The organism is Arthrobacter sp. 01T425, assembly GCF_056398725.1.
In genome coordinates this window covers 115344-172859 of the sequence record NZ_JBFTPY010000008.1, presented here as the reverse complement: position 1 = coordinate 172859, position 57516 = coordinate 115344, and the positions used below count along the sequence as shown (strand labels likewise).

The 57516-nt window shown below is 67.8% G+C and carries 46 protein-coding genes (1 of these 46 cut by a window edge); 14 read left to right on the top strand and 32 right to left on the bottom strand.

Annotated elements, in window-relative coordinates; genetic code table 11:
- Window positions 1–88: 88 nt before the first annotated feature.
- The 5 genes from AC1DNG_RS11280 to AC1DNG_RS11260 form a co-directional block, all read right to left on the bottom strand.
- Entirely contained in the window at window positions 89–2191 is a 2103-nt protein-coding gene (locus tag AC1DNG_RS11280; protein WP_476887351.1) for a putative bifunctional diguanylate cyclase/phosphodiesterase, read from the bottom strand.
- Window positions 2192–2327: 136 nt separating this feature from the next.
- Complete coding sequence (locus tag AC1DNG_RS11275) at window positions 2328–4475, bottom strand: putative bifunctional diguanylate cyclase/phosphodiesterase (RefSeq protein WP_476887350.1); 2148 nt, start codon at window positions 4473–4475, stop codon at window positions 2328–2330.
- Between the two features lie 313 nt (window positions 4476–4788).
- A complete protein-coding gene (locus tag AC1DNG_RS11270) occupies window positions 4789–5961 on the bottom strand; it encodes a glycosyltransferase family 4 protein (RefSeq protein WP_476887349.1) in 1173 nt (390 codons plus the stop codon).
- A 385-nt stretch (window positions 5962–6346) separates the two neighbouring features.
- The gene (locus tag AC1DNG_RS11265) at window positions 6347–6586 is read right to left on the bottom strand and encodes a hypothetical protein (RefSeq protein ID WP_143264731.1); all 240 of its coding nucleotides are present in this window, start codon (window positions 6584–6586) and stop codon (window positions 6347–6349) included.
- Between the two features lie 66 nt (window positions 6587–6652).
- Window positions 6653–8089: a flotillin family protein gene (locus tag AC1DNG_RS11260; protein ID WP_476859199.1), complete on the bottom strand. Its 1437-nt coding sequence runs from the start codon at window positions 8087–8089 to the stop codon at window positions 6653–6655.
- 357 nt (window positions 8090–8446) lie between these two features.
- On the opposite strand from AC1DNG_RS11260, the gene AC1DNG_RS11255 reads away from it, so the two are divergent.
- Entirely contained in the window at window positions 8447–9928 is a 1482-nt protein-coding gene (locus tag AC1DNG_RS11255) for a phenylacetate--CoA ligase family protein (protein ID WP_476887348.1), read from the top strand.
- Between the two features lie 41 nt (window positions 9929–9969).
- Here the strand turns inward: AC1DNG_RS11255 and AC1DNG_RS11250 are convergent, their stop codons facing one another.
- On the bottom strand, window positions 9970–10929 hold the full coding sequence (locus AC1DNG_RS11250; protein WP_476887347.1) for an HNH endonuclease: 960 nt from the start codon (window positions 10927–10929) through the stop codon (window positions 9970–9972).
- Entirely contained in the window at window positions 10926–12152 is a 1227-nt protein-coding gene (locus AC1DNG_RS11245; protein WP_476856632.1) for a serine hydrolase domain-containing protein, read from the bottom strand. Before AC1DNG_RS11245 ends, AC1DNG_RS11250 begins: the two co-directional genes overlap by 4 nt.
- A gap of 203 nt (window positions 12153–12355) precedes the next feature.
- Here AC1DNG_RS11245 and AC1DNG_RS11240 point away from each other — a divergent pair, with 203 nt between their 5' ends.
- The 3 genes from AC1DNG_RS11240 to AC1DNG_RS11230 all read left to right on the top strand — a co-directional run bounded on the left by AC1DNG_RS11240 (window position 12356) and on the right by AC1DNG_RS11230 (window position 15256).
- The gene (locus AC1DNG_RS11240) at window positions 12356–12895 is read left to right on the top strand and encodes a GNAT family N-acetyltransferase (protein WP_476849152.1); all 540 of its coding nucleotides are present in this window, start codon (window positions 12356–12358) and stop codon (window positions 12893–12895) included.
- Between the two features lie 54 nt (window positions 12896–12949).
- A complete protein-coding gene (locus AC1DNG_RS11235) occupies window positions 12950–13387 on the top strand; it encodes a VOC family protein (RefSeq protein ID WP_230012177.1) in 438 nt (145 codons plus the stop codon).
- Between the two features lie 300 nt (window positions 13388–13687).
- Window positions 13688–15256 (top strand): SulP family inorganic anion transporter, encoded by a 1569-nt coding sequence (locus tag AC1DNG_RS11230; protein ID WP_476887346.1) that lies wholly within the window; start codon window positions 13688–13690, stop codon window positions 15254–15256.
- A gap of 41 nt (window positions 15257–15297) precedes the next feature.
- Here AC1DNG_RS11230 and fdxA read toward each other — a convergent pair whose 3' ends face one another.
- The 9 genes from fdxA to AC1DNG_RS11185 all read right to left on the bottom strand — a co-directional run bounded on the left by fdxA (window position 15298) and on the right by AC1DNG_RS11185 (window position 23290).
- Entirely contained in the window at window positions 15298–15627 is a 330-nt protein-coding gene (fdxA, locus tag AC1DNG_RS11225) for a ferredoxin (RefSeq protein ID WP_476872663.1), read from the bottom strand.
- A 6-nt stretch (window positions 15628–15633) separates the two neighbouring features.
- The gene (locus AC1DNG_RS11220; protein WP_476887345.1) at window positions 15634–17109 is read right to left on the bottom strand and encodes an aldehyde dehydrogenase family protein; all 1476 of its coding nucleotides are present in this window, start codon (window positions 17107–17109) and stop codon (window positions 15634–15636) included.
- 56 nt (window positions 17110–17165) lie between these two features.
- On the bottom strand, window positions 17166–17954 hold the full coding sequence (locus AC1DNG_RS11215) for an SDR family oxidoreductase (protein ID WP_223915886.1): 789 nt from the start codon (window positions 17952–17954) through the stop codon (window positions 17166–17168).
- Complete coding sequence (locus AC1DNG_RS11210) at window positions 17954–18886, bottom strand: dihydrodipicolinate synthase family protein (protein WP_476887344.1); 933 nt, start codon at window positions 18884–18886, stop codon at window positions 17954–17956. Before AC1DNG_RS11210 ends, AC1DNG_RS11215 begins: the two co-directional genes overlap by 1 nt.
- A 62-nt stretch (window positions 18887–18948) precedes the next feature.
- A complete protein-coding gene (locus AC1DNG_RS11205) occupies window positions 18949–19779 on the bottom strand; it encodes an enoyl-CoA hydratase-related protein (RefSeq protein WP_476872666.1) in 831 nt (276 codons plus the stop codon).
- Window positions 19776–21023, bottom strand: a complete 1248-nt coding sequence (locus tag AC1DNG_RS11200) for a CaiB/BaiF CoA transferase family protein (RefSeq protein WP_476859190.1) — start codon at window positions 21021–21023, stop codon at window positions 19776–19778. The genes AC1DNG_RS11205 and AC1DNG_RS11200 overlap by 4 nt, the downstream gene beginning before the upstream one ends.
- Window positions 21020–22402: an FAD-dependent oxidoreductase gene (locus AC1DNG_RS11195; RefSeq protein WP_028277300.1), complete on the bottom strand. Its 1383-nt coding sequence runs from the start codon at window positions 22400–22402 to the stop codon at window positions 21020–21022. The genes AC1DNG_RS11200 and AC1DNG_RS11195 overlap by 4 nt, the downstream gene beginning before the upstream one ends.
- A 32-nt stretch (window positions 22403–22434) precedes the next feature.
- Window positions 22435–22623 (bottom strand): hypothetical protein, encoded by a 189-nt coding sequence (locus AC1DNG_RS11190; protein WP_476887343.1) that lies wholly within the window; start codon window positions 22621–22623, stop codon window positions 22435–22437.
- A gap of 58 nt (window positions 22624–22681) precedes the next feature.
- On the bottom strand, window positions 22682–23290 hold the full coding sequence (locus AC1DNG_RS11185; RefSeq protein ID WP_028277301.1) for a helix-turn-helix domain-containing protein: 609 nt from the start codon (window positions 23288–23290) through the stop codon (window positions 22682–22684).
- Between the two features lie 590 nt (window positions 23291–23880).
- On the opposite strand from AC1DNG_RS11185, the gene AC1DNG_RS11180 reads away from it, so the two are divergent.
- Window positions 23881–25185: an MFS transporter gene (locus AC1DNG_RS11180; RefSeq protein ID WP_459384138.1), complete on the top strand. Its 1305-nt coding sequence runs from the start codon at window positions 23881–23883 to the stop codon at window positions 25183–25185.
- 106 nt (window positions 25186–25291) lie between these two features.
- On the top strand, window positions 25292–25801 hold the full coding sequence (locus AC1DNG_RS11175) for a cytidine/deoxycytidylate deaminase family protein (RefSeq protein WP_243180269.1): 510 nt from the start codon (window positions 25292–25294) through the stop codon (window positions 25799–25801).
- A gap of 233 nt (window positions 25802–26034) precedes the next feature.
- Here AC1DNG_RS11175 and AC1DNG_RS11170 read toward each other — a convergent pair whose 3' ends face one another.
- The gene (locus AC1DNG_RS11170; RefSeq protein WP_253906807.1) at window positions 26035–26454 is read right to left on the bottom strand and encodes a DUF4383 domain-containing protein; all 420 of its coding nucleotides are present in this window, start codon (window positions 26452–26454) and stop codon (window positions 26035–26037) included.
- 220 nt (window positions 26455–26674) lie between these two features.
- Between AC1DNG_RS11170 and AC1DNG_RS11165 the strand changes: the two genes are divergently transcribed.
- A complete protein-coding gene (locus tag AC1DNG_RS11165; protein ID WP_476887342.1) occupies window positions 26675–27994 on the top strand; it encodes a cell division protein PerM in 1320 nt (439 codons plus the stop codon).
- A gap of 22 nt (window positions 27995–28016) precedes the next feature.
- On the opposite strand, the gene AC1DNG_RS11160 is transcribed toward AC1DNG_RS11165, so the two are convergent.
- Window positions 28017–28460, bottom strand: coding sequence for a hypothetical protein (locus AC1DNG_RS11160; RefSeq protein ID WP_476849143.1), 444 nt, complete (start codon window positions 28458–28460; stop codon window positions 28017–28019).
- 39 nt (window positions 28461–28499) lie between these two features.
- Here AC1DNG_RS11160 and purN point away from each other — a divergent pair, with 39 nt between their 5' ends.
- Both purN and AC1DNG_RS11150 read left to right on the top strand, forming a co-directional pair.
- Window positions 28500–29075 (top strand): phosphoribosylglycinamide formyltransferase, encoded by a 576-nt coding sequence (gene purN, locus AC1DNG_RS11155; protein WP_476856619.1) that lies wholly within the window; start codon window positions 28500–28502, stop codon window positions 29073–29075.
- 267 nt (window positions 29076–29342) lie between these two features.
- The gene (locus AC1DNG_RS11150) at window positions 29343–30278 is read left to right on the top strand and encodes a hypothetical protein (protein WP_476887341.1); all 936 of its coding nucleotides are present in this window, start codon (window positions 29343–29345) and stop codon (window positions 30276–30278) included.
- Between the two features lie 145 nt (window positions 30279–30423).
- On the opposite strand, the gene AC1DNG_RS11145 is transcribed toward AC1DNG_RS11150, so the two are convergent.
- The gene (locus AC1DNG_RS11145) at window positions 30424–31776 is read right to left on the bottom strand and encodes an MFS transporter (protein ID WP_476887340.1); all 1353 of its coding nucleotides are present in this window, start codon (window positions 31774–31776) and stop codon (window positions 30424–30426) included.
- Between the two features lie 150 nt (window positions 31777–31926).
- Here AC1DNG_RS11145 and purH point away from each other — a divergent pair, with 150 nt between their 5' ends.
- The gene (gene purH, locus AC1DNG_RS11140; protein WP_476887339.1) at window positions 31927–33612 is read left to right on the top strand and encodes a bifunctional phosphoribosylaminoimidazolecarboxamide formyltransferase/IMP cyclohydrolase; all 1686 of its coding nucleotides are present in this window, start codon (window positions 31927–31929) and stop codon (window positions 33610–33612) included.
- A gap of 922 nt (window positions 33613–34534) precedes the next feature.
- Here the strand turns inward: purH and AC1DNG_RS11135 are convergent.
- Window positions 34535–35533 carry a trypsin-like serine peptidase gene (locus AC1DNG_RS11135; protein WP_476887338.1) on the bottom strand — a complete coding sequence of 333 codons (999 nt, stop codon included), beginning with the start codon at window positions 35531–35533 and terminating at the stop codon, window positions 34535–34537.
- A gap of 245 nt (window positions 35534–35778) precedes the next feature.
- Here AC1DNG_RS11135 and AC1DNG_RS11130 point away from each other — a divergent pair, with 245 nt between their 5' ends.
- Window positions 35779–38001 (top strand): NADP-dependent isocitrate dehydrogenase, encoded by a 2223-nt coding sequence (locus tag AC1DNG_RS11130; RefSeq protein WP_476887337.1) that lies wholly within the window; start codon window positions 35779–35781, stop codon window positions 37999–38001.
- Window positions 38002–38198: 197 nt separating this feature from the next.
- Here AC1DNG_RS11130 and AC1DNG_RS11125 read toward each other — a convergent pair whose 3' ends face one another.
- The 10 genes from AC1DNG_RS11125 to AC1DNG_RS11080 form a co-directional block, all read right to left on the bottom strand.
- Complete coding sequence (locus tag AC1DNG_RS11125; RefSeq protein ID WP_476859179.1) at window positions 38199–38735, bottom strand: mucin-associated surface protein; 537 nt, start codon at window positions 38733–38735, stop codon at window positions 38199–38201.
- Window positions 38732–39934 (bottom strand): serine/threonine-protein kinase, encoded by a 1203-nt coding sequence (locus AC1DNG_RS11120; protein WP_476887357.1) that lies wholly within the window; start codon window positions 39932–39934, stop codon window positions 38732–38734. Before AC1DNG_RS11120 ends, AC1DNG_RS11125 begins: the two co-directional genes overlap by 4 nt.
- A gap of 474 nt (window positions 39935–40408) precedes the next feature.
- A complete protein-coding gene (locus tag AC1DNG_RS11115; protein ID WP_476887336.1) occupies window positions 40409–41725 on the bottom strand; it encodes a hypothetical protein in 1317 nt (438 codons plus the stop codon).
- A gap of 152 nt (window positions 41726–41877) precedes the next feature.
- Window positions 41878–42948 (bottom strand): Gfo/Idh/MocA family protein, encoded by a 1071-nt coding sequence (locus AC1DNG_RS11110; RefSeq protein WP_476856612.1) that lies wholly within the window; start codon window positions 42946–42948, stop codon window positions 41878–41880.
- A 183-nt stretch (window positions 42949–43131) separates the two neighbouring features.
- Window positions 43132–43839 carry an ABC transporter ATP-binding protein gene (locus AC1DNG_RS11105; RefSeq protein ID WP_476887335.1) on the bottom strand — a complete coding sequence of 236 codons (708 nt, stop codon included), beginning with the start codon at window positions 43837–43839 and terminating at the stop codon, window positions 43132–43134.
- A 2-nt stretch (window positions 43840–43841) separates the two neighbouring features.
- Window positions 43842–45290, bottom strand: coding sequence for an ABC transporter permease (locus tag AC1DNG_RS11100; RefSeq protein WP_476887334.1), 1449 nt, complete (start codon window positions 45288–45290; stop codon window positions 43842–43844).
- A 307-nt stretch (window positions 45291–45597) separates the two neighbouring features.
- The gene (locus tag AC1DNG_RS11095; RefSeq protein ID WP_476856609.1) at window positions 45598–46701 is read right to left on the bottom strand and encodes a substrate-binding domain-containing protein; all 1104 of its coding nucleotides are present in this window, start codon (window positions 46699–46701) and stop codon (window positions 45598–45600) included.
- 65 nt (window positions 46702–46766) lie between these two features.
- A complete protein-coding gene (mmsB, locus tag AC1DNG_RS11090) occupies window positions 46767–48035 on the bottom strand; it encodes a multiple monosaccharide ABC transporter permease (RefSeq protein WP_476856608.1) in 1269 nt (422 codons plus the stop codon).
- A gap of 54 nt (window positions 48036–48089) precedes the next feature.
- Complete coding sequence (mmsA, locus tag AC1DNG_RS11085) at window positions 48090–49646, bottom strand: multiple monosaccharide ABC transporter ATP-binding protein (protein ID WP_476849130.1); 1557 nt, start codon at window positions 49644–49646, stop codon at window positions 48090–48092.
- A gap of 131 nt (window positions 49647–49777) precedes the next feature.
- Entirely contained in the window at window positions 49778–50968 is a 1191-nt protein-coding gene (locus AC1DNG_RS11080) for an ROK family transcriptional regulator (protein WP_243180206.1), read from the bottom strand.
- Window positions 50969–51209: 241 nt separating this feature from the next.
- On the opposite strand from AC1DNG_RS11080, the gene AC1DNG_RS11075 reads away from it, so the two are divergent.
- Window positions 51210–52016: a nitrilase-related carbon-nitrogen hydrolase gene (locus tag AC1DNG_RS11075; RefSeq protein WP_476887356.1), complete on the top strand. Its 807-nt coding sequence runs from the start codon at window positions 51210–51212 to the stop codon at window positions 52014–52016.
- Here AC1DNG_RS11075 and AC1DNG_RS11070 read toward each other — a convergent pair.
- Window positions 51995–53800, bottom strand: coding sequence for a PucR family transcriptional regulator (locus tag AC1DNG_RS11070; RefSeq protein ID WP_476887333.1), 1806 nt, complete (start codon window positions 53798–53800; stop codon window positions 51995–51997). The two genes, AC1DNG_RS11075 and AC1DNG_RS11070, sit on opposite strands and share 22 nt — an antisense overlap.
- Before the next feature lie 111 nt (window positions 53801–53911).
- Between AC1DNG_RS11070 and AC1DNG_RS11065 the strand changes: the two genes are divergently transcribed.
- On the top strand, window positions 53912–55450 hold the full coding sequence (locus tag AC1DNG_RS11065) for an amino acid permease (protein ID WP_223914206.1): 1539 nt from the start codon (window positions 53912–53914) through the stop codon (window positions 55448–55450).
- The gene (locus AC1DNG_RS11060; RefSeq protein WP_476887332.1) at window positions 55447–57144 is read left to right on the top strand and encodes a flavin monoamine oxidase family protein; all 1698 of its coding nucleotides are present in this window, start codon (window positions 55447–55449) and stop codon (window positions 57142–57144) included. Before AC1DNG_RS11065 ends, AC1DNG_RS11060 begins: the two co-directional genes overlap by 4 nt.
- Before the next feature lie 27 nt (window positions 57145–57171).
- On the opposite strand, the gene AC1DNG_RS11055 is transcribed toward AC1DNG_RS11060, so the two are convergent.
- Window positions 57172–57516, bottom strand: the 3' portion of a protein-coding gene (locus AC1DNG_RS11055) for a gamma carbonic anhydrase family protein (RefSeq protein ID WP_223914204.1). The gene runs 177 nt beyond the window's last position; the window shows 345 of its 522 coding nt (coding positions 178–522); its start codon lies off the right edge, out of view; it ends in the stop codon at window positions 57172–57174.

Here is a 57516-nt window from a genome sequence, read left to right as displayed (position 1 = left end):
CGCACTGCGCTGACTGAATCATATGCGGTGCGGGCTCCCCGGACGGGATGGCCATCATGCCGCAATCAAATGTGTCGAACGGCCCCTGCTACCCGGGCAGCGGCACGCCCTCGAGGTCGGCGATGGCCGCCGCGGAGTTCCGGACCGCGCGGTGCCTGGCCGCCCCGGGTTCCGGGCGGGAGAAGAGGAAGCCCTGCAGGGCATCGCAGCCGTGGTCCATGAGATAGCGTGCCTGGGCCGGTGTCTCGATGCCCTCGGCCGTGACCTTCAGCCCCAGGCTCCGGGCCATGTGGATCATGGAGGTGAGGATGGGCAGCTTTTCGACGCCGGTCTGCAGCATGGACACGAAGGACTTGTCGATCTTCACCACATCCACCGGCAGGTCCTGCAGGCGGCCCAGCGAGGAATAGCCGGTCCCGAAGTCGTCCAGGGCCACCCGGATGCCGGCCTCGCGAAGGGTCTCGAGCTGGCCGATCACGTGGGAATGGGCGTCGAAGAACACGCTCTCGGTCACCTCCAGGACCAGCTGGCGCGGGTCCACGCCGCTCCACGCCGCAATGTCCAGGACGCGCTCGGCGAAGTCCCGGTGCTGCAGCTGCACGCCGGAGACGTTGACGGCCACGCTCCGGAACGGGTCCTCCCCGAGCCACGGGGCGAGCTCGGTGCAGCTGCGCCTGAGCACCTCGGCCCCGATTTCCCGGATCAGGCCGCTGCGTTCGGCGGTCTCGATGAACTCGTCCGGCGGAATCAGCTCGCCGTCCCACTCCCAGCGGGCCAGGGCCTCGAACTGCACCACCTCGAGCCTGTCACTGGAGATGACGGGCTGGTAGTGCACGGTGATCTGCCCCAGTTCCACCGCCCGCCGCAGCCCGGCCGTGAGCTGGGTGCGCTCCAGCAGCGCGGCCAGCATCTCGGGCCGGAAGTGCACATAGCAGTTCTTCCCGGCCTCTTTGGCTGCGTACATGGCCAGGTCTGCCTGCCGGAGCAGCTCCGACGACGTCTCGGTGCCGGCGTCGCGCGATGCCACGCCCAGGCTCAGGCCCGGCCGCATCAGCGTTCCCTCGATGGAGACGGGGGCGTTCAGGGTGCTGACCACGCGCTGGGCCACGGTGTCGGCGTCCCGGCAGCCGACCAGCAGGACCACGAACTCGTCCCCGCCCAGCCGGGCGACGGTGCCGTGCGGACCCACACAGTTCTGGAGCCGGCGGGAAATCTCGACCAGCATCTCGTCGCCGGCATGATGGCCCAGGACGTCGTTGACTTCCTTGAAGTCGTCCAGGTCCAGGAGCAGCACGTGTACCGGTTCCGGGGTCAGCAGTGCCGCGGCGGCCCGTTCGTTGAAGAGCATCCGGTTGGCCAGCCCGGTGAGCGGGTCCTGAAACGCGAGTTCCTTGAGCTTGCCCGCCTGCTCGGCCAGTTCGTCCATGGCGCGGCGGGCCTGGTCCTGGGCGCGCCGGCGTGAGGTGATGTCCCGGAAGTTCCAGATCCGTCCCACGATCGCGTCCGCCACCTTCTGCGGGCGCGAGTACAGCTCCACGGTGCGGCCGTCGGCGAACTCGAGGATGTCATGGCTCTGCATCAGGTTGTCCGCGTAGAGCGCTGCAACCTTTTGCAGGAAGGAGTCGGAATCCACCAGCTGGTCCGCGATGAACCGCACCAGCGCATCGGGGTCCTCGGCCGCGATCAGTTCCGGCGGCATGCCCCACAGCAACAGAAACTGGTCGTTGATCCCGGTGATTTGGCCTTCGCTGGAGAGCACGACGATACCGTCCGACGTCGATTCCAGCGTGGCGTCCACGAGGGAGAGGGCCAGCCGGCGGCCGGAATCGGGGTCGTTGCGGTGCTCGGCGTCGCGGACGGCTACCGCCATGGCCGTGCCGCCGTCGACGCTCACCAGCGAGCACGTGATCTCCAGGGCGAGGTCCGAACCGTCGCGGTGCAGTCCGGCGGCCGCGAACGGGCGGCTTCCGGCCGGGCTTTTGCGTCCCAGCCGGCCGAAGACCCGCAGGAAGCCGCTGTGGGCTTCCTCCGAGAGCAGGATGGTGTGCTGAACGCCGAGGAGTTCCTCGCGGGGGTAGCCGAACAGCCGTTCCGCGGCCGAATTCATGAAGGCGATGGTCCCGTCCGCGGTCAGCAGCAGGAACGCATCAGGACCCTGCTCCAGCAGGTCTTCACCAAATCCAGTTCCCACGACGATACCGGCCCCCAAGCGACGGAAGTTCATAGAGCGATGATGTTCCCGGCCGAGGGCCCGGAGCAATGCGTTTCACTGAATCATAGGGTCCTTCGGCCCCGTGTCCAGCACATCGGCCACGGAACTTTGCGGGTCACCGGTTGCCGGGCACCCGATCGCCCCGCAGCGCGGCGATGGCCAGAGCCGCCCGGTCCAGCGCGGGCTGGAGCGTGGCCTCCGGCTGGGGGCCTGAAAACAGGAAACCCTGCAGCGAATCGCAGTGCAGACTCATCAGGTAGCGGGCCTGGGCGGCCGTTTCCACGCCCTCCGCGGTGACGGTCAGCCCCAGTCCGTGGGCCATCCCAATCATGGCGTTCAGGATGGGCAACTGCTCGGTGCCGGTGTTGATCATGGACACAAACGACTGGTCGATCTTCAGCGTGTCCACGGGCAGGCCCTGCAGGCGTCCCAGGGAGGAGAAGCCGGTGCCGAAGTCGTCCAGCGCCACTTGGGCACCGGCCGCACGCAGGGTCATGAGCTGCTGGATGACGTGGCAGTCGTCTTCGAAGAAGACGCTCTCCGTGACCTCCAGGATCAGCTGGCGCGGGTCCACGCCACAGGATTCCGTCACGGCCATGACCAGCTCGGCGAAGTCCCCGTGCTGCAGCTGGACACCGGAGACGTTCACGGCCAGGGACCGGGTGGAGTCCTCGTCCAGCCAGGGCTTGAGCTCCGTGCAGCCGCGTAGCAGCACCTCGGTGCCGATCTCGACAATGAGGCCGCTGCGTTCCGCCGCCGGAATGAATTGCTTGGGCGGAACGAGCGCGCCGTCGCGCACCCAGCGGGCCAGGGCCTCGACCTTAGTCACGGTCCCGCTGCCGGCGGAGACGATCGGCTGGTAGTGGACGGCGATCTGTCCGCTGTCCACGGCGCGCCGCAGGCCGGCCTCGAGGTCGTTGCGGTCCACGAGGGCCTTCATCATCTCCGGCTTGAAGCGCATGTACCGGTTCTTCCCGGCAGTCTTCGCGGCGTACATCGCGACGTCGGCACGGCGCAGGAGCTCGGAGGCGTCCACGGCGGCCTCGCCGATCGAGGCGAGCCCCAGGCTGAGGCTGGGCCGCAGCATGGTGCCGTCGATCCACACCGGGACGCGCAGCGAGTCGACGATCCGGGCGGCGACCGCCTCGGGCTCCAGCGAGTCGAGTAGGAGCACCACGAACTCGTCGCCGCCCAGCCGGGCCACGATGTCGCTCGGGCGCACGCACGCGCGCAGGCGCCGGCCGACCTCAATGAGCATCTGGTCCCCGGCGTGGTGGCCCAGGATGTCGTTGACTTCCTTGAAGTCGTCCAGGTCCAGGAGCAGGACGTCGACGGCGCCGCCGTGCTGGTCCGCCAGGGCGCTTGCGAGGCGGTCGTTGAACAGTTGGCGGTTGGACAGTCCGGTCAATCCGTCCCGGAACGCCAGCGCCGTCAGCTGCGCGGACTGTGCGGCGAGGTCGGCCATGGCCCGGGTGATCCGGTCCTGGGCCACCTTGGCCGCGGTCACATCCCGGAAGCTCCACACGCGTCCGACCACCTGGTCCGCGACTTTCTGCGGGCGGGAATAGCGTTCAAAAGTCCGGCCGTCGCGGAATTCCAGGATGTCGTGGCTTTCCGCCGCGGGTTCGGCGTAGAGGGCCTCGACCTTCTCGACGAACTGGGCCGGATCCTGCAACTGGTCCAGGACGAAGGCCATGACCGCCTCGTCCTCCCCGGTGGCCAGCATCTCCCGAGGGATGCCCCACATGGTGACGAACTGATTGTTGACACCGGCGATCTCGCCGTCGCTGCTGACCACCAGGATGCCGTCGGCGGTGGATTCGAGCGTCGCGCTCAGCAGCGACATGGCCTCGCGGAGGCTGTCATCGTTCTCCGGCCGGTGCGAGGTGTCCCGGACCGCGGCGATCATGCTCGCGGTCCCTTTACCCGTCCCGTCCCGGGCGCCTGTACCGGTGAAGAAAATAGATCCGGCCACCTCGGCCTGGAACTCCGTACCGTCCCGCCGCACCCCGTAAGCCTCCACGGGGGCAGTGTCAGTGTCAGTTTCGGCGGCAGCGGCAGCGGCGTCGGGGTGGGCGCCGCGGCGGAGGTTGAAGAACAGCCGCTCGAGGCCGTTCCGGAACCCCTCGGCCAGGAGCATGCGGTGGTCCGAGCCCACGAGTTCCTCGCGAACGTACCCGAACATGCGCTCCGCGGCGGTGTTGACCATCCTGATGGTCCCGTCCTCGGCCACCACCAGCAGGGCGTCGGGGCTGGATTCCACCAGGTCCCCGTAGCCCGGGACCGCGGCGGATACTTCCTGGGGGACTGTCGTTGGGACTGTCGTTGGGACTGTCGTTGGGACTGTCTTGGGGACTGTGCCGGGGGCTTCCTCCTCCGGGTACGACGACGCCGTCACCCGGCTACCGCCGTGCGAACCTGAGACCACCAACGAGACATTTAGAACCCTCCCATCGGGAAATCATAGGCGCCGGAAGCCTCCCTTGGGTGTCAAGAGGGTGTCAACACGTGGGCGGGGCCGAATCCGTGCCCGCGGCGGAGGACTTACCGCCCAGTTGCGCTATCACCTAGGGTGCTTAAAACCCCGGTTTGGCAGCCCTAAGTGACAGGGCAACGTGGGGGGAGCGGCCCACTTGGGACTCTCGAATCACGGCCTTGTAGTGGCCAACGAGTTCGGCGCCGAGCACGGACCACGTCCGGCCCTGGACCGAGGCGTGCGCGGCCGCGGCGAACGCTCGGCGCTTGGCGTCGTCGCCCATCAGGTCCATCACCCGGGCACGGAACCCGGCGAGGTCGCCGGGCTCGTACAGCCAGCCGGTCCGCGAGTTCTCCACGAGGTCCAGCGGGCCGCCGCGGCCCGTGGCCACCACCGGCACCCCGGACGCCATGGCCTCCTGGATGGTCTGGCAAAATGTCTCGAACTCGCCGGGATGGACGAAGAGATCAAAGGAGGCCACGGCCCGGGCGAGGTGGTCGCCGCCGAGGAAACCGGTGAATACCGCCTGCGGCAGGGCAGCTTCCAGGGCGGGCCGCTGGGGCCCGTCGCCGATGATCACCAGCCGGGTCCCGGGAACATCCGCCAGCACCGCCAGATCCTCCACCTGCTTCTCGGCCGCCAGCCGGCCCACGTAGCCGATGAGGCGCTCGCCGCCGGGCGCCACGGCAGCCCGCCAGCCGGCGTCGCGCTTCCCGGGGTTGAACCGCTGCGTGTCCACGCCGCGCCGCCACATGTCCACGCGCGGAATGCCGCGGCCGCGGAGCTGGTTGAGCGCGAACGTGGAAGGGACCAGGGTGCGCGAGGCCAGCAGATGGATCTGGTCCACCCGGTTCCAGGCCCAGTTCTCCAGGAAGGGGACGCCGTAGCGGCGCGCATAGCCGGGCACCTCGGTCTGGTAGATGGCGACCGTGGGGATGCCGAGCTGGTGGGCGGCCTGCGCTGCCCGCCAGCCGAGCACGAACGGGGACGCGAGGTGCACGACGTCGGGCGCGTAGTCGGCAAGGATTCGCTTGACCCGATACACACCGCCCATGGCCACCCGCAGATTCGCGTAGCCGGCCAGCGGGACCGAGGGGAGCCGGAGGACGTGGGCGCCATAGACCTCGTCCGGTACATCCGTGTCCTGCGTGGACGGCGCGATCACCAGCACCTCGTCCCCGCGCTCGTGCAGATGCTCCAGCACGCGCAGGATGGAGTGGGTGACCCCGTTCATGAGTGGCAGGAATGATTCGGCGACGATTGCGATCCTCACCCCTCCACGGTGCGGGCGGCGGTTTGCGGCGCGGGGGAGCAGGCGTGGCCGGGAGGGGAAGAGTGGGTTAACAGGTGGGCGAACTCAGGAGGGAACGCCACAGGGCGCGCGGATAGGCGGACGGTTGCCGGGAACTAGTCAGGCACCCTCTCGTGGGCGCAGTTCATCGCGGCCATGCGTCCACGGCGCAAACCCTACGAAGCAGCGGTGCCGGATGGCATGACGAAAGTCGAGCTACAGCGGGTCGGGCCAGTTGCCGACCGGGAAGCGGGCACGGATGCCGGAAACCGGACCGCAACGCGCACGCTTGTTGCCTTCCATCAGAAATACCTCCAGAGGCTACGGAACTTCAGAATACGCCCGTCGCCTCCTACCGTCCAGAGGGTCAATCGGCCTTGAGGACATCCGGAAGTTCGTCCACAAACACCGTCTGCGGCGGTTCAAAATAGATGACCAGGACCTGCTCGCCCACGGCGAAAACGCTGGTCTTATCGAAGGGGTGCGCGTGGAACGCACTGGTTCCGCCGCGGACCGGCAGCATGACCTCGCCGATGGTGCCCGGGCCGATCCGTCCGGTGACGCGGCCGATCTTTCCGGTCAGGCTCCGGTCAACATCCTTATGCATCAGAACCCCAGTACATCAGAATCCCAGTACATCAGATCCTCCGGTTCCCCGCGCGCATTCCCGCCCCTACGCCTCAGGCGCCTTCGCCGGCCGTTTGCCGCCATCCCGGGTGTTTTTGAGGGCCGTGGAGAGCGCCGGGAGGTAGTCGCCCACCTGTGCCAAAATCCCGCCGATCATCCGGTTGACCCCTTCGCCGCCGTTGAGAACGGTCATCTGGCCGACGTGCGCGAACGGCTCGGCCGCCGCCGCCACGATCGCCGGCATGTTCTCGGCGAGCTGCTGGGAGATGACGGCGTCCTGGTTGGTGCCCAATGCTTCGGCGCGGGCCTTGATGCCATCTGCCTCTGCCAGTGCTTTGGCTTTGATGGCGGAGGCGGCGGCATCGCCGCGGGCCTTCGTGGCGGCGGCCTCGGCCTCGCCGGTGACCTTGGTGGCCCCGGCCGCTGCTGCTGCCGCCGTCGCGTTCGCCTGCGCCTGCACCTCGGTCCGCCGGGCGTTGGCCTGGGCCTCCAGCTCGGTGCGCCGGGCCAGCGCCTCGGCAGCGCTGATGTCCGCGGATTTCTGGCCTTCCGCGTCGGTGCGCTTGGCGTAGGCCCTCGCATCGGCGGGCTTGCGGACGGTGGTCTGCAGTTTTTGTTCCTCCCGGTCGGCCTCGAGCTTGGCCACCTCGGTTTCCTGGACCACCACCTGCTGGCGCGCCGTGGCGTCGGCCAGTGGCCCGGCCTGGGCCGCGTTCGCCTTGGCGCGCTCGGCATTGGCCTGCGCCTCGGACTGCCGGATGGCGGACAAGCTCCGGGCATCGGCAATCAAGGCCTCGGCCTCCGCTTCCTTTTCCGCCGCCTCGCGGTTCCGGGTGGCCTCCGCGATGCGGGCCTCCATTTTGACCATGGCAATGTGCGGCTTGGCGATGTTCTGGATGTAGCCCGTGGGGTCCTGGAGGTCCTTGATCTGCAGCGAGTCGACGACGAGGCCCAGCTTCTCCATTTCCACGCCGCTGGCGCTGCGGACCTGGGAGGCCAGCTTGTCGCGCTCGCGGATGATTTCCTCGACCGTCATGCTGCCGATGATCGAACGCAGGTGGCCTTCGAAGACGTTGTACACCTGGCTTTCCATCTTGGGCTGCTGGCCCAGGAACCGGCGCGCGGCGTTGGCAATGAACGGCGGGGCATCGCCGATCTTGTAGATGACCACGCCGTCGACAATCACCTGGATGCCCTGGGAGGTGACGCAGGAGACCTTGAGTTCGGTTTCGTTCAGCGTCAGGGACAGCGGCCGCACCGTCTGCAGGCCCGGCAGCACGAGGGCCCCCTTGCCGGTGACGATCTTAAAGTCCATCCCCTCACGGGTTTCCAGCGTGCCGCGCGTCAACCCGGAGATGATGAGGGCCTCGTTCGGTTCCGCCACTTTCCACATCAGTTTTGTCGCCACCCAGATGACGCCGACGACGGCGACCGCCCCCAGGATGATCGAAATGAGCGGATACAAAAATGACAAGTCCGGCATAACCAGGTCCTTTCACGGCGGTGGAAAAGAAATTAAGCAAAGCCCCAAACGATGCTGCTGGTAGTCCCCGGCCGGCCTGGAGGCAGGAATTCCCACGCCGCCCAGCCAGCTGTTGTACACAGTCTGTGGTGCTTCCGGCCGGGAAGTCCAGCAATTCGACGGTGTCCGGGCATATGCCCAGGTCCCGCCGGTGCCTAAAGCCCCTGTTGGGAGCCTTCGCCGCCGTGCCAGCGTGGGAGAGGGTGCGGGCGTGGAAGGGCGGACGAGCGTGCCTGCCTGAGTGAGCGGGGAACGGCGGAGGCCATGAGTGCCTGCCCGTGAAAGGGGTGATGGGTGATGCTCGGCTCTCCTCTCGGGATGACACGGACGGCCGGAATCGCGTGGGACATCTGGCGGGCCGGTCGGGCAAGCCAGGATGAGATCGACCGCCGGCAGCGCAACCGGCTCGCTGCGCTGGTTGAGTGCGCACGGTCCTCTTCGCCCTTCTTCCGCGGGCTGTACCGGGACGTCCCGGACGTGGTCCCGGACTCAGCCACGGACCGGGCCAAGGATTTGGGCAGGTATTTAGGGGAGCTGCCTCCGGTGGGCAAGCGCGAGCTCATGGAGAACTTCGATGACTGGGTGACCGATCCCCACATCACGCTCGCCGGGCTGAAGCAAGACCTGCTCGATGACCCGTCGCGGATCGGCGGCCTCTACCGCGGACAGTACCTCGTGGTGACGACGTCGGGGTCCACCGGTGAACCCGCGGTCCTGGTCCATGACCGGACCTCGCAGCTGGTGGCCAGTCTCCTGGGCCCGATCCGCGAACGTCGGATCCTGATGGCGGCCAAGGAGGCGCGGGCTTTCCTGCACCGGGGACTGCGGGCCGCGGCGCTGATCGCGGACGGGGACCACTTTGCCGGCGTCGTGCTGACCGAATCCGCGCGGCGGCGCAGCCCCCGCATCGCCCGCCGGGTGCGCGTATTCTCCGTGCTCCGGCCGCTCCCGGACCTCGTGGCGGACCTCAACGACTTCCAGCCGACAGTGCTTTACGGGTATCCGAGCGCCATGGTGCAACTGGCCGCCGAACAGAAAGCGGGACGGCTACGGATTCATCCGCTCCTGGCGGTCGCATCCGGAGAGAGCCTGGCAGCCCACGCAGCGGCCGAGATCGAGGCGGCCCTCGGCTGCCGGGTCACTGAACGATACCTTGCCTCGGAGGCGCTCGCCCTGACCAGCCGCTGCCGGCAAGGGCTGCTGCACGTCAACGCGGACTGGAACATCGTGGAACCGGTGGACGACGCCTTCCGGCCCGTCCCGCCCGGCGAACTCTCCCACACGGTGCTGGTCACCAACCTGGCCAACCGGGTCCAGCCGCTCATCCGGTACAACCTGGGCGACCGGGTGCAGCTGGCTGCCGGCCCGTGCGCCTGCGGCAGCCCGTTTCCCACGCTGCGGGTCGAGGGCCGCAGCGGCGGCGTGCTGAGCTTCGCTGCCGCCGACAAGGCAACGTTGGACGGCACAAGATTGGACGGTCCAGGGTTGGACGGTGCAGTGCCGGACGGGACAGGGTTGGACGGCAAAGTGGTCACCGTGCTGCCGTTGGCGCTGGGCACGGTGATCGAGGAGACCGCCGGCGTCCGCCGGTTCCAGGCGATCCGCACCGGGCCGCGCTCGCTCACCGTGCGGCTCGAGCTCTGGCCGGATGCCGCGACGACGGCCGTGCGGACGGCGGTGGGGGAGCGCCTGGGTGCGTTCTTCGCGGCCCAGGGCGCCGCCGGCGTCGACGTCCGCTTTAGCGATGAGCCGCCCCGGCCGGACCGGAGCGGCAAGTTCCGCGAGGTGTGGTCCGCCTGAGCCGGCTGCTGCTGCCCCTGCTGTTAGGGCTGTTAGGGCTGTTAGTGCTGTTCCAGGATCCGCCGGGCGTCCTGCTGGGCCTGGAGCTGCTCCGGGGTCACGGACTGTCCGGTCAGGAACCCGGCGGCTGCCATGATCCGGCGCAGCTCCGCGACGCTGCGCGGGGTCCGTACCCCGTGGTGCGCCATGGCGTGGCAGTTGGCGCAGAGCGGGACGAGGTCTGTGATGGGGTCCAGTTCATACCCGCTGCCCAGCTGTGACACCGGGACCAGGTGGTGGACCGGGATGAAGTCTTTGCCGATCTCGCCGTAGGCGATTTCAAACGAGAATCCGCACGCGGCGCAGCTGGTCCCGTGGTGGGCGACGCAGACCCGTCGGGCGTCCGGACTGTGTTCGTACTTGTTTACTTCGACCCGGGTGACCGCCGCCGCCGGGATGGTGCCGGGCACGGGCTGGGTGGGGTCCGCCGGTACCGGGCCAAACTCACCCCAGAGGCCGCGGAGCAGGGGCTCGACGGCGGGGTCGACGGCCAGCGCGGGACCATGAAGGGCTTCCCAGTCGATGCCGGGCACGGCCTCGGCGAGGACCCCGGTCGGGATCTGGTCGCCGGCGGGCAGGAGGGCGTCGAAGTCCACCTGGACGTAGAGCGGGGACGGGGCCAGGGCGTCGGCCTGCGCGTCGGCCTGTGCGCCGGGCGGTACGCCGGTCTGGGCGGCGCTCGCGGAGTCCGGTGCCTGGACGCGGGGAACCGGCCGTTCCGAGACGATGATGCCGTGGCCGATCAGGCCGCGTCCGTGGCGGCCCTGGAGCACCAGCCACGCGTCCGTGCCGACCGCGTTGCCGGCCGCGTTGCCGGCCGCGTTGCCGGCGTCGCTGTCGAGAGACGTCTCGACGTCCCAGCTGGCCAGGTGCCGGCCGGTTTCGGCGACCTCCTCCAGCACGGCCGGGTAGGTCCAATCGTTCCATTCGTCGGGGTTCCAGACGAGGATGATTGCTGTCATCTGCCCATTGTCGCAGTGCCCGGACTGCCTGCGGCATTGTTGAGCGGCCCGGTCGGCCCGGTCATGCACGTGGCGTTGAGGGTGTCCTCCGCGATGGACTCCATTTGGTGCAGAATGTGGGTGTCCCCGCGTGGGAGCGGTTCCGGCGGGTAGGCCACGGCCATGGTGAGTTGCCGGGTTCCGTCCGCGCTGGTCATGGTGATGGTGCCGTAGCCGGGCACGTCGCCGGGATGGCCGTAGTAGAAGTCGTTGGTGCACAGATCGTTCCAGCGGACCACGCCGAGTCCGTACCTGGCGTAGAGCGGGCTCTCCATTTGCGTGATCGTGGCCGGCTTGAGCAGCTTGTTCTGCAGCAGCGCGCGGTAGAACGTATTCACGTCCGCCACGGAGGACACCATGCCGCCCGCGGCGTTGTCGATCTGGGCGGCCGGATAGGTGACGTCCAGTTGTTTGCGGTCCAGCGCGATGTAGCCGTGGATCATGGACGACGGCGCCGGTCCGGCCGCCGTCATCAAGGTTTCACTCAAGCCCAGCGGCTCGATGATGTCGGTGCTGATCACCTCGCCGATCCGCCGGCCGCTGAGGCGCTCGACGATCAGCGCCAGGGCAATGTAATTCGAGTTGGAGTATTCAAATCCCTGGGCCAGCTTCGCCTGCCAGGAGATCCGCCCCGCCATGGCCAGCAGATCCGCCAGGCTCACCTTGGTGGTCAGGGCTTCGCGCACTGTGGCCGGATCGAACAACGGCCCGTCCACCGACGGCATGCCGGAGCGGTGCTGCAGCAGCTGGCGGACCGTGACCGGTCCCGGCGGGTGCATCACCTTGTTGAACTCCGGCAGGTAGGTGCTGACCGGCGCGTCCAGTTCCAGCCGGCCCTCCTCGGCCAGTTTGAGCACGCAGACGGCCACCATGGACTTGGTGACCCCGCCGATGTGCACCGGGTCCGTTATCTCGGCCCGGGACGGGCTGTTCAGGTTTCTGACCCCGTAGGCCGCGGACCACTCGTCCCCGCCCACGCGGACCTGGATGAGGACGGCCGGGGCGCCCTCGTCGAGCAATCTCCTGCCGAACTGTTCGAGCACGGACCGGTAGCCGGAATCGGGCGACGCCGGCGCCGGCGGTTTCGGCCCGGGGACGCAGCCGCCGAGGGCGGCCGTAAGCACGACGGCGAGGATTGCGGCCGTGAACCGGCGGGATTTTTCGCGGATCCAGACCATCGGCATGAGGGTCCTTCTTGCAGGTCGGGAGTGCAGTCAGGGCAGGAAAACGCCCCCAGCCAGGCACAGTCCTAATGCTTGTGATGGTCCTCAGGCAGACATCAGTCGACCAGAGCCATAAGTCACGGGTATGGATTCGACCGACATTCCGAGATCGCGGGCAACCGGCGCAGCGGGCTCAAAGCCTTCGATCATCCATAATTATCGCTGTGGACCACGCGCGAGTACCTCGGATCGAGGTCGTCTTCGAAACGGATCGGCTGCTGCTGCGGCCATGGCGGGTGTCTGATGCCGCCGTCCTGCGCGAGCTGTGGACCGAGCGCGATCCTCGCGTCCCTCCGCATCGTCGCATCAGTCCCGATGGTCACCCCACGCTGGAAGATATCGAGGACCGGATCCGTCGTGATAGCCGACACCCCTTCCCTGGGTTGCTGGCCGCAGAGCAAAAGAGTTCGGGGCAGGTCATCGGCTACTGCGGGCTGATTCCCAACGAGCACGGACGGGCTGGAGAGCCAGAACTCGCGTTCGAGTTCCTCCGCGAAGTCTGGCGCCAGGGGTTTGCGACCGAGGCCTCGTGGACCGTCCTCCAGCGGGCGCAGGCGTCGGGCTACCGACGCCTGTGGGCTACAGTCCGTGACTGGAACACCGCGTCACGCCGTGTGCTGGCCAAACTCGGATTTGTCGAAACCGGGCAAGTAGAACCTGACGAAATCCACGGCGATTCTCTCTTCACTACGAAGACACTCTGACCATAATCCGGCCCGGCACTGGAGCTAGTCGGTCCGTCTTGGTAGCTTCAACGCATGGCCATCAAACTTGAAAACGTCGGTATTGCGGTTCGTGACCTCGAAGCAACAATCGCCTTTTTCACCGACCTCGGTCTCACCGTCGTCGGCCGTGATACCGTCAGCGGCGAGTGGACCGACACTGCCGTCGGACTTGATGGCAACCATGCCAAGATTGCGATGCTCCAGACCCCGGACGGTCATGGTCGACTTGAGCTCTTCGAGTACATCCACCCTAAAGCGATCGAGTCGAACCCAACCCGTCCCAACGACATCGGCATGCACCGCGTGGCCTTCTCGGTTGACGACATCGACGAGGCCCTTGAGGTAGCTGCGAAGCACGGATGCCGTCCGCTACGCGGTGTGGCGACCTACGGTGACGTCTACAAACTCACCTACCTCCGAGGTCCCAGCGGAATCCTCGTGATGCTCGCCGAGAAACTGAAAAAAGACTGACACCCGGATCGGCCCGATTAGCCCGTGAATCGCGGCCATGCGATCGAGCTGATTGGCGGCCCATCCGGGTCAGTTTTCACCAGAGTCAAACCGGCAGCTCACAGTTATCTGCGCAAGGCTGGGGTCGCCCGATGATGGATGGCGAGCAGCGGCGTGATGGGACATGATCAGAAGATGCGCCGATCCGGAAGGACTGCATTCTGGGCGGTCCCGCCGGCCCTGCGTGGCTACAGGATCGAGTGGCTGCGACACGACTTGGTGGCGGGCGCCGCGCTCTTCGCGATCTTGGTCCCAGCTGGCATGGCGTACGCCCAGGCCGCCGGCCTTCCACCGGTGACCGGCCTGTACGCCACGGTAGTTCCCCTGCTTGTCTACGCGGCAGTCGGGCCATCGCGTGTGCTGGTGCTGGGCCCGGATTCCGCGCTCGCTCCGATGATCGTGGCAGCCTTGATTCCCTTGGCCGCGGATAACGAGCAGAAATCCGTGGCCCTGGCCGGTCTCCTCGCCATACTGATTGGCGGCATCTTGCTGCTCGGCTCAGTGCTGAGGTTGGGAATCGTCACTGGACTGCTGTCGAAGCCCATCCGGCTCGGCTATCTCAACGGCATCGCCTTGCTGGTGGCCGTGTCCCAGCTTCCCACCCTCCTGGGGATCTCCGTGGAAGGCGGTACACCCTGGGAAAGACTCATCGCCGCCGTGCCGAAGGTGCTTGCCGGCGAGACCAATTTGACGGCACTACTGCTCGGCTTGGTCTCGCTGGCGCTCATCTGGGTTCCCCGCCGGCTGAAATGGAAGGTTCCGGGCGTGCTCATTGCGGTGGTTGTGTCCTGCATCGCCGTGGCCGTGCTGGGACTCCAAGAGCGTTTGAAGGTCACTGGTGCCCTCCCGCAAGGGCTCCCTGCACCGGCCCTGGGTGGAATTGGCTGGGCCGACGTCCTGACACTGTTGCCCGCCGCCGCCGCGATCGCCCTCATCGTCTTCGTTGATACCGGTACCCTGGCACAATCCCTGGCGGCCGCAGAGGACGGCAGGGTATCCGGCAACCACGAAATGGCAGCCTTGGGCGCGGCGAACGCTGCCACCGGGCTGCTCGGTGGCTTCCCGGTGTCGGCCAGCACGTCCCGCACGCCGGTGGCAGTCGAGTCCGGGGCGAAATCCCAGCTCACGGGGGCCGTAGGCGCCGTCCTGGTGCTCGGCTTCATGCTTGTGGCGCCTGGCGTCACCGAGTTCCTGCCGGCCACAACCCTTGCAGCCATTGTCATCGCCGCAGCCGCCGCAATAGCCGACCCGGCCGGTGTGCGACGGCTCATCGGCATGAGCCGCAGTGAATCGTTGGTGATGCTCGCGGCCTTCCTGGGGGTGACCATACTGGGCGTCCTCCCGGGCATCGCCGTTGCCATCGGCTTGGCAATTCTGGACTTCCTACGGCAGGCCTGGGACCCCTACCGTGCTGAACTGGTGGACGTGCCCGGGGTTCCGGGGTACCACGACGTGAGCCGTCATCCGGAAGGGGAACGCATCCCCGGCCTGTTGATCCTGCGCTTCGACGCACCGCTGTTCTTCGGCAACGGCGCCTTGTTGGGGTCCTTCGTGCGCACCGAACTGGACCAGGCAGGGGACGGCATAGAACGCGTGGTGCTGGCGGCAGAACCAGTGACGGGAATCGACACGACTGCACTGGACGAGTTGGTGCAGCTTGACGAATGGCTGGACCGGCACGGCGTGGACCTGGTGTTCGCCGAGCTCAAAGACCCGGTCAAAGACAGATTGTTGCAGTACGGCATGGGCGCCCGCTTCTCTCCCGAACATTTCTACCCAACAGTGAGCGAAGCAGTGAGGGCGTTCCAACGGGAGAAAAGGGAGGGGTAGGGAACGGTTGTCCCCGGTCATCAGCCAGTTCCGTCACGGGCTCAGCCGACGGCGCGTGCGCCTAGAGGCGCACGCGCCACCACCGGGTGGTCGCGGTGCAGGTTTCCGAGGGCTGAGGCGCCCTGCGGCGACCCCAGTTCCTCGAAGAACTCCACGTTGGCGCGCACGTAGTCGTCCCACTCGTCCGGGACATCGTCCGAGTAGTAGATCGCCTCGACCGGGCAGACGGGATCGCAGGCGCCGCAGTCCACGCATTCGGACGGGTGGATGTAGAGCGAGCGTTCACCCTCATAGATGCAGTCCACCGGGCATTCGTCGATGCAGGCCTTGTCCTTGACATCCACACAGGGCTGGGCGATCACGTACGTCATGGCTGGCTACACACCCGTGTAGACGGTCTTGCCCCACGTGAAGAAGTCCAGTGCGGACTTCCCCTGTTCGCGGAACGTGTTGGTGGAGGAGTCCTTGACTCCGCCGAACGGCACGTTCAGGTCCAGGCCCGCCGTCGGACGGTTGACCTTGATGACGCCGGCCTGGGCGCGGGCGGCGAAGTCCGTGGAGAACGCCAGGGAGTCGGTGCAGATCCCGGCGGTCAGGCCGTAGCGGGAGCCGTTGATCGCGGCGAGCCCGGCCTCGTAGTCCGGGACCTCGAGGACGGCCACGACGGGTCCGAAGATCTCTTCGGTCACGGCGGCATCGTCGAAGGGCAGGTCCGTGAGGATGGCGGCCGGGAAGAGGAACCCGGCGTCCGTGCCGCCGTCGTACTCGCCGTGCAGCAGCGTGGCGCCGCGTTCGACGGCGGTGCGCACCGCGGCCTGGTTCTGTTCGAACTGCTGGCTGCTCACCACGGCGCCCATCTTTGCGGCCTCGAGGCCGTCGCCGGCCGTGTACTGCGCGGCTTCCTCGGTGAGGGCCGCCAGGAATTCCTCGCGGATGCCGGGCGTGACGTAGACGCGGGACGTGGCGGTGCAGGCCTGGCCGGTGAGGCCGAACGCGCCGGCCGCCACCACCTGGGCGGCCTTGCGGGGATCGGCGTCGTCCAGGACCAGCACGCCGTTCTTGCCGCCCATTTCCAGCTGGACCCGGGCGCGGCGGGCGTTGAGGATCTCCTGCAGCCCCAGCCCGACGTTGGTGGAGCCGGTGAAGGACAACCCGGCGATGCGGGGATCGCGGGCCAGGGCGTCGCCCACCACGCGGCCCTTGCCGTGGACCACGTTGAACACGCCGGCGGGCAGCCCGGCGTCCTGCAGGGCGCGGGCCAGGTGCGTGGCGGAGAGCGGGGTGAGCTCGGCCGGCTTGATGACCACGGCGTTGCCGCTGATCAATGCAGGGGCGGACTTCCAGGCCGGGATGGCGATGGGGAAGTTCCACGGCGTGATGAGCCCGACGACGCCGAGAGCCTCGCGGCGGGTGGTGATGGTGGTGTCCGGCAGGCCGCTGGGCAGCACCTCGCCGGTGGCGGCCCAGCCGAGGGAACCGAAGAAACGCAGCACGTCGGAGGCGCGCTTGACCTCGCCCTTGGCCTCGGCGAGGGTCTTGCCCTCTTCACGGACGAGGTCCTCGGCGATGGCGGTCTGGCGCTCCAGGAGCAGGTTGCCGGCGGCCATCAGGATGGCGCCGCGGGACGGGGCGGGCAGGGCTGCCCAGGCCGGCTGCGCGGCGGCGGCGGCGGTGATGGCGGCGTCGACGTCGGCTGCGGTGCCGCTGGGGGAGAGGGCGGCGAGCTCGCCCGGGCGGGCCGGGTTCATCCGCTCGGTGTCCGCCCCGCCGAGCCATTCGCCGTTGATCAGGTGCCGGGCGGTGAGGAGGTCCCGGGCTGTTGCGGTTGAGGTGTCTGTGTCGGTGGAAGTCATGGTGTTCCTTCGTGAGAGTCGGAGCTGGGTGTGTGCTGGGTGTTCAGCGCCTGTGGCTAGAGCCCGCGGATCAGGCCGCCGTCGCAGCGCAGTGCCACGCCGGTGATGTAGGAGGCCGGGGCGCTGCAGAGGAACGCCGCGGCGGCGCCGAATTCCTCCGGTTCGCCGTAGCGGCGGGCAGGGATGGTCTTGCGGGATTCGAGCTGGATTTCCTCGGGCGTGGTGCCGCGCCGTTTGGCGGCGGCCTGGTCCAGTTCCGCAACCCGGTCCGTGGCGATGCGTCCGGGAAGGAGCATGTTGACCGTGACGGCGTCCAGCGCCACCTCGGCGGCGAGGGTCTTGAGGTAGCCGGCCAGCGCCGCGCGGCCGGTGTTGGACACAGCCAGGTTCGGCAGTGGTGCCACGACGCCGCTCGACCCGACGGCCAGGATCCGGCCCCAGCGCCGTTCCCGCATGCCCGGCAGGATGTGCGAGACCAGGGCGTGGTGCGGTTTGACGAGTTGTTCGAACGCCGCGGCGATGTCGTCGGCGCCGAGCGTGGCGGCCGCGCCGGGCTTCGGCCCGGGACCGTTGAGGACCAGGATGTCGATGGGCCCGAGTTCCGCGACTGTCTGTTCGACGGCTGCGGCCACGCCTTCGGCGGTGCTGAGGTCCGCTTCGATGGCGACGGCGCCCGGTCCGTAGGCGTCCGTCAGTTCGGCCACGATCTCCTTGGCGCGGACTTCGCGCCGGCCGGTGATGGCCACCCGGACGCCTTCGGCGGCGAGGGCCCGGGCGATGGCGAGGCCCAGGCCGCCGGTCGAGGCGGCCACAAAGGCGGTCTTTCCGCTGATTCCGAAATCCATCAGTTCCTCCCCGCCGTGGTCAGCACGGCGGCCGGGTTCTGGCCGAGGGCCTCGGCGGCCTTGGCCAGGTGCGTGCGCAGCCCGGTCCGGAGAACCTCCGGGAACGGCGCGGCCGGTGCCCGGACGCCGGCGTCGGCGATGAGTCCGCGCTGGTGCAGGCATTCCTTGCGGATGGCCAGCGCGATTTTCGCCTGCTGCTCGAAGTTGATCAGCGGCAGGTAGGGCAGCAGGGCATCGCGGGCGGCCTCGTAGCCGTCTCTCTGCCAGGCCTGCACGCAGGCGATGAGCGCTTCCGGGTAGGAGAAACCGGTCATCGCCCCCGCGGCGCCGGCCATGAGCTCGTCCAGCAGCCCCTGGCCGCCGAGGCCGCCGAAGACCGAGACGTCGAGGGCTGCGGTGAGGTGCCCGATCGCCACGGACGTGGGCGGGGCCTCGGCCTTGACCGCGGTGACGAAGCCGCAGGCCTGCACCACCGAAATGAGCGCCTCGGTGCTGATGTGGACGCCGCTGGCCAGCGGGTAGTCCTGCAGCACCACGTTGGCGCCGGTGGAGTGGTGGATGGCGTTCAGGTGCGCGATGACCACCCCGGGGGTGGCGGAGTTGGCCTGGACCATGACGGCCGACAGCCGGTCCCCGGTGGCGGCCTGGATGGAACGGATTTCATCGACGGCCGTGCCGGTGAAGAGGGAAGTCACTCCCACCACGAGGGGCAGGCGCGTTTCCTCCATGACCACTTCCAGGAGCAGGCTGCGCTCGGCCGCCGTCAGGGCCGCGGCCTCGCCGAACACGCCCAGGACCGTGAGCCCCGTGGCGCCGATCGACTCGTAGTAGCTCACGAGCCCGGCCAGGCTGTCCGTGTCGACATCCAGGGCGCTGCCCTGGAACGGTGTGGCGACGACGCCCCACACGCCGGGTGTCAGTGACTCCCGCATTGGTTTCTCCTTCTAAGCTCTTGTTGTTCTTCGAGCGGCTGAATCTTCGGGCCGTGGAACGGCTAGCGTCCCGGCCAGTGCGGCGGGCGCTTCTCCTGGAAGGCGCGGACGCCCTCGGCGGAGTCTTCGCTGTCCAGCGCCGCCATGAGGGCGGGGAGCCGGAGGCCGCGGGCCTCGGCGGCGGTCAGGTGCGCGGTCTGCGTGACCATCTGCTTGACCGCCCGGACCGAGGTGGGGGCGCAGGCGAGGATCTGGTCCAGCCAGCGCTGTACCGCGGCGTCGAGCTGGTCCGCGGGGACCACCTCATTGACCAGGCCCATGGACTGCATCTCGGTGGCCTCGGCCTTCCGCCCGGTCAGGAGCATGCCCATTGCCTGGGTGTAGGGGATCCGGCGCACCAGCTGGTGGATGCCGCCGTCGAGCGCCAGGCGCCCGACGCGCGGTTCCGTCAGCCCGAAGCGGGCCGTGTCCGCGGCGATTACGATGTCCGCGCCGAGCACGATCTCCATGCCGCCGCCGAGCGCATAACCGTTGACCCGGGCGATCACCGGGATGTCCAGCGTGGTGCGCAGGCTGAGCCCGCCGAACCCGTTCGGGTCCAGACCGGCCCAGTATTCGAGCCCGGTCTTGTCCACGGCGGAGGCGGACATGTCCGCCCCGACGCAGAAGGCCCGGGTCCCGGCGCCGGTGATGACCACGGCGCGGACGTCCGGATCGGCTTCGAGCTGGTCCCAGATCTCGTTGAGCCGGGCCTGCGCGCCGCCGTCGACGGCGTTGAGCACGTGCTGGCGGTCGATGACCACGGTAGCGACGTGGTTCTCGATGGTCAGGGTGACCTGGTCAACGGCGGTGGGAACCGAGGCGGTCGTCCCGGCCTCTGAAACGGCGGTCACCGAAGGACCCCCAGCTGCTGCAGGCGCTCGATGGTCTCGGCGTCGAACCCGTTCTCCAACAGCACCTCGACGTTGTGTTCGCCGAGGCGCGGGGCCACCCGGCGGATGGTGGGCGGGGTGGCGGAGAGCCGGATGGGTGCGTTGAGCATCTTCACGGTGCCGACGCCGGGGTGTTCCGCCTCGACGATCATGTTGTTGGCGTGTGTCTGCGCATCGGCCAGGGTCTGTTCCAGGGTGTGGACCGGGGCGTTGAGCAGCCCCTGGTCTTCGAGCCGGGTGGTCCAGTATTCGGTGGTGTTGGTGGCCATGCGCTCGCGGAAGATCGCCTGCAGTGCCGGCTTGTGCTTGAACTGCTGTTCGAGGTTGGCGAACTCGGGCCGCAGCGTGAGGTCCTCGTCCAGGCCCAGGGCCTCGGAAATGCGCAGCAGCGGGTCCGGGGTGAAGCCGCCCACCATGCAGACGGCGCCGTCGGTGGTTTCAAAGACGCCGCTGAGCGGCATGGCGCCCCAGTTGACCTCGTAGCCGCGGTTGAGCTGCATGCAGGCCTCCTGCATCTGCAGGTGCAGCATGGAGTCGTACATGGTCACCTCCACCTTCTGCCCGACGCCGGCGGACTCGCGGGTGCGCAGTGCCAGCAGGATGCCCTGCATGAGGTGCATGCCCGTGATGTAGTCGCACAGCGTGGTGGGGTAGATGGCCGGCTTCATGTCATCCGACTCGCGCCGCCACATGACGCCGGAGTAGGCCTGGGCGATCGCGTCCTGGCCGCCCTTGTGCGAGTAGGGGCCCTCGGGGCCGAAGCCGGTGCCGGAGGCCCAGATGATGCCCGGGTTCTGCTCCTTGAGGTCCTCGTAGCCGAAGCCCATCCGCTCCATCACGCCGGAGCGGAAGTTGCTGACCACGACGTCCGCGTCGGCGAGCAGCCGGCGGAGGACGGCTTTGCCCTCATCGGTGCGGGTGTCCACGGAGATGCTGCGCTTGTTCCGGTTGATGGACAGGAAGATCGGGTTGTCCTGGCCGTCCTTGTCCGGGAACGAGTTGCGGGAGATGTCTCCGGCGCCGGGGCGTTCCACCTTGATGATGTCCGCGCCGTAGTCGCCCAGCAGCTGGGTGCAGGACGGGCCCATGAACACCTGGGTGAAGTCCACGATCTTGATTCCGTCCAGCGGGAGCGGGGTGCCGGCCTCAGCGGCGGCGGTTGCCGCCGTCGTGCCTGACAGCAGGTCGTCGATGACGGTGCTCATGCCCCCACCACCGCGTCCACGTCAAGGGTGGCGTTCGACGACGGGACGTCGCCCGGGTCCGCGCCGTGCCGGCGCATGCCCTGCTGGATGTCCAGGGCGGAGACGTCGCGGACGAGGGTGCCGTTCTGGATCGCCAGCGCGGCGGCGACGCCGACTGCCTGGCCCATGGCCATGCAGGGCGGGATCTCGCGGGACATCTTCTGGGCCTCGGGGGTGGCGGAGTAGTGCCGGCCGGCGACGAGCAGCTGGTCCACTTCCTTGGGCAGCAGCGAGCGGAAGGGGTAGTAGTAGTCGCGGCCGCGGGCCACGGTGTCGGCGAAGTGGCGGCGGGAGGTGACATCTTCCTTGGTCATGACGTACTCGCCTTCGAGCAGGCGGGTCTGGCGCACGCCCATCTGGGACGCGACGTCGAGCATGTAGCAGTTCTCGAAGCCGGGCAGGTTGGCGCGGACGTAGTCCACGGCCTCGGTGATGCGGTCCCGCGCGGCGAACTCGGCGGCCGTCATGTCCGCCGGGTCGACGCCGTCGAACCCGGTCATGTGGGGTGCGTTGCACCAGACGACGCCGTCGATGGGGGTCTTGAGCCACCACAGTTCCCAGGCGCCGCCGAGGAGGCGCTTGATCTTGCGGTTGATGGCGCGGGCTTCCTTCGGGTTGGCCTGTTCGAAGGCCTCCGCGGCGTTGGTGTCGACGTTGCCCAGGCGGAAGACGAGCGTGGTGAGGTAGCTGTCCTTGACGTAGCTGGCGCCGGCCCGGGAGGCGACGTCGATGTCGCCGGTGGTGTCGATGACGATGTCGGCCATGAAGGCCTGCGGGCCGGACTTGGTCTCGCAGATCACGCCCTTCATGACGCCGTTGTCCACGATGGGGCGGGAGAACCAGGAGTGCAGGCGCAGGTTGACGCCGGCCTCGCGGACGAGGTCGTTGGAGACACGCTTCCAGCCGTCCGGGTCGAAGGCTGCGGCGTAGCAAACCGGCTTGGGGGTGGTGTGGGAGTGGAAGTCGAAGGTGCCGTAGCGGCCCCACTTGTTCCACAGTTCCTCGGAGGTCTTGCGGTCATCGGCCGGCGGGACGATCGCCAGGCCCAGTTTCTGCAGCCGCTCGACGTACTCGGAGACGATGCCGGTGACCGTGATTTCCTGGCCGTTGATCATGTCATCGAGCACCAGGACCATGCCGCCGGAGGCGAGGCCGCCCAGGGAGGAGTAGCGTTCCAGCAGCGTGACAGAGGCGCCCGAGCGGGCCGCGGTGACGGCTGCGGCCACACCTGCGGGGCCACCGCCGACGACGAGGACGTCGGAGCGGGAGATGACGGGGGCGGTGAGGTCCGCCGTGGTGGTGCTGAGTTCCAGCGACGACATGGCTGTGGACGGGTTCATGGGGGATCCTTACTGTTTCGGCCGAAGTGCCGTTAGAGGCGTGCCGTGGGAACGGTTGCCGTTGGAACGGTGCCGGTGACGTAGAAGACGGTGACGTAGAAGACGGTGCCCGGCAGTAACGCGGCAACGCTGACCGCGAAATCGACCCGGCAGAGGGTATGACGCATCGCGGCCCGTTGCGGGGCCGTGGTGCGGGCTGTTGGAGGGGTTCCGGCGGACACCGCGGTATAGAAGAGGCGTCCGGACCGGAGAAAGGTGACGGCGGCTAGGGCCGGCGGATCACCACGCGTGAGGTGCGTTAACCCAGATTGCTACGCAGACCTCTTCGTAGCTGTTCTTGTACCAGTGGGGCGTATCCGAGGAGAAGGTGATCGAATCGCCTTCTTCCAGGGTGTACTTCTCGCCGTCCAGGAAGATGTCCTTCCGGCCGGAGAGCACGATGCCGAATTCCTCGCCGCTGTGCCGGAAAGGAGTGGCGCTGGTGTCGTGGCCTGGCGGACTCACGATCCATTGGGCCTCCAGCGCACCGTTGAGGTCCGGGGTGAGCAGTTCATAGACTGCTTCACCCACGGACTTCTTGGTGACGCCCTTGAGGTTCCGCCGCTCGGCCTTGCGGACCACGGGGGACCTGGTTTCCTCCTGTCCGAGGAAGAACTTCCCCACCGGAATGTCCAGGCCGTGTGCCAGCTGCGCCAAGGTGGTGAAAGAGGGATTGGCCAGGCCGCGTTCGATCTGGCTGACGATCGCCGGGCTGAGGCCAGTGACTTCCGAGAGCTTCGCAAGGGTCATTCCTTTGTCCTTGCGCATGTTGCGGACCTTGTTGCCGACGGTGGCAAGAAGGACGCTTGTGCCGGCGGGGGAATGTCCCGTGACGATTTCGTTGGTCATGCTCCGACTCTCTCTTGGTGAGCTAACACACATAACTATAGTGAAAACTTTTAGCGAATCAAGGTTTTGCTGAATATTTTTGCGGTTCCGGGCCGAATCTGCGCCTGACGTGGGGCTTTGTAATCCGGCCCGGGCTCGGCCTGCTGCGGGCGGACGGGACTTCTCCGAAAACCATTGACTCTGTGAAGATCTTCAATATAGTTGTGTGAGCCGCAACACTTTTGGGAAGAACGCTTCAAACAGGTTAGGGCGCACAGCCTTCTGGCGGAAGGTGCATCCGACCCGCGAACACGTTCCTTTCCTTAAGCAAAGCTGCCGTGACATCTGCCAAGCCATCCGCAGAGCACGATGTTGGCCGGTCACCAGGGACCAGTTCCTTGTTGCCGAGCTGGATGGCCCGTTTGCATTCAAGCGCTACGAAGAGGCATGCGTAGCTATCTGGGCTAACTCGCCTCCCATGTGGTGAGCCGGTCCCGCCCCGCGGACCAAGCCAAACGATAGTTTCGATTGCCGGCGACCCCAACAGGGGTGCCCGCCGGCAATCCGTACCCTCACGCACCCCGAAAGTGCGGGGGAAGGAAAAAGGAATCATGACTGACACTGTCGTCAAGACTGACCTGGAGACCGGCCGCAAGTCCCGGCTATCTCCGGAAGTCCGCCGGGGACTGCTCGGCCTTGGACTTGGAAACACCCTGGAATGGTACGACTGGATGGTCTTCGGCCTGCTGTCGGCCTTCATCGGACCCAAGTTCTTCCCGTCGCAGGACCCCGTTGCCGCGACGCTGAGCGCGCTGGCAGTCTTTGCTGTCGGCTTCGCGTTCCGTCCGCTGGGCGGCATCCTGCTCGGCACCTTCGCCGACAGGATCGGACGACGGCGGGTAATGCTCTGGTCCATCATGATGATGGCGATCACCACCCTGATCATTGCCGTGTCGCCGACCTATGACCAGATTGGCCCCGCGGCCGGCGTCATCCTGCTGGTCTGCCGCATCGTTCAGGGCATCTCCACCGGTGTCGAAGCTCCGCTGTCCACCGCCCACGCCGTCGAACTCGTCCCCGAGGGACGCGAGGGCTTTGTCGCCGGCATCATCTCCTTCTACGTCAACGCAGGCATCCTGCTCGCCTCGCTGGTCAGCTACCTCTCGTCCCTGATGCTCGGTGGGGCCGTCATGGCCGACTGGGGATGGCGTGTGCCGTTCATCGTCGGCGCAGCCTTCGGCTTCGTCGTTGTCTACCTTCGCCGGACGCTTCCGGAAACCATGAAACCGGAAGAACTGGCGAACAACTCCGCCAAGACCGTCTGGGGTGGAGTGCGCAAGCACTGGCTCAGCGTCCTGGCCATCACCTTCGTCGTCGGCGCGGCGCAGGCCTACAACTACGCCTGGAACACCGGCCTTCCCACGGCGGCCCGCACCGGCTTCAAGGAGGACGCAACCGCCGTCTTCGCGCTCACCACCATCCTCGGCGTCGTGCTGGTTGTCGGCAGCCTCATCATCAGCAAGGTCGCTGACGGCAAGTCCATGTCCAAGTGGTTCCTGATCACCCGTGCGCTGGCCATTCCGTCCGTGTTCCTGATGCTGATGTACGTCAAGCCCGGCATCGCCGGCTTCGCGGCCGTCCTCCTCGGCGGCTCGGTTGTGCTGGTCCTGAACATGACCCTGTACAACGTGGTCACCAGCTCCCTGATGCCGAAGGGTTGCCGCGGCGCCGGCACCGCGCTCGGCTACGGCCTGGGCGTCGCCCTCTTCGGTGGTACGGCCTCCTACCTCCTGGTCTGGCTCCAGTCCATGAACGCCTCCTGGATCTTCCCCGTTTACGTCGCCGTCCTGTCGGCGCTCAGCATCGTCTTCTACCTGCTCGCCCGGAAGAAGAACGGCATCTTCATCGGCCGGTAGAGCACACAGCCGGCTACGACCACGGCCGGTTACGAACACGTCCGGTTACGAAGACAGCCAGGCCAGAACACAGGCACGCAGGAACAGCGGTAAGAAGGAACGGAAAGTGGGAACCCTCATGGACGCCAGTCGCCCGGACACAAACGGTTTGCAGGCAAACGTGATCTCCTTTGATCTCGACGCCTCCGACGTGGAGCTTTACGAGGCAGCGCGCGCCCTGTTGCTCACCGCCCACCACAGCGAGAACCACCGGGTGGCGGCCGCCATGCGCGGTGAGTCGGGGGCCATCTATCTCGGACTGCACATTGGCGCCAAGCGCATCAATGTGTGCGCCGAATCCAGCGCCCTCGCCAATGCCCGCATGGCCCAGGAGCCAGCAATCCACTCTGTGGTAGCCGTCAGCATGGACGGGCAGGGACACCCCCAGGTCACCAACCCGTGCGGCCTCTGCCGGGAGCTGCTGCGTTCTTACGGAACCGAGACGTCGGTACTGGTCGATGCCGGGGGCGAGGTGGGCAAGGTCCGGATCAAGGAACTGCTGCCCTTTCCCTGGATGCGTGCCACCGAAACGGAGTGGGACACTGTTCCGCCCCGCGTTCAGGAACACGCAAGCTAACGAGCCGCCGCGGCACCCGCATCATCACCGGCGGCAACGGCAGCGGCAGGGCATCACGGAAGGCCGGGACTCACAAAGTCCCGGCCTTCCGCCGTGCCGGGAGGTTCCGCCGTCGGGCGGCCCCAGACGCCACACAGAAAGCTGGTGCAGCCGCCGCGTTTCCGCTAAACCGCTGCACCAGCAGGTAGTACGAATTTTCTGAATACTATGAAACGTTACTCATTCGCGGCTCCCTATGTCCCGGGGGTTGATGACCGGGTCTTTACGTCTTCTTCCAGGTGCCTTGTCATCAGCCAGCCTGCGCCGGCCATTACTACGCCCATCACCATGAAGGCCCAATTGTCCATGGTGTTCAGCGACAGGAAGTTGGCCGCCGAATCCACGCCGACGATGAAACCGTAAATGCTAAGGACGATGTACAGCAGACCGGAGCCCATGAGGAAATTCCGGGCGCCCATGGCAGTCCGGGACATGGTCAGGCCGGTGGCGCCGATCGCGAGCTGAACGATGTTCAGCAACATCGACACCTGGAACAGGCCCAGGAACAGGGCCTTGGAATCGGGCCCGAAGAACCTCAGTTCGCTGTAATTCGTAGTGATGCCGGGGATGAACCCCAAGATGCCCACGACGATCAGGACGATACCTGCACCCATGCCGACGTTCTGTACATCTGTCCGACCAAAATGAACGCCGTGCGCATGAGGAGATGCGGTAGTCATTATCTGCCTCCAACCACTGATTGCGGACATTTACAATTTTACGACCGGGGTGCGCAAAAAGCGCCGGGGGCCCCCGACGGCAAATCCGGCGGATCCGGCCAATGTGCCTGTCGGAAACCGGCCGGGTGCCGGGCCCGTGGCACCATGGATCTCGATGAAACTGCGCGCTGATCAGACCGGACAACGTGGCCTTCCCATGCCCCTGTGGCTGCAGGGTGCCCTCGAGTCCGCCCAGGCCGCCGTGATTTCCGCCCTCGTGGTGGTGGCCCCGATTGTCATTGTCTGGGCCACTGCCGGATTCCAGCATGACGGATTCGATGTCCTGGCACGCCTGGCCGGCCAGGCCTGGCTGCTGATCCACGGCGTGCCCCTGCTGCTGGACACCGCCGGTGCCGGGTCCGCCGCGCAGCCGGAATCCGGGACGCTCTCGCTCATCCCGCTGGGCCTGGCCCTCATCCCGTTCCTGCTCGCCTGGCGCGCCGGTCGGCGCCTTGCCCGCGCCTCATATACGGACCAGCTCTGGCAGGCGCTGCTCGGCTCCTGGCTGGCGTATGCCGGATTCGGGATTGCAACGGGCTTCGTCTGCCGCACGGCCGACGTCGGCATCAGCCTGTGGGCCGCCGCGTTCATTCCCCTCGTCCCGTTCGGGCTCGGCATGGTGGTGGGCGCGCGCCGCGAGGCCGGGTCGTGGAGCCGGCTGATCGGCGTCGACGCGGTGGCCTGGCTGTCCCGTACCAGCCAGCACTCGCGTTGGGCCGGGTCCTACCTGGGTTCGGCCATCAAGGCAGGCTCGGTGGCGCTGATGGCGAGCCTGGCGATGTCCGCCGCGCTGCTGGCCATCGACCTCTTCATCCACTGGAACCTTGTGGTCGCCGTTTATGAAGGGCTCGACGCGGGCGCCATGGGCGGCGGTGTCCTCACCATCGTGCAGCTCGGCTTCCTGCCCAACCTCGTCGTCTTTGCCCTGGCCTGGATCTCCGGCGCGGGGTTCGCCCTGGGCGTCGGGTCGCTGGCCGGACCGCTCGGGACCGCCGTCGGGCCGCTGCCGTCCGTTCCGGTGTTCGCCGCGCTGCCGGCCGGTTCCCTCGACTTCGGCTTCGTGGCCCTGGTGGTGCCGGCGCTGGCCGGGGCGCTGGCCGGCTGGTGGTTCCTGCGCGAAGGCGAAAACCACTTCGACGAATGGCTGTCCATCAAGATCCGGGCCCGCTGGTTTACCGCCGCCGCCTCCACCCTGGTGCTGGGCGCGGTGATCGGCTCCGTCGCCGGGCTGCTCGCGGCGGGGCTCGCCTGGCTGGCCCGCGGTTCGGCCGGCATCGGTCGGCTGACGGAGATCGGGCCCGACCCGCTGCGCACGGCGCTGTTCGTGGCCGCGGAGGTCGGGATCGGCGTCGTGATCGGCTACGCGGCCGGACCGTGGCTGGAACGCCAGCAGAAGCTGCGCGAGGCAGACCTGGAGACGGTCAGCAGCCGCTAGGGCAGCGGCGTCGGTGCAGCTGTTAGCGCAGCTGCGTGGGCAGCTGGCCCGGCAGGGACTTCTCCAGCTGCGTCCTGCATTCCGAGGTTGCCTGCTGCGTCAGGGCGTAGCGGACGCACTGCTGGTAATCGCGGATCTGGTTGAAGAACAGCGTCGAGGCCAGGACCACCAGCAGCATCACCGCCGAAACCACCAGCCCGGATATCGCGCCGTACAGAACCAGCCGTGATTCCTTGTATTTCACCGCCCGGACCAGGACCACGATGCCCAGCACAATCCCCGCCACCGTGAGCAGCGCCGTCAGCCACACATAACCCACGTCGAGCTGGAAGACGAAGAACGAGCCCAGGACCGCGATGACGAACAGCCGGAACAGGGTGTGCGTCAGCCGTGCGGAATCTTGTGCTGCCTGGCCGGCCGGTTGCCGGTCCGACTGGCCGCTGCCGGATTCCGTGGGGGGATTCATGTTTTCCAGCCTACGCGAGCGGCCCCATAAGCTAGGACCATGCGCATAGTTGTCCTCGTTTCCGGCACCGGCTCCAACCTCCAGGCAGTAATCGATGCCGTGAAGTCCGGCGATCTCGACGTCGAGATCGCCGCCGTCGGCGCCGACCGGCCGGGGACGTTCGGGGTGGAACGCTCCGCCGCCGCCGGGATTCCCACGTTTGTGGTGGACTTCAAGGCCTACCCGGACAGGGCGGCCTGGAACGCGGCCCTGACCGAAGCCGTGGCCGGCTTCGCCCCGGATGTGGTGGTGTCCTCGGGCTTCATGCGGATTGTCAGCGCCGACTTCATCGACGCGTTTGGCGGCAAATACCTCAACACCCACCCGGCGCTGCTGCCGTCCTTCCCCGGCGCCCACGGTGTCCGCGACGCGCTGGCCTACGGCGTGAAGGTCACCGGCTGCACGGTGCACTGGGCCGACGCCGGGGTGGACACGGGCCCCATCATCGCGCAGGAAGCCGTGGCGGTCGGGGACGGCGAGAGCGAGGAATCCCTGCACGAGCGCATCAAGGTGGTGGAACGCCGGCTCCTGGTCTCCACTCTGGCTTCCCTCGCCGCGGCCCACACCCCCGCCTGATTTCCGCGCTGCCTGATTTCCCCGATGCGCTATCACTTGGGGTGGCTATCAGCGCCCAGAACAGCCTGGAGTGATAGAGCATCGAGTGGTGGGCGCGTAGCGGCCTTCGCGGCCAAACCAAGTGGTCGGACCCGCAAAAGTGAGTACTCGGTCCGAAAGTCAGGTACTGCAGGGCCAAAGACAGGTATTTCCGAGCCGATGCAAGTAGTGAAATGGGCAATAGTCTGACGCAGTCTCATTCATTCGTCGCATCTCCGGGGGTTCTTCATGTCTCGATTCAGCCTTGCCAAAACAAGTCCAAAAGTCCTGTGTCTCACTGCGGCGCTCGTTCTCGGAACGGGCGCCGTTTCTGCTGCCATCGCCGCCACTCCAACGTCGGGAACAGGCGAAATCAAGGGGTGCTTCAACAACAACAACGGCGGTGAGCTTCGGGTACTCCCCGCGGGCGCCTCGTGCGATTCCAAGAAGGAAACCGCAATCTCCTGGAACGCCCAAGGCATCCAGGGCATGCAGGGCATCGCCGGTGCCCAGGGGATCCAGGGACTGCCCGGGTTGAAGGGCGACACCGGCGCCACGGGCGGGACCGGTGCCACGGGGGCCACCGGTGAAACGGGCGCCACAGGCGAGACCGGTGCTACGGGCGAGACGGGTGCAACGGGCGCCACTGGTGAAACGGGTGCCCAGGGCGAGAAGGGTGACACCGGCGACACGGGCGATACCGGTGCCACAGGTGAGACGGGTGCCGTAGGTGCCACAGGCGAGACGGGTGCCCAAGGCGTCCAGGGTGAGAAGGGTGATACCGGTGACAAGGGGGACACCGGTGCCACGGGCGCTGCCGGGGCTCCCGGACTTCAGGGCGAGACGGGTGCCACCGGTGCAACCGGTGCTGCCGGACCCATGGGTGCCATCGGACCGGTCGGCCCTGCAGGGGCGAAGGGCGAGAGGGGCGCAACCGGCGCGACCGGTGCCGCAGCGTCCACCAGTGTGAGCGTCGCGTCGGCCAGCGACTCAAAGCTCACCGTCGTCGCCAGCTGCCCGGCCGGCAACGTCGCCACCGGCGGCGGGTTCGCGATCAACAGCGGCAACGGCAACCAGGTCGTGGCCAGCCAGCCGGTCGTGGGCGCATCGGGTCAGCCCACGGGCTGGTCTGTCACCCAGCTCAAGGCAAACGCGCTCTCGGTGTCCGTGACCTGCATCCAGTAGCCGGGGGATCGGACCACAGACGACGGCGCCCCTCACCTGTCGCAGGTGAGGGGCGCCGTCGTAATTTCCCCGATGCGCTATCACTTGGGGTGGCTATCAGCGCTCAGAACAGCCTGAAGTGATAGCGCATCGAGTGGTGGGCGCGTTACTCGAGCCGGCGCTGCTTCGTCTCGGGGGCGAAGAACGCCATCCACAGCACGGAGAGCAGCACGAGGCCGCCGGCCAGGGCGAACGACGTCGCGAGCCCCAGTTCCGGCCACAGGAAGGCCGCGAAGATCAGCGGACCGAACCCGGCGCCGAGCCGGGAGAACGTCGAGGCCCAGCCGAAGCCGGAGCCGCGCAGTTCCGTGGGGTAGAGCTCGGAGACGTAGGTGTAGAGCACCGGGATGGCCACCTGCACCACGAAGCCGAACACCAGGAGCCAGAACACGGCGGCGGTGGGAATGTCCACCACGATCGCCACGATCACCAGCGTCAGCGCGGACAGCGGTCCGGTGATCGCCAGGATCCACTTGCGGCCCACCCGCTCCACCAGCAGGGCGGCCACCACCACGCCCAGGAGTCCGACGGCGGCCATCGACGCCGTGGTCAGGAAGGCCTTGTACTCCTCGAAGCCGGCGCCGATCAGGATCCGCGGCATCCACGTCAGCGACAGGTAGTAGACGAGCAGGATGCTGAAGAACAGGGCCCATGCCGCCGTCGTGATCTTCCAGTTGAACTGCCAGAGGGCGCGCAACTGCGTCCACGCACTCCCCGCCGAGAGGCGTGGTGCATCCTGCGGTGCGGGCAGGCTGTAGACGCGGGCCTCGGCGCCGGTGGCCTGGACCAGGGCGTCGATCACCTTGGCGGCCTCGTCGCGGCGGCCCTTGCGGATCAGGAACAGCGGGGATTCCGGCACGCTGCGGCGGATCCAAAACACCAGCAGCGCCGGGAGCACCATGACCAGCATGGTCAGCCGCCAGTCCGCGAAGGCCGCGACCAGCCCGGCGGAGACGAAACCGCAGAGGGCAGCGCCGATCGGCCACCAGCCGTCCATCGCGGTGAGCACCCGGCCGCGCTGTTTGCGCGGGGTGAACTCGCCCACCAGCGCGTAGTCCACCGGGATGCAGCCGCCCAGGCCGAACCCGGCCAGGAACCGGAACACGACGAACCACATGAAGTCGGGGGAGAAGGCGCCGAGCACGGTGAAGATGGAGAAAATCAGCAGGGTCGCGGTGAAGGCCTTCTTGCGGCCGATGGTGTCCGCGATGGTGCCCCAGACAAAGGCGCCCAGGGCCATGCCAATGAGGTTCGCCGTGCCGATCCAGGCGGCATCGCCCGGGCTCAGCGACCAGTGCTTGGACAGCAACGGAATGAGGATGCCGTTGAGGGTGACGTCCCAGGCATCGAACATGAAGCCCAGTCCGCCGATCAGGAAGAGCCGGCCTTGGACCTTCCACCGCCACGGCAGTTCCTGGACCACCTGTTCGCCGCTGGGCACAGTGGTGTACGTGTTCATCTTGGCCTCCTGTGAAAACTCTACGTGGCCGGGCCGCGGCCTGCGCGTGCTTCACACTCCGGCGCGCGGGAGGGCCCGGCGGCGGGACGCGATAAACTGGCCGCATCCCCACCACCCGCGGCCCCGCCGCGATATAAGACGGAGACTTTTGTGAGCTTCACGCAGCTTGACCGTGTATCCATCGACCGAGTTCCCATCCACCGGGCACTGATTTCGGTCTACGACAAGACCGGTCTGGAGGAGCTCGCTCAAGGCCTGCACGCCGCCGGCGTCAAGATCGTCTCCACCGGCTCCACGGCCAAGAAGATCGCTGCCGCGGGCATCCCCGTGCAGGAAGTCGAGGAAGTCACCGGCTCCCCCGAAATGCTGGACGGCCGCGTCAAGACCCTGCACCCGCGCGTGCACGGCGGCATCCTCGCGGACCGCCGCGTCCCGGCCCACATGCAGACCCTGGCGGACATGGAGATCGAGCCGTTCGACCTCGTCGTCGTCAACCTCTACCCCTTCGTGGAGACCGTGAAGTCCGGTGCAGCGCCGGACGACGTCGTCGAACAGATCGACATCGGGGGCCCCGCGATGGTGCGCTCCGCCGCGAAGAACCACGCCGCCGTCGCGATCGTGGTGGACCCGGCGTCCTACGGTGCCGTGGTGGAGGCCGCCGCCTCGGGCGGTTTTGACCTGAAGACCCGCCGCCGGCTCGCCGCCAAGGCGTTCGCGCACACCGCGGCCTACGACACCGCCGTGGCCACCTGGACCGCCAGCCAGTTCCGTGACGAGGACGGCGACGGCGTGATCGACTGGCCCGCCTACGCAGGCCTTGCCCTGGAACGCTCCGAGGTGCTCCGCTACGGCGAAAACCCGCACCAGCAGGCCGCACTGTATGTGGACAAGGCCGCCCCGGCCGGCATCGCCCAGGCCGACCAGCTGCACGGCAAGGCCATGAGCTACAACAACTTCGTCGACGCCGACGCCGCCCTGCGCGCCGCCTTCGACTTCGCCGAACCCGCCGTCGCCATCATCAAGCACGCCAACCCGTGCGGCGTGGCCGTGGGGTCCGCGTCGGCGGCCGACCCGATCGCCGACGCCCACGCCAAGGCCCACGCCTGCGATCCCGTGTCCGCGTTCGGCGGCGTCATCGCCGCGAACCGCACCGTCACCGCCGGGATGGCACGGACCGTCGCCGGCATCTTCACGGAGGTCGTCATCGCGCCGGGCTTCGACGACGAGGCAGTGGAGATCCTGTCCAAGAAGAAGAACATCCGCCTCCTGGCCCTCCCGGACGGATACGGCCGCTACCCGACCGAGTTCCGCCAGGTCTCCGGCGGCATGCTGGTACAGGCCACGGACAAGGTCGACGCCGACGGCGACACCCCCGCGAACTGGACCCTGGCCGCGGGCGACGCCGCCGACGCCGCCACTCTGGCCGACCTCGCGTTCGCCTGGACCGCGTGCCGCGCGGCGAAGTCCAACGCCATCCTGCTCGCAGACAACGGTGCCGCCGTCGGCATCGGCATGGGCCAGGTCAACCGGCTCGATTCCTGCAAGCTCGCGGTCGAGCGCGCCAACACCCTCGGCGTCACCGTGGAGTCCGATGTCGACGCCGCCGGCGGGGCCTCGAATGCCGACGCCTCCGCTTCGCCGGAGCGTGCCCGGGGCGCTGTAGCGGCCTCGGACGCGTTCTTCCCGTTCGCCGACGGACTGCAGATCCTGGTCGACGCCGGCGTGCGCGCCGTCGTCCAGCCCGGCGGCTCAGTCCGGGACGAGGAAGTCATCGCCGCGGCCAACGCCGCCGGCATCACCATGTACTTCACCGGGGCACGCCACTTCTTCCACTAGGGCCCTTCCGCTCGGGTAGTGCTCTTCCACTCGGGCTGCGGTTCGCGCACAAGGGACCCGCGCGCAAGGGACCCGCGCGCAAGAGACCGGCACAAAAAATGGACATGCCCTCCCTGGCTGGGGGACATGTCCATTTTTTGTGCCACCGAGTGGGCTGGTGGCCGGACCCTGGGACATGCTCATTCGTTCCGCGGGACATGCTCATTTTTCGCGGCAAGGAGTGGGCATATGGGGGATATGTCCAGGCTTCGGAGTGTGGAGAGGGCATGTCCCGTGCGACCCTCGGCGACCAGGGCCAGCCGGGGGACATGCTCAGTCTTTTCGTTGCGTAGCGGACCAACCCAAAGGACGTGCTCGCGGCTTCAGGAGCTCGAGACCGACCCGGTCGGACATGCCCATTCCTTCCCTGACATGCCCTCCCTGGCCGGGGGACATGTCCATTTTTTGTGCCAGCGAGTGGGCTGGTGGCCGGTCCCTGGGACAGGCTCATGCTTTCCGCGGGACATGCTCATTTTTCGCGGCAAGGAGTGGGCATATGGGGGATATGTCCAGGCTTCGGCGTGTGGAGAGGGCATGTCCCGTGCGACCGGGGCTGCCGGGGGCCATCCGGGGGACATGCTCATTCGTTCCCAAGCGCCGAGAAGCCGCCCGGAGGACATGTCCTTTCCTCATGGCAAGGCCCGGACATGTGGGGTATATGTCCGGGCCTTGGTGTTAGCGGAGGGCATGTCCAGGGGGGGCGGGCGCGATCCGCCGTCGCACATAAAGCCAGCGCGGGGCCACTGCGTCCTCCCCACTGCTGAAGATGGGACGCAATGACCCCGCGCTGGGGTAAACAGGGTAAACAGGGTAGACAAGCCCGGCTGCGCGGGCCCCGCGAACAGGCCCCCGCGAACGGAGCGCGGGGCCCCGCGCCCTCAGATCAGGAAGCGGCCGCCGTGGTGTAGGCCTGCTGGATCACGCTGCCCCAGTAGGGGCCGTACATCGTGGTGGAGTTGCTGCCGTAGCCGTAGCTGTTGATGGAGTTCTGGTAGCCGGCGGCGCTGGTGCCGATGAACCACGGACCGCCTGAGGAACCGCCGGTCATGTTGCAGGGGATCCCCTGGGTGTTGAACTGCGGGTTGTAGGGATCGTTCGTGGCGGTGCCTGAGCAGCTCTTGAGGGATTCACCGTTGAAGGGCGCTGCGGCGGGGTAACCGAATGACTTGTAGCTCAGGCCGCGGGCGGCGTTGAACTGCAGCCCGGAGCCGCCGACGACGTCGCTCAGGTACTGGCCGTTGAGCGTGGACATGACGGCGAAGCCGGTGTCGTAGGTCATGTCACCCGAGGAGCTCCACTGGGTGGGGGCGTAGAGGGCCTTGGCCGTCCACTTGCCGTAGGGGGCCGCGCCGTTCAGGTACGCCGGGACGAACGTGAACTTGGTGGCGAAGGCGCCCGGGCCCTCATTCACGCAGTGCCCGGCCGTGGAGACCGTGCTCTTGTTGCCGGAGGAGACCGAGTTGCCGGAGCAGACGTAGTTCGTCCCGCCGAGGGTGAAGAAGACCTTGCCGATGTGCGGGACGGGGGTTTCGCTGGCATTGGTCTTGGTCTGGAGCGTCTGGGATTGCAGCTTGGGAGCCGCGGCCTCGACCTTGCCCGGCGCGCCCGTTTCCGCCGGGCCCCTGGCCGCGGTGGCCTTGCCGTTGCGCTTCATGGCCCTGTCGGCCAGGACGTCGCCGGGGACGGCGCTGCGCATGCGTTCCGCGGTCCAGTAGTCGGCCGCGCCCGTCTCGGTGACGGTGTGGCTGGTGACATCGGAGGTGGAAACCGGTGCCTTGGCCGGTGCGGGAGAGGCCGTGGCCGCCCCCGCGGCGCTCAGGGCCAGCAGCGCGGCGGCCGAAAGAGTCAGCAGGCTGGTGGCCAGAGTCTTGGGTGTTCTCATGGGTGTCCTAACCGGTGGAAAAGCGGGGCGGCCGCTGTTGGCGGCCGCTGGATGGAACGAAACTACGGCAATTTGACTAACCTGTAAAGTCGCTTGTCAATTTTTGTTATGCCGTGTCGGGGCGTCACTCATCCGTCCGCGCACGACGCCGGTAGGCGCCAACGGGGGCACCTCGGGTAAGTTAGGGGTGTTGAGATAACACAAGATTCCGGAAATACCCAGACCTTCAGGGAGACGCCCGCGCAATGGCAAAGATTATCTATACCCACACCGACGAAGCGCCGATGCTGGCCACCTATTCGTTCTTGCCGATCATTGAGGCGTTCGCCTCGACGGCCGGTGTGGAAGTGGAGACCCGCGACATCTCGCTGGCCGGCCGCATCATCGCCGTGTTCGGCGACTACCTCACCGAAGAGCAGCGCGTCAGCGACGCCCTGACCGAGCTTGGTGCACTCGCCAAGACGCCCGAAGCCAACATCATCAAGCTGCCCAACATCAGCGCCTCCGTGCCCCAGCTGAAGGCCGCAATCGCCGAACTCCAGGGCCACGGCTACGCGCTGCCGGACTACCCGGACAACCCCTCCTCGGACGAGGAAACGGACATCCGGTCCCGCTACGACAAGATCAAGGGCTCCGCCGTGAACCCGGTCCTGCGCGAAGGCAACTCGGACCGCCGCGCCCCGCTCTCGGTCAAGAACTACGCCCGCCAGAACCCGCACAGCATGGGCGCCTGGACTCCGGAGTCCAAGACCAACGTGGCCCACATGGACGCCGACGACTTCCGCTCGAACGAGCTGTCCGTGGTGATCGAGGCCGACACCAACATCAAGATCCAGCTCGTCAAGGAAGACGGCACCGTCAAGGTCCTCAAGCGTGCCTTCCCGGTCCTGGCCGGCGAGGTCATCGACGGCACCGTGATGCGTGCCGCGGCCCTGGATGAGTTCCTCGCAGCCCAGGTCGCCCGGGCCAAGAACGAGGGCGTGCTGTTCTCCGCCCACCTCAAGGCCACCATGATGAAGGTCTCGGACCCCATCATCTTCGGCCACGTCGTCAAGGCCTACTTCGCGGACCTCTTCGCCACCTACGGTGAGCAGATCGCCGCCGCCGGCCTGAGCCCCAACAACGGCCTTGCCTCCATCCTCAACGGCCTCGAGGACCTGCCGGAGGAGATCCGCGGCGAGGTCCAGGCAGCCATCGAAAAGGGCCTCAACGAGGGCCCCGAACTCGCGATGGTCGATTCCGACAAGGGCATCACCAACCTGCACGTGCCCTCCGACGTCATTGTCGACGCCTCGATGCCGGCCATGATCCGCAGCTCGGGCCACATGTGGGGCCGCGACGGCCAGGAAGCCGATACCCTCGCCGTCCTCCCGGACAGCAGCTACGCCGGCATCTACCAGGTCGTGGTTGATGACTGCCGCGCCCACGGGGCCTTCGATCCCACCACCATGGGCACCGTCCCGAACGTCGGCCTCATGGCCCAGGCCGCCGAGGAATACGGCAGCCACGACAAGACGTTCGAGATCCAGTCCGCCGGCACCGTCCAGATCGTTGACGACGCCGGCACGGTGCTGATCGAGCACAAGGTTGCCCCGGGCGACATCTGGCGCGCCTGCCAGACCAAGGACGTGCCGATCCGCGACTGGGTGAAGCTGGCCGTCACCCGTGCCCGCGCCTCCGCCACGCCCGCCGTCTTCTGGCTGGACAAGGGCCGCGCGCACGACGCCCGGATGATCGCAAAGGTGGAGGAATACCTCAAGGATCACGACACCGCGGGCCTGGAAATCGCCATCATGTCCCCGGATGAGGCCACGGCCTTCACGGTGGAGCGCCTCCGCAAGGGCGAGGACACCATCTCGGTGACCGGCAACGTGCTCCGCGACTACCTCACCGACCTCTTCCCGATCCTGGAACTGGGCACCAGCGCCAAGATGCTTTCGGTGGTGCCGCTGATCAACGGCGGCGGCCTGTTCGAGACCGGCGCCGGCGGATCCGCCCCGAAGCACGTCCAGCAGTTGCTCAAGGAAAACCACCTGCGCTGGGACAGCCTGGGTGAATTCCTCGCACTCGCCGTCAGCTTCGAGCACCTCGCCACCAGCACCGGCAACGCCCGCGCCCAGGTCCTGGCCGACACCCTGGACCGGGCCACCGGCACGTTCCTGCTGGAGGACAAGTCCCCGAAGCGCAAGGCCGGCGAGTTGGACAACCGCGGCAGCCACTTCTACCTGGCCAAGTTCTGGGCCCAGGAACTGGCCAGCCAGAACGACGACGCCGAGCTCGCCGCGGCCTTCGCCGCCGTTTCTGACGCGCTGAACTCCAACGAGGACACCATCACCGGCGAACTCCTGGCCGTCCAGGGTTCCCCGGTGGACCTTGGCGGGTACTACCGGCCGGATGCGGCCAAGGTTGCAGCGGTCATGCGCCCGTCGGCGAAGTTCAGCGAAGTGCTTGCGACGCTGACCAAGTAGTCCCAGCCTCAACCGGCGCCAGACCTCAGGCAGCGCCCGGGCCGGCCGCCACGCAGAACGCCCCGTCTCCCGAAAGGGAGGCGGGGCGTTCTGCTGTCCGCCCGGGATTCCGGTGCGCGCGTCGCTGCTGGTCGTAGGGGTGGCTGGTCGGAGGATGGCAGGAAAGAGGGGCAGCCGGGCGGGGGAGGGCTGCGGGGTCAGCCCTTGCCGTTGCCCTTGTGCTTCGATTTCCCGGTGGCGGCCTTGGCCGGGGCCGGGGCGACGGCGGCCGGGGCCGTCCGCGCTGCAGCGACCTGGGCTGCTGCCTGAGCCGCGGCAGCCTTTTCAGCCGCTGCTTTGTCGGCTGCCGCTTTGTCAGCCGCTGCTTTTTCCGCAGCCTTCCGGGCCGCCTCGGCCGCCTGCTGCGCGGTAAGGTCCGCCCGGACGGCGTCAATCGATGACTTGATGCTCTGGTGGCGTCTGAAGGACACCTCGCCGCTCGCGGCGACGGCATCCAGCCGGGTCAGCAACTCGTCAAGGTGCTTCAGGGAACCCTCCGGGTCGTTGGCGGCTGCAGCCTGGCTGACAGCCAGGACTTCGGATTGAAGTTGCCGGGCCGCGCCGCTGCCCAGTTCGGGGGCGGGGGAGCCGCAACCGGCCAAAGCCCCGGCGGCCAGCAGTCCGGCGAGGAGGCTTGCGGACACCCGATACCTCACCCGGCCGCGGTCTTGCCCGGCGGTTCGCGAATCGCTCATGGTTCCACACCCTTCTGCAGTTCCCTCAGGTGATCGCCGAGCGGTCCGGTGACGGTGGGGTAGGGGACGACGTCGGGCGCCGCGGGGGCGGACAGGGCGACCGCGATCGTCGCCACGACGGCAAGGACTGCCAGCGCGGCGAGCAGCACGGCCACGCGGGTGCGGGGCCGGGCCCGGAGGAACCATGCGGCCCCGCGCGACACGGAGCGGCGGCGGCGCGGCCGCAGCGGCAGGGCATCCGGGTCCAGCGAGTTCAGGGGGCGTGTTCTCGACGCCGCAGCCGTTGCGGCTCCGGGCCTGGGTGGGCGGGGCCGCCTTGCCGGCGGGGCCGGGAGGACCCGGGTGGGTTCCGTTGTGACCGGCCCCGGCAGCGATCCGGGGGAAACGAGGGCAACACGGAAAGCTGCCTCGAGATCGGCGGCCGCGGGGCGGTCCAACGGGTCCAGGACGGTCATGGCCTTGATGAGCCGGGCCCACTCCTCGGGCACGGCGTCCGGGATGACGGGGGCGCGGTGCAGGCGGGCCACAGCGGATTCGACGGCGCTGCCCGGGTACTCCACCTCGCCCTTGAGGCATTCGAGCAGGACCAGGCCCAGCGAGTAGATATCACTCGCCGGACCGAGGTCGGCACCGCGGGCCTGTTCGGGACTGAGGTAGGCGGCAGTTCCCACCATGGTTCCCGTGGCGGTCAGCCGGGTCCCGTCGATGATCCGGGCGATGCCGAAGTCTGTGAGCTTGGGCCGAAGCGGCTCTCCCGGCCGGACCGGCACCAGGAGGATGTTGGCGGGCTTGATGTCCCGGTGGACGATGCCGAGGCCGTGGACGTAGGCGAGGGCATCGGCGATCCCGGCGCCCACCACGGCCAACTCGGCCAGCGGCAGGGGACTGTGGCGGATCCGGGTCCGCAGATCCTGGCCGTCCACGAGCTCCATGGTCAGGAAGGGCCGGGGCTCCTCGGGAATCCGGGTGTCCGTCCCGGCGTCGAACAGCGTCACCAGGCTTGGATGATTCAGGGTCGCCAGCAGTTCGATCTCCGCTTCCTGCCGGCGAAGCTCGTCAGGATCCGCCGATTGCGGTGCAAAGAGTTTCAGGGCAACGTCCCGGCCAAGGTTCAGGTCCTTGGCCGTGTAGACCGATGCCATGCCGCCCCGGCCAATCACCTCCCCCAGCTGATAGCGGCCGCCCAGGGGCTCCGCCATGATGCTGTTGGGCGAACTGTCCACGCTGTCCCCGTACCTTTCGTGTGCGCCCCGGCGGCGCTCCTAAAGAATGATACGGGTACGGGTATCTGATTGCGGTCCGCGTGGTGCGTGGGGGACCTCCGGTCCCGGCGCCGAAGCGTCTTCCCTCACCGGACCCCCACCCGCGGACGCCCCTCCGCCGGAGCATGCCGTTGGGTCCCCCAGCGGACCCAACGACCTCGCTCCGGCGGTACAGGACCTTGATGGGAGCGGTGGCATGCGCTAGGGCGGGCGGGGCTTGCAGCCGGGCCTCGGCTGCGGACCGGAGCGCTCAGGGTGGGCGGGCGCTGAGAGGGTCAGGCCGGCGGGAATTGGGGTGCCGGAAGCCCGGCGGTGGACGGTCGTGTCCATGGGGGATTCTCCTGGGTGACTGTTGGCGGGCGGCAAAGGCAGCCCGACGGGCCGTGCTCTGTGGAGGCAGAGACGGCCCGACTAGTCAGGAGAAGAACCGGGATCAGCGCTAACGGCTGCGTACTCGTGCTGGAGCGGTCCGCCGATGGCGTCGGCCCCGATGGTGGGCACGTAGAAGACCAGGCTGGGCATCCACGCAGCCGTTCCGGCAGGCCCGCCGCCGGAGTGCCCGCTGCCGGACCCCGAGCCCGGAGCCGGCGGGAGTGCGTCAGGCGCAGGCAGTCCCGTTCCGCCATGCCATGGGCTCGGACCCGGGTTGCCGGAGGGAGCCGGCGGTTCACCGGTCCCGGCAGGGGCCTTGGCCGGCGGGGCAGCGCCGGACTGGACAGCTGCCGCGCCCCGGGGTTCAGGGATCAGCAAGGCGGGATAGGCAACCGTGGCACCCGGGGAAGGAGATGCCGGGAACGGACGGGCCGCCACGGTGCCGGTGGGAGCAGGCGCCGGCAGTTCAGCCGGTGCTGCGTTGGCGGCGGTTGCTTTTGCGCCGCCCGCCGGCGCCGATGCGCCATCGACGGCGGCCGGCGTCCCCGCCGGCGTCCCCGCAGGCGATCCCGCCGCGACATCGCCGCCTGGAACGACGCCGTCTGGAACGACGCCGTCTGGTGGCCCGGCCGCAGGGTCGCCGGGGAGCGGAGTTGCTGGATCCGGAGCCGGAGCCGGAGCCGGGGCCGCCGGGTCGCCGGGCGACGAAGGTGCTGGAGCCGGTACCGCAGGGTCCACCACCGGAGGAACAACACCGGGGACCGGTACCGCAGGGTCCACCACCGGCGGAACAACACCGGGGACCGGTACCGCAGGGTCCACCACAGGCGGAACAACACCGGGGACCGGTACCGCAGGGTCCACCACAGGCCCGGTTGCCGGCGGGGTGAGTGCCGGCGCAGGGAGCGAAGGGTCAGGGAGTACCGGGGAGGGGAGCGCCGGGTCCGGTGCCGCCTGCCCAGGGGCGGGCGGTGGCGCGTCGGGAACCGCCGGGTCAGGGGCGGTGTCCGCGGGCCCGTTCGGGTCGGCAGCAACGACGTCCGCGGAAGCTACTCCCGGCCCTGGAACAGCGCCCGCCGCCCAGGCGCCCGCCGGGACCGCAGAGATGTCCACAGAAACCACGCCGTCGAGGGAGGGAACAGGGAGGTCGTCGGCGTCCGTACAGGAGGCGGCGGCCGTGCTCTCCCCGGCGTCGACGGCCGTCCCGTAGAACGCGCAGGCGTCGTCCGCCTGCGCGGCCGTGCAGGTCAGTGTCAGCCACGCGGCGCCGGCGACGGCGGCCAAAAGCACGCGGCGCAAGGGGCGCAGGGGGCGCAAGGTGCGGCCCGCGCGGGAGGACGCTGCTGCAGGATCCATGCGCGCACCCCCGATCCCGGAAGACTGGACAATTGCCTACAGGGTAAGTCGGCCCCAACAGGAGAGTCCAGAGCGGGGCCGAAACTGTAGGCATACCGAGACACTTGGAATGCGCCGGGTCCGTTGCCTGGGGCGTGGAAAATGGGAGGCGGTTAGTGGGCGTCGTTGGGGTAGCTCACGCCGAGCTGCGCGCGTACGCCGTCGAAAAGCCGCATGGTGTTCAGGGAGTCCTCCAGAGGCATGACCGGGCTCTCGGTGAGGCCCTGCTGGATGCACCGCGTGACCTCCCGGAGCTCGTAAGTGTAGCCACGTCCCACCACCGTGAACTGCTCCGTCCGGGGCCCCTCGAAGCCGATCCGGACCAGCAGTTCCTTCGGGTTGTTGATGGACCCGGGGCTCTGGAGGTAGCCCTTGGTGCCGGCGACGGTGGCCGTGCGGGGGCCGTAGGCCATCAATGACGAGGTCAGTTGGGCCTGGGCGCCGTGGTGGTAACCGAGCGTCAACGCATTCTGGGCGTCGACGCCGTCGTCGTTCAGCCAGCCGGTGGCGCTGACCGTTTGCGGGAACCCCAGGGTGCCGAGCGCCCAGAGCAGGGGATAGACCGTCATGTCCAGCAGGGCGCCGCCACCGTCCTTGGGTGCCCAAAGCCGGGAACCGGGCGAGTACGGCGCCGGAAAGCCGAGGTCGGCGCCGACCCATTTCACCTCGCCGATCTCGCCCGAGGCAGCGATCTCGAACGCCCGCTGCATGCTGGGCAGGAACCGGCTCCACACCGCCTCCATCAGGAAGACTCCGTTGGTCCGGGCCGCCGCGATCAGCTCGGCTGCTTCCCGGGCATTGATCGTGAGGGCCTTCTCGCACAGCACGTGCTTGCCGGCGTTGAGGGCGGCGAGGGCTATCTTGTGATGGTGGGCGTGCGGGGTGGCGACGTAGACGACGTCGACGGCGTCATTGGCGAGCAAGCGGGCATAGCCACTGGCGCCCTCCTGGTCACCGTAGGCGTGGACAAAGCCGTAGTCGGCCGCGAACGCGTCCGCGGCCGCCTGTGTGCGGGAGCTGACGGCGTACAGTTCCGCATCCGCCAGCAGCCCAAGGTCGCGTGTGACCGAAGCGGCGATCCCGCCGGTGGCGATGACACCCCAGCGCAGCCTGGCACCGGTGGCTGTGCGGGGGTCCTGGTCCGGCTGGCTGAACAGCCACGGCTTTGCGATGAGGGCAGACATGATGCCATCTTCTCACCCAGGGGCGGGCGGGCCGCGGTCTTGACGGCCCTGGCATGGCGGAGGTTCGACGCGGAGATCCAGTCTCACGAAGTTCAGCCCCGGCGGCTCGACGCCGGAGCTGCGGGCGGGCCCCCAAGGCCTGCCCGCAGCTCCGCCGCCGAAGTCCCCGCAGCCGGCCGGTCCTCAGCCGGTCAGGGCCGCCGTCGCGCGGTTCCGGGCCGGTTCCTCCGTGAGCCGGCCCTGCTGGAGCCGGAAGCGCCGGTCCGTCTTGTTGGCCAGGGCACGGTCGTGGGTGACCACCAGGATGGTGGTGTTGTGGTCCCGGCTGAGCGTGCTGAGCAGCTCGATGATGTGCTCGCCGGTCTGTTCGTCCAGGTTGCCGGTGGGTTCATCGGCCAGGATCAGTTTGGGTTCGTTCGCCAGCGCCCGGGCGATCGCCACCCGCTGCTGCTCGCCGCCGGAGAGCCGGTTGATGCGCCGCCCGTGCTTGTCCGGATCGAGCTGGACCTGTTCGAGCAGCTGCCGGGCCCGCTCGGCCCGCGCCGCCTTGCGCACGCCGGCGAATTCCATCGGCAGCATCACGTTGTCCACGGCCGAGAGGTTCGGGATCAGGTTGAACTGCTGGAACACGAAGCCGATGTCCCGGCGCCGGTAGTTGGTCAGTTTCCCGTCGGGCATGCTGGCCAGGCTCACGCCGTTGACCACCACGTCGCCGCTGGTGGGCTTGTCCAGCGCCCCGAGCAAGGAGAGCAGGGTGCTCTTGCCGCTGCCGCTCTTGCCCACGATCGAGGCCAGCGTGCCCTGGTCCAGCTCGAAGCTGACATCGTTGACCGGCTTGATGGTCCGGTCGCCGGACTTGAACGTGCGGACCAGGTTCTTGACTTCGATCATGGCTATTCTCCTCGGAGGACTTCGATGGGACGGATGCGGGCGGTGAGCAGGGCCGGGACGAGCGCGCCGATGATGGCGACGCCGAAAACTGCGGCGATGCCCGCGGCGATGACGCCGGGGGAGGCGCTCGCCGTCACGGAGGTCAGCAGCTGGCTGGCCCCGCCCAGCGGTCCGCCCGCCCCTCCCGGGAACCCGCCCCCGGGAAAGCCGCCAGCGCCGCCGCGCTGGCCGGTGGCCGCCGCGCTCGTGCTGCTGCTTGAACTGATGAGGGCGCTGGCGATGCCGCCGCTGGCGAGGGAGGCGACGGCGGCGCCCACAACACTGCCCATGGCCACCAGCACGAGGGCCTCCAGCACAAACTGCAGGCCGATGGTGCGGTTCGGGGCGCCGATGGCCTTCAGGACACCGATCTCGCGGCGTCGTTCGCGGACCAGCATGACCATGATCAGGAGGATGATCAGGCCGGCGGTGCCAAGGGCCGCGATGAAGGCGATGAAGGAAATGTTCTTGACGCTGTCCAGCGAGCTGACGGCTGTCTCAAGGTTCCGCTGGCCCTGGGTGACGTCGGCCTTGTCGGAGCCCAGCGCCGCCTGCAGGGCGGTCTTGGCGGCGTCGACGTTTTCCATGCTGTTGACCGTGACGATCATGGTGGAGAGTTCGTCCGGGAGCGCGGCGAGGGTCTGGGCGGTCGGCAGCGTCACGTAGAGCGCATTGTTGCCGAACGCGGTCCCGGCGTCGAACAGCCCCCGGACGGTGAAGCTCTGGTCCCCGACGGTAAACGTCGAGCCCACGCTGAGGCCGTTCTTGGTGGCCAGGGTGGTGCCCAGCAGGGCGCCGGTGGACGCGGCGGTGTAGTTGCCCAGGCCGGTGCCCTGCGTCAGCTGCAGGGCCTTGCCGGTGGAGTCCACCTCGGCGCCGATGCCCGTTGCCGTGATGGGCAGCGAGAACGCCGGCGCGGCCTGCGCGGTGCCGCCGGTACTGCCCGAGGTGCTGCTTCCGGTGGCGCCGGTACTGGCTTGGTTACGGTTGCCGAGGGTGCCGGCGTCGACGGCGGCCGTGAGGCTCGTGGTGACGGAGGTGGCCGACTGGCCGCCGGGGCCGCCTTGGCCTGTCCGTCCTGACGCGGCCTCGGCGGCAATGTCAGCGGCGTTGCGCAGGCGCAGCGCCTTGGTGCCGACCACGCTGCTGACGTTGGGGACGGCCGCCGCCGTCGCTGCCTGCGCCGAGGTCAGCGGCTCGCCGCCGCCCTCGAACCCCTGGCCGCCGGCGGGGTTCACGGTCAGGACCGTGCCCACCGAGGCGTTCAGCTCGGCAACCTTGCCGGTGACGGCCTGGTTGGCCACGAGCATGGCCAGGGCAAGTCCAATGGCTACGGCCAGCACCGCCACCACGGCGGCGGTCCTGACCTTGTTTCGAAAGGCGTTGCCTACACTCCGGGCAAGAACGCTCACGGTGCTCCTAGTTTTTCTTGGGTGTCTCTGGGGGTATCTCCTGCCGGGCCCGATGCCCGGCGCTGGTCCCACAGTGGTACGGGCCGCTGTGCGAACCTCCCCCGGGAGCTATGGATCTGCTGTGAAGCACCTCGCCACCGCCAAGGTCACCCCAAGGTCCCAGCCGGCGCACCGCGGCCGGCGCACCACGGCCGGCGCACCACGGCCGGCACACCACGGCCAACGCAAGAGCCCCGGCCCTCCCTTGCGGGAGAGCCGGGGCTCTGTACTCTGGCGCGGCCGGTGAAGCGGTCGCCCAGATAAGGAACTACTGCTTGGTGATCGGGCCGAGGACCGGATCGTTCTCGTACGCCGTGTGGACGTTGTCCTTGGTGACGATGACCGGCTTCAGCAGGTACGCGGGAACAACCTTGTTTCCGTTGTTGTAGGACTTGTCGTCGTTAATCTCCGGCTTCTTGCCTGCCTGGACGTCGTTGACCATGGTGATCGAGTGGTCAACGAGTGCATTGGTGTCCTTGTTGATGGTGGAGTACTGCTCGCCCGCCATGATGGACTTGACCGACTCAACCTCGGAGTCCTGACCCGTGACAACCGGGATCGGCTTGCCGGCGGCCTTGACAGAGGTGATGATCGCGCGGGCCAGGGTGTCGTTCGGGGACAGCACGCCGTCAAGCGGGGCGCTGCCGTACGTTCCGGCGAGCAGGGTGTCCATGCGCTTCTGGGCGTTCTCTGCCTTCCAGCCCTGGGTAACGGCCTGTTCGAAGCTCGTCTGGCCCGAAAGGACCTTGAGGGTGCCGTCGTCGATCTTCGGCTTCAGGACGCTCATGGCGCCGTCGAAGAAGACCTTCGCGTTGGCGTCATCAGGGGAACCTGCGAAGAGCTCGATGTTGTACGGGCCTGCCGGCTTCTTGCCCTTCATGCCGTCCAGCAGCGCCTGGCCCTGGAGTTCACCGACCTTGAAGTTGTCGTAGGCCACGTAGTAGTCCACGTCCGGGGTGTTCAGGAGCAGACGGTCATACGCGATGATCGTGGCGCCGGCATCCTTGGCCTGCTTGAGCTGGGTGCCCAGCTGCGCACCGTCGATGGCACCGACGATGATGAGCTTGTCGCCCTTGGTGATCATGGCACTAATCTGGTTCTGCTGATCCGAAACGCCGCCATTGGCGAACTGCACATCCGGCTTGTAGCCGGCCTTGGTGAGGCCGTCGTTGAACAGCTGCTCCGCCAGAACCCAGTTTTCCGAGGTCTTCTGGGGCAGCGCGACGCCGATCGACGAGCCCTTCGGGAATGCTTCGCCTCCGGAGCTCGAACCGCCGGTAGTCCCGGTGTCGGAACGGCCGCAGGCCGTCAGCGCCAGTGCCGCAATAGCAGCGATTGCTGCTGCCTTTCCTGCTTTACCAATCATTCGCATTGCTTGGTTCACTTTCTTTTGGTGGTGTGCGGAGAATTGTGGGGTTGGGGAACCGGGGGAGCCGCTCAGGCTCCCCTGGAGATGACGTCTGTGGTTTGGGTTGTCTCGTCGGCCTTGATCTCGTTACTGCGGCTGAAGTTCTTCATCAGCATCCCGACGACGGACCTCTTGCCCTGGGTCTTGTTGTAGACGTCGAAGGCGACGGCGATCAGGAGCACCAGGCCCTTGATGATCTGGGTGAGGTCGGCGCCGACGCCGAGCAGCTGCAGGCCGTTGTTCAGGACTGCCATGACCAGGCCGCCGATGATCGAGCCGATCACGGTGCCCACGCCACCGGTGACCGCGGCGCCGCCAATGAACACGGCGGCGATGGCGTCCAGTTCCCAGCCGACGCCGTCGAACGGGCCTGAGGCGGTGGAGCGGCCGACGAAAATCATGCCGGCGAGGCCGGCCAGGAAGGACATGTTCATCATGACCAGGAAGTTGACCTTCTTGGACTGGACACCGGAGAGCTCGGCGGCGTGCCGGTTGCCACCGACGGCGTAGATGTGGCGGCCGATAACGGTCTTGGAGGAGATGAAGCCGTACACGAGGACCAGGACGGCCAGGATCAGGCCCGGCACGGGGAAGGAGGTGCCCGGCCGGCCGGTGGCAAAGAGGTAGGTCGCGTAGAGGATGGCGCCGGAGACCAGCACCAGTTTGATAACCATGACCCACGCTTCGGGAACCTCGGCACCGAGGGCCTTGGCGTTGCGGCGGGAGCGGATCTCGCTGAAGATCACGAACGCGACGCCGAGCAGGCCAATGAGCATGGTGGGGTTGTTGTAGCCGGTATTCGGTCCAAACTCGGGCAGGTAGCCGGAGCCGATGTACTGGAAATCCGTGGGAACCGGGATGGTGTTCGACTTGCCGACCAACTGGTTGGCGCCGCGGAAGATCAGCATGCCGGACAGCGTCACGATGAACGCGGGGATGCCGACATAGGCCACCCAGAATCCCTGCCACATTCCGATCAGGGCGCCGAGCCCGAGCCCCATCAGGACGCCGATGTACCAGGGCAGCCCCCAGTCGCGGATGAAGAGTGACACGCAGACACCCACGAAGGCCGCGACGGAACCGACCGAGAGGTCGATGTGCCCGGCGATGATGACCAGCACCATGCCGATGGCGAGGATCAGGATGTAGGAGTTGCCGTTGAAGAGGTTGATGACGTTGCCCGATGTGAGCGTGCGGCCCTCCGTGAAAATCTCGAAGAACACGATCAGCGCAACCAGGGCGAAGATCATGCCGAATTGGCGGGTGTTGCCGCCAAAGAGCTTCTTGAGCGCGTTCATTGTTTCAGTCCTTGTGTCCGGGGTGTTCGGATTGTTCTGGTTTGTCCCAAAGGGTCAAGCGGTCTTGCGGGCGGACGTCATGAGTTTCATGAGGCTTTCCTGGCTGGCTTCGTCCTTGTTCAGGACGCCGGTGATGGCGCCTTCGAAAATCGTGTAGATCCGGTCCGAGAGGCCCAACAGCTCGGGCAGCTCCGAGGAAATGACGATCACGGCCTTGCCCTCGTTGGCCAGCTTCTGGATGATGCCGTAGATCTCGTACTTGGCCCCGACATCGATCCCGCGGGTGGGTTCGTCCAGGATCAGCACGTCCGGGTCGGTGAACATCCACTTCGCCAGCACGACCTTCTGCTGGTTGCCGCCGGAGAGCTTTGCGACGCCTTCCTCCACGGAGGGCGTCTTGGTCCGCAGCGACTTCCGGTATTCCTCCGCGACGGCGTATTCCTTGTTGGCGTCCACCACGAAGTTCTTGCTGATCTTGCGCAGGTTTGCCGAGACCGTGGTGGCCTTGATGTCGTCCAGCAGGTTCAGGCCCAGGGACTTGCGGTCCTCGGTGACGTAGCCGAGTCCGGCGTCGATCGCCTGGCGGACGCTCTTGAGCTGCAGTTCCTTGCCTTCTTTGTAGACATGGCCCGAGATGAAGCGGCCGTACGAGCGCCCGAACACGGACCGGGCCAGTTCGGTGCGTCCGGCGCCCATCAGGCCCGCGAACCCGACGATCTCGCCGCGGCGGACGAAAAAGCTGGAGTTCTTGCAGACCAGGCGGTCCTGGATCTGCGGGTGCCCGACGTTCCAGTTCTTCACCTCGAAGAGGACATCGCCGATCTTCGGCTCGTGGTCCGGGAACCGGGATTCCAGGGTCCGGCCCACCATGCCCTTGATGATGCGGTCCTCGTCGACGCCGTCGGCCTTGACGTTCAGGGTCTCGATCGACTTGCCGTCGCGGATGATCGTGATCTCATCGGCGATCTGTTCGATCTCGTTGAGCTTGTGCGAAATGATGATCGAGGTGATTCCGCGGCCCTTGAGGCCCAGCATGAGGTCCAGCAGGTGCTGGGAGTCGGACTCGTTCAGCGCCGCCGTGGGCTCGTCCAGGATCAGGAGCTTGACCGACTTGTTCAGGGCTTTGGCGATCTCGACCAGCTGCTGCTTGCCGACGCCGATCTCCTTGATGGGGGTGTCCGGGTCCTCGCGCAGCCCCACGCGGGCCAGCAGTTCGGTGGACCGGGTCCGGGCCTCGGCCCAGTCGATCACGCCGCGCTTGGTGGGCTCGTTGCCGAGGAAGATGTTCTCCATGATCGACAGTTCGGGGATAAGCGCGAGTTCCTGGTGGATGATCACGATGCCGGCGTGCTCGCTGGCCCTGATGTCCTTGAACTCCTGGACTTCGTTCTGGTAAACGATGTCCCCGGTGTACGTGCCGTAGGGGTACACGCCTGAGAGTACCTTCATCAGGGTCGATTTCCCGGCGCCGTTCTCACCGCAGATGGCGTGGATCTCGCCGGCCTTCACCCGCAGGCTCACATCGGCCAAAGCTTTAACGCCGGGGAACTCCTTGGTGATGGATCGCATCTCGAGGATTAGCGGATCACTGTGCGTGTTGAGGGACGTCATCTGCCCTTACGCCTCCAATGCATGACTTCGTTGTCCGCCCCTGCAAACCGCAGGGCCGTCTGATGGAAAAGTAAACTGGATCACAGCCCTTGTCGTCAAGTCTTTAACGCAACAGCCACATAACGAAATGGTTAGTTTCGCCGGATTCCGGCGTGCTGGAAGACCAAAGCCGTGGCCCCGAGGGCCTCGGCCCGGTCGCCCAGGGACGACATCGTGAGGGTGGTTGTCTCGCCTATGACCGGCACCGCGTGGCGGATCAGGCCGCGCCGGATCGGGTCCAGCAGCAGCTGGCCAAGGCCCGCCAGCGGGCCGCCGACCACAATGACCTCGGGGTTGATCAGGTTCGCCACGTTGCCCAGCGCGCGCCCGACGGCGAGCCCGGCGTCGTCCACGACACGGAGCGTGGCGGAGTCCTTCTCCAGGGCCTTGCGAACGATGTCCCCGGGCGAGAGCGGCCGGTCCTCGCCGCGGCTCAGGAGCTCGATCATGGTGGTGGTGGAGGCGATGGTTTCCAGGCAGCCGCGGTTCCCGCAGCGGCAGATCAGCCCGTGCTCGTGGATGGTGGCATGGCCGATTTCGCCGGTGATGCCCACGTTGCCGTAGTACGGGGCGCCGTTGAGGATCAGCCCCGCGCCGATGCCCGAGCCGATCTTGAGGAACATCAGGTTGCTGATGCCGCTGTGCGGCCCCCAGGTGACCTCGGAGAGGGCGCCCAGGTTGGCGTCGTTGTCCACAAAGACGGGGAGTTCCAGCGCTTCTTCTAGGCGTTTGAGGATGTTGATGCCCACCCATTCGGGCAGGATCGCGCCTTGCGCCACGGTGCCTGTGCGGCGGTCGATCGGGCCGGGAATTCCGACGCCGGCACCCACCAGGGCGCTGCGTTCCACACCGCTGTCCGTGAGCAGCCGGTCCAGCACGCCGACGGCGGCCTGGATGCCTTCCTCGGCGTGATGGCCCAGGGGCAGCAGGACCGACTCTTCGGCGATCACGTGGTAACTCAGCGAGGCCAGCACGACGCGCAGGTGGCGCCGGCCGAAGTCGATTCCGACGGCGACGGCTCCGTTGCTGTTGAGCCGGACGTTCAGGGCGCGCCGCCCGGAACTGGTGATCGGTTCAGTCGAGGCCAGCCCGGCGTCCTGCATGATTTTGACGATGTTCGAGACCGTGGCTGTCGAAAGCCCGGTCTGGCGGGCCAGTTCCGCCTGCGTGGATGGGCCCGCGAGGAGGCATTCGATGATCCGCTGCTGGTTCAAATGCCGGAGGGCGGACTGCGATCCGGGGTTCTTGGTTCGGCTCCTCGTTGAGCGCGTTGGTGAGGGCATGCTATGAAGCGTGACGCATTCGCGCCTTGTAGTCAAGAAGTTAACGCAACGATAACGGCCGCGCCGGTCGAATGCCGGGGAGAGGGCGTTCAGCACCCGCCGTCTCCGCGGCAAGGACGTTCTGCCCCGCCGGCACGCTGGCCGGGTGGAATTGCACCACACCCCGCGTTCCGGGACACGGCTACTCTGGTCGGGAGAACCCGCCGCGACCCGCGGAGGCGTCCGGAAACGTGAGGTGGTAATGGTGCTGCTGGCCCTGATGCAGGCGAACTCCGCCGTGCTGGACATCGAGGCGAACTGCGCCGCGGTGGAGGCCGCGGCGCGTAAGGCGTCCGCCGCGGGCGCGCAGCTGCTGGTGACCCCGGAACTCTTCCCCGTGGGCTACGCGCCGCGGCGGCTGCGGGAGGCGTTCGATCCCGGCAGGTTGCCCGCGCTCCGGGAAGCCCTGGCCGGCATCGCGCGGCGCAACGACATCGCCCTGGTCTACAGCCTGCCCACGGTGACGCCGGCCGGCGGGTGGCACATTTCCGCCACCCTGGTCGACGAGGCGGGCGAGGAGCTGCTCAGTTACGACAAGGTGCACCTGTTCGGCCCGGACGAGCGGGCGGCGTTCACACCCGCCGCGGCTTCCCCCGGCGTCGTGGATTTCCACGGGCACAAAACGGCGCTGGTCATCTGCTACGACATCGAGTTTCCCGAGTCGGCGCGGGCGGCCGCCCTGCGCGGCGCGGACCTGCTGCTGGTGCCGACGGCACTCGCCGGCGGATTCGACGTCGTGCCGCAGGTGCTGATCCGGGCCCGCGCCCTGGAGAACCAGCTGACGGTCGCCTACGCCAATCACACCGGTTCGGAGGATGACAGCGACTTCCGCGGCGGCAGCATGGTCGCAGGCCCGGACGGCTCGGTCCTGGCCGCGGCCGGGGCCGGGCCGGAACTGTTGTTTGCCGAGCTGGGTGAGACCGGCCGCGCCGCGGCAGACGGCATCGAGGACGCCGTGGACTACCTGCGCGACCGCCGCCCGGAGGTCTACCGCTCCTGGGGAGTCTGACCGGCAGCCGACGCCTGACCTGCGCTGGCCGGTGCGCCGGACGCCTGACCTGCGCTGGCCGGTGCGCCGGACGCCTGACCTGCGGTGGCCGGGGCGGGCGGCTCAGGCTCGGCCTGGTACTGCAGAGCGATCCAGAGTTCCGCGCGCGCCTGGGCCTGGTTGAGGTCAAGGCCCAGCAACTCAGCGATGATGCCGATCTGCCGGCGGACGCTGTTTCGATGCAGTCCCGTGGCCTTTGCCGTGGCGTCCCAGCTTCCGTTTTCGCCCAGCCAGGCCCGCAGGATGCCGAGCAGGCTGTCGCGGCGCTCCGGCTCGAGGGCGAGCAGGGGCGCCAGCAGATGGCCCGCCAGCAGGGTGCCGGCAGCCGGTCCCAGCAGGCCGGCCACCGACCACGTCACGTCATCCGCCCGGACGCTCCGGCGGCTCGTGAGAACGCGGTTGCGCAGTGAAGCGGCGTGCCGGTAAGCCTCCGGCAGGTTCGCGAAATCGGTGCCGCTGCCGATCACCAGGCGCCAGCCGAGCCGCTCCACTTCGGCGAGCAGGGCGTCGTCGACCTTTAACCGGGTAATGGCGGCAAAGCCGTACTCGGTGAGCTCCACGAGTTTGGTGTCGAACAGCCGCCGCCACTCCAGCAGCGCCCGCACCGGAGCCTCGCCCGGTCCGCCCGGGGTCCGGGAGCTGTCCGGGGCGGCGTCAATCCGGAGACCCTGCACGACCCGCAGCTGGCCGGACCGGGTGGAGGAGATGCTTTGGGCCAGCAGGTCCTTGAACCCGTTGACATGCCGTGCGGATCCTGAGGCCACGCTCTCCGGGTGCAGCAGCAGCGCCGTGGCCAGCTGGCTCGGGGCCAGGGAGCCGCTGATGCGCTGGCGGACCAGCAGTTCCAGCAGCCCGACCGCGGTGGAGACAACGCTGTTCTGGGCCGGGGTCAGCGGGGCGTCCGTGCCGAGGATGAGCGCGCCGAGGTTGGCGTCCCGGGTGCTGCGCAGCGGATACCCGAAGACGAGGGACGAGCCCGCGGCGTCGAACGAATCCATCTCGACCCGCGGACCGCTGCCGGCGAGCAGCCTGGCCAGCAGCGGCTGCAGGTCGGCTGAGTCAACTCCCGGCACGGTGCCGGCAGCGGCGCCGGCGGCCCGCGGACCGGGGGAGGGGCCCGAACCGCGGGCGCGCACCCGCCCGTCGGCGCCGACCAGCACGGCCCAAACCGGGACGCGCTGGACCAGGGCCGCGAGGAGTTCGTGCTCGGGGCGCGCGGACAAGACCGCGCGCATGAGCTGCCGGCTGGTGTCGGCCAACTGGCGGAAGGTCTTGGCGTTGTCCGACTCCAGGAGCCGGGAGAATTCCAGTCCCAGCGCGGCGAACGGGAGGCTCTCCGGGATGGCGACCAGGGTCAGGTTGTGCTGCCGGCAGGCCCGCACCACGGCATCGGGCACGGCGTTGAAGTACGGTTCCAGGCCAAAGCCCAGGGCGCCCACGCGGGCCTGGACCAGGCGCCGCACGTAAGCGTCCACCGCCTCCTCGCTGCCGCCCCCGCCCACGAACGGCAGGCCGGCCGTGAGCAGGAACTCGCCGTCGAGCAGGTAGGGGGTGGGATCTTCCAGTTCGCTGGGCTCCACCCAGCGCAGGCGCTCCTGGCCGTTGCCGCCGTCGTGCACGACGGCCAGTGCCGGCAACTGGCCCAGGAACTGCGCCAGAGTGACGAAGCCGAGCCGCTCCGGGTCCTCAGCAGCCACGGCCGCGGCCCCCGTGCCGGCCGCCCGGCCTGCGGAGTCCAAGTGCATTAAGTCTCATGAGTGAAGACTACAGGTCGTTTTGCACAACCTTGAGAGGTGGCTCACACGCCTAGGGTTGGTTCGGGAAACCGACCACTACTGAAGATAAGGACGTCAATGATGACTGTGCCAACTCTGATCGGCGAACGCCCGCCGGCGGAAGCCGGCCGTCCCGGGCTCACCGCCCAGCTCCTGCGCCGCAAGCCGATCGGACAGCTGGTCCGCGAGGCCGAGACCGGACACGGCGGCACGCGGCTGGTCCGCAGCTTCGGTGTCCTGCAGCTGACCATGATCAGCGTCGGCGCCACCCTGGGCACCGGCATCCTGGTCATCCTGGGCCAATCGGTGCCGCTCGCCGGCCCGGCCATCTGGATCTCCTTCGCCATCGCCGGCTTCGCCGCCCTGCTCTCCGCCGTGTCCTACGCGGAGATGGCCGGCCTGGTCCCTGCCGCCGGTTCCAGCTACTCCTACACCTATGCCACCATGGGCGAGGGCATGGCCTGGATCTGCGGCTGGTGCCTGGTGCTCGAATACGCCGTCTCCGTGGCCGCCGTCGCGGTCGGTGCGGGCCAGTATGTCAACGAGGCCCTGGCGGTCTTCGGCCTGGAACTCCCGGACGCCATCTCGCAACCGCCGGGAGCCGGCGGCGTGCTGAACGTGCCCGCAATCGTGATTGTCGCCCTGGCCACCGTGCTGTTGGTCCGCGGCGCCAAGGAGAGCGCCTGGATCAACACGGCGATCGTCCTGGTCAAGGTCGGCATCCTGCTGTTCTTCTGCGCCGTGGCCTTCACCGCCTTCAACGGCGGACACTTCGAACCCCTCATGCCGATGGGCGCCGCCGGCGTCTCCGCCGCAGCCTCCCGGGTCTTCTTCTCCTACATCGGCTTCGATGCCGCCTCCACGGCCGGCGAGGAGGCCCGGAATCCCAAGCGCGACCTCCCGCGGGCCATCCTGCTCTCCATGCTGATCGTCACCAGCATCTATGTGCTTGTGGCCGTCGCCGCCATCGGCGCGCGCCCCTGGGGCTGGTTCGACGGCACCGAGGCGGCCCTCGTGAAGATCCTTGAGGAAATCACCGGCCAGCCGTGGGTTGGCGTGGTGTTCGCCGTCGGCGCCGTGCTCGCCATCGCCAGCATTGTGCTGACCGTGCTGTACGGGCAGACCCGGATCCTGCTTTCGATGTCGCGCGACGGCCTGGTGCCCAAGGTCTTCGGCCGGATCTCGGCCCGGACCGGCACGCCGGCTGCCGGAACCCTGATCGTGGGCACCGCCGTCGCACTGACCGCCGGCCTGGTGCCGCTCGGTGCCCTCGCGGACGCGACCAGCATCGGTACCCTGTTCGCCTTCGCCCTGGTCAACGTGGCTGTCATTTACCTGCGGCGGACCCGGCCCGAACTCACGCGCAGCTTCCGCGTCCCGCTCTTTCCGCTGACACCGGTTCTCGGCGCCCTCATGTGCGCTTACCTCATGGCCAACCTCGGCGCCGAGACCTGGGCGGTGTTCGGGGCCTGGATGCTCGTTGGCTGTGCCGCCTACTTCGGCTACGGCCGGAAGAACTCCAGGGTGGCTGCGCTGAGCCACGAGGACTACCTTGACCTATCAAGCCGCCACCCTGACAACACCACCACACACCAGGAACTGAAGGCAGAGATCTCATGACCATCGCCACCGAACTTCCGGCTCCCCGGTCCGCTGCTGAATCGGGCGCGGCGCCCATCACCATGCTGAATCCGGACTTCCCGTTCAGCTACGACCACTACCTCGCCCACCCGGAGGGCCTGGGATCGGTGCCGCCCGAGCTGTACGGGACGGAGGTCGCCGTCGTCGGTGCCGGACTGTCCGGACTGGTGACCGCGTATGAGCTCATGAAGCTGGGCCTGCGGCCGGTTGTCTACGAGGCCGACAGGATCGGCGGCCGGCTGCGGACCGCCAGTTTCCCGTCCGCGCCGGGGATCGTGGCGGACCTCGGCGGAATGCGTTTCCCGGAATCCGGCAAGGCCTTCTACCACTACGTGGACCTGCTCGGGCTGCAGACCCGGGCCTTCCCCAATCCGCTGGCGCCGGCGACCTCCAGCACGGTGATCGAGCTCGCGGGCCAGAAATACTATGCCGAGACCGCCGCGGACCTCCCGCCGTTCTTCCGTGAGGTGGCGGACGCGTGGAAGGCTGCCGTGAACGACGGCGCCGCGTTCGCCGAGATGCAGGACGCCATCCGCGCCCGGGACACAGCCCAGATCAAGGAACTGTGGAACGCGCTGCTCCCGCAGCTGGACGAGCAGACGTTCTACGGCTTCATCGCCGGCAGCGACTCCTTCAAGGAAGCCGGATTCGCCCACCGCGAGGCCTTCGGGCAGGTGGGGTTCGGCACGGGCGGCTGGGATACCGACTTCCCCAACTCGATCCTCGAAATCCTTCGCGTGGTCTACACCGACGCCGATGACCGGCACCGTCTCATCGACGGCGGCGCGCAGCGGCTCCCCGAGGCACTGTGGGAGCACGCGCCGTCGGGCATGGCCCACTGGCCGGACGGCACCTCGCTGGCCTCGCTGCACGCAGGCGCGCCGCGCGGCGCCGTGGACCGCATCGCCCGCGACGGCGGCGGCGACTTCCGGATCCGGGAACGCTGGGGTCGCGAATCCGCCTACCCGGCGGTGGTGACCACCTGCCAGTCATGGCTGCTCTCGACCAGGATCCACACGGACGAGGCCTTGTTCCCCGCCGAACTGTGGACGGCGATCGAGCGCTCCCACTACATGCAGTCCTCCAAGACCTTCGTCATGGTGGACCGGCCGTTCTGGAAGGACATCGACCCGGCCACCGGCCGCGAAGTCCTGTCCATGACGCTGACCGACCGGTTGAACCGTGCCACCTACCTGCTGGACAACGGCCCGGACCAGCCGGCCGTGATCCTGCTGTCCTACACCTGGAACGACGACGCGCTGAAGTGGCTCTCGCTCACCGCGGAGGAACGGGCGGAGCTCATGTTGCACTCGCTGCAGCAGATCTACCCCGGGGTGGATATCGCCAGCCACATCGTGGGGCAGCCGATCACGGTCTCCTGGGAGGCCGACCCGAACTTCATGGGCGCCTTCAAAGCCAACCTGCCGGGACACTACCGCTACCAGCAACGGCTCTTCACGCACTTCAAACAGGACGGGCTGCCGGCCGAACAGCGCGGGATCTTCCTCGCCGGCGACGACGTCTCCTTCACCGCCGGCTGGGCCGAGGGAGCCGTCACCACTGGGCTCAACGCCGTCTGGGGCGTGGTCAACCACCTCGGTGGCTCCACCCCGGCCGGGAATCCCGGACCGGGCGAGCTGCTCTCCGAGCTCGGGCCGATCGCCCTGGACTGAGCGCCGCCGGCCCCGGCGCACTGCTCCTCAGGCGCTGTGAAGTTCGCGGTGCGCGCGTGCCAGTTCCTGATAGTGGGCGGCGTTGTGCTGGACACCGGCGAACTCCTCGTCGCTGAGCTCGCGCCGGACCTTGGCCGGAACGCCGGCCACCAGCGAGCGGGGCGGGATGACGGTGCCCTCCAGCACCACGGCACCGGCGGCGATGAGGGACCCGGCGCCGATCACGGCCCCGTTGAGGATGGTGGCGCTCATGCCGATCAGGCAGTCGTCCTCAACGGTGCAGCCGTGGACCACGGCGCTGTGGCCGACGCTGACCCGCGCTCCGACGGTGCAGGGGAAGCCGGGGTCGGCGTGCAGCACCACGTTGTCCTG

Excerpts from the sequence above, each read along its gene's own strand:
- AC1DNG_RS11265 (WP_143264731.1), bottom strand. The coding sequence starts at position 6,586 with ATGCATAAGGATGTTGACCGGAGCCTGACCGGAAAGATCGGCCGCGTC.
- AC1DNG_RS11260 (WP_476859199.1), bottom strand. The coding sequence starts at position 8,089 with ATGCCGGACTTGTCATTTTTGTATCCGCTCATTTCGATCATCCTGGGG.
- AC1DNG_RS11255 (WP_476887348.1), top strand. The coding sequence starts at position 8,447 with ATGACACGGACGGCCGGAATCGCGTGGGACATCTGGCGGGCCGGTCGG.
- AC1DNG_RS11250 (WP_476887347.1), bottom strand. The coding sequence starts at position 10,929 with ATGACAGCAATCATCCTCGTCTGGAACCCCGACGAATGGAACGATTGG.
- AC1DNG_RS11245 (WP_476856632.1), bottom strand. The coding sequence starts at position 12,152 with ATGCCGATGGTCTGGATCCGCGAAAAATCCCGCCGGTTCACGGCCGCA.
- AC1DNG_RS11235 (WP_230012177.1), top strand. The coding sequence starts at position 12,950 with ATGGCCATCAAACTTGAAAACGTCGGTATTGCGGTTCGTGACCTCGAA.
- AC1DNG_RS11230 (WP_476887346.1), top strand. The coding sequence starts at position 13,688 with ATGGCGTACGCCCAGGCCGCCGGCCTTCCACCGGTGACCGGCCTGTAC.
- fdxA (WP_476872663.1), bottom strand. The coding sequence starts at position 15,627 with ATGACGTACGTGATCGCCCAGCCCTGTGTGGATGTCAAGGACAAGGCC.
- AC1DNG_RS11220 (WP_476887345.1), bottom strand. The coding sequence starts at position 17,109 with ATGACTTCCACCGACACAGACACCTCAACCGCAACAGCCCGGGACCTC.
- AC1DNG_RS11215 (WP_223915886.1), bottom strand. The coding sequence starts at position 17,954 with ATGGATTTCGGAATCAGCGGAAAGACCGCCTTTGTGGCCGCCTCGACC.
- AC1DNG_RS11210 (WP_476887344.1), bottom strand. The coding sequence starts at position 18,886 with ATGCGGGAGTCACTGACACCCGGCGTGTGGGGCGTCGTCGCCACACCG.
- AC1DNG_RS11200 (WP_476859190.1), bottom strand. The coding sequence starts at position 21,023 with ATGAGCACCGTCATCGACGACCTGCTGTCAGGCACGACGGCGGCAACC.
- AC1DNG_RS11195 (WP_028277300.1), bottom strand. The coding sequence starts at position 22,402 with ATGAACCCGTCCACAGCCATGTCGTCGCTGGAACTCAGCACCACCACG.
- AC1DNG_RS11185 (WP_028277301.1), bottom strand. The coding sequence starts at position 23,290 with ATGACCAACGAAATCGTCACGGGACATTCCCCCGCCGGCACAAGCGTC.
- AC1DNG_RS11180 (WP_459384138.1), top strand. The coding sequence starts at position 23,881 with ATGACTGACACTGTCGTCAAGACTGACCTGGAGACCGGCCGCAAGTCC.
- AC1DNG_RS11170 (WP_253906807.1), bottom strand. The coding sequence starts at position 26,454 with ATGGGTGCAGGTATCGTCCTGATCGTCGTGGGCATCTTGGGGTTCATC.
- AC1DNG_RS11165 (WP_476887342.1), top strand. The coding sequence starts at position 26,675 with ATGAAACTGCGCGCTGATCAGACCGGACAACGTGGCCTTCCCATGCCC.
- AC1DNG_RS11160 (WP_476849143.1), bottom strand. The coding sequence starts at position 28,460 with ATGAATCCCCCCACGGAATCCGGCAGCGGCCAGTCGGACCGGCAACCG.
- purN (WP_476856619.1), top strand. The coding sequence starts at position 28,500 with ATGCGCATAGTTGTCCTCGTTTCCGGCACCGGCTCCAACCTCCAGGCA.
- AC1DNG_RS11150 (WP_476887341.1), top strand. The coding sequence starts at position 29,343 with ATGTCTCGATTCAGCCTTGCCAAAACAAGTCCAAAAGTCCTGTGTCTC.
- AC1DNG_RS11145 (WP_476887340.1), bottom strand. The coding sequence starts at position 31,776 with ATGAACACGTACACCACTGTGCCCAGCGGCGAACAGGTGGTCCAGGAA.
- AC1DNG_RS11135 (WP_476887338.1), bottom strand. The coding sequence starts at position 35,533 with ATGAGAACACCCAAGACTCTGGCCACCAGCCTGCTGACTCTTTCGGCC.
- AC1DNG_RS11130 (WP_476887337.1), top strand. The coding sequence starts at position 35,779 with ATGGCAAAGATTATCTATACCCACACCGACGAAGCGCCGATGCTGGCC.
- AC1DNG_RS11125 (WP_476859179.1), bottom strand. The coding sequence starts at position 38,735 with ATGAGCGATTCGCGAACCGCCGGGCAAGACCGCGGCCGGGTGAGGTAT.
- AC1DNG_RS11120 (WP_476887357.1), bottom strand. The coding sequence starts at position 39,934 with ATGGCGGAGCCCCTGGGCGGCCGCTATCAGCTGGGGGAGGTGATTGGC.
- AC1DNG_RS11115 (WP_476887336.1), bottom strand. The coding sequence starts at position 41,725 with ATGGATCCTGCAGCAGCGTCCTCCCGCGCGGGCCGCACCTTGCGCCCC.
- AC1DNG_RS11110 (WP_476856612.1), bottom strand. The coding sequence starts at position 42,948 with ATGTCTGCCCTCATCGCAAAGCCGTGGCTGTTCAGCCAGCCGGACCAG.
- AC1DNG_RS11105 (WP_476887335.1), bottom strand. The coding sequence starts at position 43,839 with ATGATCGAAGTCAAGAACCTGGTCCGCACGTTCAAGTCCGGCGACCGG.
- AC1DNG_RS11095 (WP_476856609.1), bottom strand. The coding sequence starts at position 46,701 with ATGCGAATGATTGGTAAAGCAGGAAAGGCAGCAGCAATCGCTGCTATT.
- mmsB (WP_476856608.1), bottom strand. The coding sequence starts at position 48,035 with ATGAACGCGCTCAAGAAGCTCTTTGGCGGCAACACCCGCCAATTCGGC.
- mmsA (WP_476849130.1), bottom strand. The coding sequence starts at position 49,646 with ATGACGTCCCTCAACACGCACAGTGATCCGCTAATCCTCGAGATGCGA.
- AC1DNG_RS11080 (WP_243180206.1), bottom strand. The coding sequence starts at position 50,968 with ATGCCCTCACCAACGCGCTCAACGAGGAGCCGAACCAAGAACCCCGGA.
- AC1DNG_RS11075 (WP_476887356.1), top strand. The coding sequence starts at position 51,210 with ATGGTGCTGCTGGCCCTGATGCAGGCGAACTCCGCCGTGCTGGACATC.
- AC1DNG_RS11070 (WP_476887333.1), bottom strand. The coding sequence starts at position 53,800 with ATGCACTTGGACTCCGCAGGCCGGGCGGCCGGCACGGGGGCCGCGGCC.
- AC1DNG_RS11065 (WP_223914206.1), top strand. The coding sequence starts at position 53,912 with ATGACTGTGCCAACTCTGATCGGCGAACGCCCGCCGGCGGAAGCCGGC.
- AC1DNG_RS11060 (WP_476887332.1), top strand. The coding sequence starts at position 55,447 with ATGACCATCGCCACCGAACTTCCGGCTCCCCGGTCCGCTGCTGAATCG.